The organism is Corynebacterium sp. MSK008 (genome assembly GCF_030232585.1).
GTDB lineage: Bacteria > Actinomycetota > Actinomycetes > Mycobacteriales > Mycobacteriaceae > Corynebacterium.
Genome location: NZ_JASPJX010000003.1, coordinates 1 through 56,467, shown reverse-complemented (window position 1 = coordinate 56,467; position 56,467 = coordinate 1). Strand labels below are relative to the sequence as shown.

Below are 56,467 nucleotides of genomic sequence, written 5' to 3'. Positions count from 1 at the left end.
GACCCGCGCGAGCCCTGGGAGGGCAAGGGCGAGGCCCTGTGGCGCGGGGTGAAGGCGGCCACCGGCGACGTCGTGGTGTTCGTGGACGCGGACGTGACCTCGCTCGAGCCGTGGTGGGTCGACGCGCTCGCCGAACCCTTCAGCGACGACAGCGTCCACCTGGTCAAGGCCTCCTACGAGCGCGCCCGCGCCGGCGGCCGCGTCACCGAGCTGACCGCCAAGCCACTCCTGCGCGCGCTGTTCCCGCAGCTCGCCCACATCCGCCAACCGCTCGCAGGCGAGTACGCCATCCGCCGTGACACCGCGCTCCGTCTCCCGTCCGTCGCAGGTTACGGCGTCGAGGCCGGCTTGCTCATCGACGTCGCCTCCGCCCACACACCCACCTCCATCGGTGAAGTTGAGCTGAGCCCCCGCGAGCACCGCAACCGCCCGCTCACGCAACTGGGGCCCATGGCGGACGTGGTCTCCCGCACGATTCTGGCGCGCGCCGGGGTAGGCGAAATACAGGTCCGCGAGCGCCCCGCCTGGGTGGACGGTTAAACTAACCGTCATGCTTTCCTGGATCGTGCTAATCCTCATCCTCGCTCTGCTGAGCATCATCGGCGTGCGCGTGTTCGCTTCCGTCTTCGGCCGCGGCGAGGCGCTGCCTCCGATGCCACCGACCGCCGACGTCAAGGAGGCCAACCGCCGCGCCGTGGAGGAGGGCAACTTCGGCGACATTCAGCTCGAGGTGGTGCACCGCGGCTACCGCATGGATCAGGTGGATGCGCTGCTGGAGCAGTTGGCTGGTGGCAACCTTGGGCCCGTCGAGAGGCAGGAAGCTCGGGTAGAATCGTCAACGTCAACTATCGCGAAGTAAAAAGGAGCGTAGACGAATGGCAGCAATGAAGCCGCGTACCGGCAGTGGCCCGATGGAAGCGGTGGAGGAGTCCCGCAAGATCGTGATGCGTATCCCGTCCGACGGCGGTGGCCGCCTCGTGGTGGAGCTGTCCAAGGAGGAGGCCGGCGAGCTCGGCCGACTGCTCACGGAGGCCGCAGAAGCGTAACGCGCCGAACGCGGTAGTATCGCCACATGCTCAACGACATTGTGGACGTGCTCGCCGACCCGGCAGACCTGACCCCGCTTCGAGGCGAAGACGACTTTTCCCGTCTCGTCTCCGAATCGGGGCATTCTTATGACGTGGCCAAGCAGGGCTACGTCACCCTCGCCGCCGGCAAGGGCATCGGGCACGAGGGTGACTCGCTGGAGATGGTCAACTCCCGCGAGACGTTTCTGTCCAACGGTCACTTCGCGCCGTTCGTGGAAGCCGTCTCCGACGCGCTTGCCGACGTTGTGGAGCGCGCCGCCGGCGACGCCGATAACCCGGTGATCATGGAGGCCGGCGCCGGCACCGGCTACTACCTGGCCCACACCCTGGACCTAATCGCAGGTTCGCGCGGCGTCGGCCTGGACGTGTCCGTGCCGGCCGCGAAGCATCTTGCCAAGGCGCACCCGCGCGTGGGCGCTGTAGTGGCGGACGTGTGGGAGCAGCTGCCAATCCGTACCGGCTCCGTTCACGCTTTGTCGGTGGTGTTTGCGCCGCGTAACCCGGCGGAGTTCGCGCGTGTGCTCGTGGACGGCGGCGAGGCCGTCATGCTCGTCGCCGACCAGGGCCACCTGGATGAGTTGCGCGAGCCGCTGGGCATCCTCGGCGTTGAGGAGGGCAAGGTCGAGCGCCTCATCGCCCAGTCCGAGGGCCACCTGACCCCGGCGGCGGGGCCGCAGCTCATCGAGTTCCCGATGCTGCTCGAGCGCGACGCCATCGCCGCCCAGGTGGGTATGAGCCCGTCGGCGCGTCACCTGGACCGCGAGACGCTTCAGGCCCGCCTGGCGGAGCTGCCGGAGCAGATGCGGGTCACCGCGCGTGCGCAGCTGATCCGCATGCGCAAGGCCTAAAGCCTCCCTGCCTTAGCGCACGTAGCCGCGGCGCCACTCGGAGTGAATTTCCGCGCCGTCGTGGGCGCGGGTGCGGATGCCGGAGCAGCCGCCGTCGAGCCACACGCGCGAGGACATAACCACGCTGCCGCCACCGGCGTAGACCTCGATGGTGGAGCCGTCCACGATGACGGTGATGTTGTCCTCATCGTCGTCGTGGAGCGCGGCGCTGGCGGGGGAGCCGTCCATGCGGTCGAGGGTGATTGTGTCTCCGGAGTGGGTGATTACCACGCCCGGCTCGCCGTCGCTGTCGAGGACTTCCACGACGACGGAAGAGCCCGGCGCGACCTCGCACAGCCCGGCCCACATGCGGGCACGGTCGGTGCTGTCCACCGCGTCCGGCAAGCCCGGCGCGGGCACCTGGTAGAGGCGGCCGCCCTGAAGGGTGACGCGGCGCGGCAGGGTCAGGGCGTTGGCCCAGCCTTCGGCGTCCCAGTTGGGCTCGCGGGTGGGGTCGCCGGCGCGGTCGGTGTTGGTCATGAACCCGTAGAGGTAGGCGCGCTCGTAGAGCTTCGCCGTCTCGGCTAGGTTGTAGGTGGTGTTGCGGGGGCGGGTGAAGTCGTGGCCGTGGTCGACGATGGTGAAGGGGGTGTCCACGCGGAAGTTGTTGCCGCGAAGTTCGCCGACGGCGTAGACAGCGGTGTCTTTGCCGTCGCGCTCGAGAGTGACAAACAACACGTCGTGGATTTTCTCGTCGACCTCGTCGCGCAGGCGCACGATGCGCGGGGCGACCAGGGAGGCGTCGAGGTCGACGCCGGTGTCACCGTCGAATTCGAGGATGCCTTCGAGTTTCCAGTCGCGGCCGTCGTCGGAGGTGAGCACGACGGGCTTCGGGGCGGTTTCGGGCCCGGAGACGGCGAGCATGAGCCAGCCGTCGTGGGCGTCGTCTCGGTCGGCGTCGGCGTCCCAGTCGGGCACGACGCAGGGGGAGCGGAAGTTGCTCACGCCGGCGACGTCCTCGACGACGGCGCCGAGGCGGGCTGCGGCGCCGGAGACGTCGAGGTCAGCATCGTTGTCGAGGTCTGCGCACAGCTCGTCGACGTGCGGCACGTGCGCGACCTGGATGGTGTTGCCGGCGGCGGTGGCGGAGGTGAAGTACAGATCCACGCCGTCGCCCGCGGGGGAGACGCTGCCGGCGCGCACGGCGATTTCGCCGCCGACGGGCACGATGACGTCGTTGCAGTCCACCCAGCTAAACGCGTCCTCCTCGCTTTGCTGGTGCCCCCAGCGGCTGGGCGCTTCGGGGGTGGGGCGGTACTGGTAGAACATGTTCCACACCCGCTCGCTGGCTTTGCCGGTGCGGTAGATGCCGGCGGGGCCTTCGAGGATGCCGCGCTCGGCGGTGACGTGCAGTTCCGGACGGTAAACGGTCATCTCTTCAGCCCCTTGTAAATCTCTACGGTTTTTTGCGCAATGGTTGCCCAGGAAAAGTCGGTTTTTGCCCTCGTCAGCCCGGCGGCGCCCATGGCGGCGGCGCGCTGGGTATCGCCTGCGACGGCGTTGACGGCTTCGGCCAAGGCGGCCTCGAAGCCTGCGGTGTCGTTGGCGTCGTAGTCCACCAGCACGCCGGTCTCGCCGTCGATGACGACCTCTGGGATGCCGCCGACGCGCGAGGCTACCACGGCGGTCTCGCACGCCATCGCCTCGAGGTTCACAATGCCCAGCGGCTCGTAGATGGACGGGCACACGAACACGTCGGCCAGCGAGTACACCTCGCGCACCTTCTCCGCCGGCATCATTTCCTGGATCCAGAACACTCCGTCGCGCGAGGCTTTGAGCTTCTCGACGAGCCCTTCGGTCTCCGCCGCAATCTCCTCGGTGTCCGGGGCCCCAGCGCACAGGATGAGCTGGATGTCCTCGTCGAAGGCTTGGGCTGCCTTGAGCAGGTGGGCCACACCCTTTTGGCGGGTGATGCGCCCGACGAACGCCACGACGGGCTTGTCCGGGTTTACGCCCAGCTCTCCGGCGATGGTGCCGGAATCGGGGTACCACTTCTGCGGGTCGATGCCGTTTAAGACGGTGTGGACTTTAGCTTCGTCGATACGCGGGTACGCCCGCAGGACCGCTTCCTTCATGCCGGCGGACACCGCGATGACCGCATCGGCGTACTCGAAGGCGTTCTTCTCCGACCAGGAGGAGACGTTGTAGCCGCCGCCGAGTTGCTCGCGCTTCCAGGGGCGGTCCGGCTCCAACGAGTGGGCGGTGACCACGTGGGGGATTTCGTGCAGCTGGCCGGCCAGGTGCCCGCCAAGCCCCGCGTACCAGGTGTGCGAGTGCACCACGTCCAGCCCGGCGGCGGCGTCGGCCATGCGCAGGCCGGTGGACAGTGTCTTGATCGCCCCGTTGGCGTGTTCCAGCGCGGGGTCGACGCCGTGGACAAAGACGCCTTCCGCGTCGCGGGGTGCGCCCATGCAGTGCACGTCTACCTCGACGATGTCGCGCATGAAGCGCGTCAGCTCGGTGACGTGGACGCCGGCGCCGCCGTAGACCTCCGGTGGGTATTCGCGGGTGAACATTCCGACTTTCATGATCGCCGAGCCTACTTATGCGCGCGATTCCCTGCAGGGACCTCAAATTCTCATTAGCCTGGCTGGTATGAAAAGCCAGCCTCGAGTTCTCGCCATCGTTCTGGCCGGCGGTGAGGGCAAGCGCCTGTTTCCGTTGACCGCTGACCGTGCCAAGCCCGCCGTGCCGTTCGGCGGCAACTACCGCCTCATCGATTTTGTCCTGTCCAACCTGGTCAACGCGGGCTATATGCGCATCGCGGTGCTGACCCAGTACAAGTCCCACTCGCTGGACCGCCACGTGGCCACCGCGTGGAACGTCTCGGGGCCGACGCAGCAGTACATCGCCTCGGTGCCTGCGCAGCAGCGCCGCGGCAAGCGCTGGTACTCGGGTTCTGCGGACGCGATCGTGCAGTCGTTGAACCTGATCTACGACGACGCGCCGGATTACGTGCTGGTGTTCGGCGCGGACCACGTCTACCGCATGGATCCCTCGCAGATGGTGGAAGATCACATTGCTTCGGGCAAGGCGGCCACGGTGGCTGGCATCCGTGTGCCGCGCTCAGAGGCGCACGCGTTCGGCTGCATCCAGGCGGACGACGACGGTACGATCACCGAGTTCCTGGAGAAACCGTCGGACCCGCCGGGGACCCCGGACGACCCGGAGACCACGTTCGCGTCGATGGGTAACTACTGCTTCTCCACCGAGGCGCTGATTCAGGCGCTGCTCGAGGACGAGCAGAACGAGGAGTCCGCCCACGACATGGGCGGCGACATCATCCCGTACTTCGTGGCCCAGGGCGAAGCGAACGTCTACGACTTCTCCCGCAACGAGGTCCCGGGCGCCACCGAGCGTGACCGCGGCTACTGGCGCGACGTGGGCACGGTGGACTCGTTCTACGAAGCCCACATGGACCTCATTTCCTCGCACCCGGTGTTCAACCTCTACAACAAGGCGTGGCCCATCCACGCAACGGACGAGGACAACCTGCCGCCGGCGAAGTTTGTCATGGGCGGCATTGCACAGGAGTCCATTGTGGCTTCCGGCTCCATCATTTCGGGTGCGACGGTGCGTAACTCGGTGCTGTCTACCGACGTCCGCGTGGAAGAAGGTGCCACCGTTGAGGGGTCAGTGCTCATGCCTGGCGTGCGCGTGGGCAAGGGCGCGGTGGTGCGCCACTGCATCCTGGACAAAAACGTCTACGTCTCCGACGGGGAGATCATCGGCGTGGACCCGGAGCGCGACCGGGAGCGCTTCAAAGTCTCCGACAACGGCGTGGTGTGCGTGGGTAAGAGCGAGGTGATTTAGCGGCGCTTGGTCACAAGCGTCAGCCCACCGTCGAGAGGCAGGCGCGCAAGGGCGGCCTCTTCGAGCGCCAGCGTATCGACGAAAGCGTCCGCCTCCCGCGCCGCCTCAGTGTCGCGATCGCGGCGGGTGGGGTCGGCCACGGTGCCGTCGAGAAGCGAGCCTGCGATGACGAGTGTGCCGCCGGGGGCGAGTAGCGGCCACGCGGCGTCGATGAGCGGGCGCAGCTCCACGGCCGAGACATCGGCGTAGATCAGCTGGTACGCGCCCGTGGCGAGCCGGCCCATCACATCCAGCGGGCGGGAGGTGAGGAAGCGCACCCGAGACGGCGCAAAGCCTGCGGCGCGGAACGCATCTTTCGCGCCCGCCTGGAGCGCCGCCTCCGGCTCAATGCAGGTCAGGGTGGCTTTCTCGCGCAGGCCGGCGAGGATGTGCAGGCCCGCGACCCCCGCGGCCGGGGTCACCGCGACCGCACCCTGGGAGGCCTCGTTGCCCGCTGCCAGCACAGAAAGCAGATCGCCCACGATCTGGCTGGGAACCGGCACGCCGTTTTCCTCGGCGTCCTCGCGGGCGCGGGCAAGCGCTTCGCCCACCGCCTCCGGCAGGTGGTCCCGGCGGGAGTCGATGTAGGTGCTCAGTTGGGTAAACGCAGTCTCACTCACACCGGCAATCATAGCGGGGCGCATGTACTCAGCGAGCTCACAGGAGACGCGCTGGTGTCTGGGAGGTGAGTCTGCAAGAATATCCGCTATGACCTCTGAGGAAAACCAGCTGTCCGGCACCGCCGCGTTCGACGCAGGCGAGGGGGCCATGCCCACCTGGTCGGAGCTGGTGCAGGAACACGCCGACAGCGTGTACCGCCTTGCCTACCGCCTCTCCGGCAACCAGCACGACGCGGAGGACCTGACGCAGGAAACATTCATGCGCGTGTTCCGCAGCTTGAAGAACTACCAGCCGGGCACCTTCGAGGGCTGGCTGCACCGCATCACCACCAACCTGTTCCTGGACATGGTGCGCCGCCGCGCAAAGATCCGCATGGAAGCGCTGCCGGAGGACTACGAGCGGGTGCCGGGCACCGACATGACGCCGGAGGAGGCCTACAACGTGGCCAACCTGGATCCGGCGCTGCAGCGCGCGCTGGATGATTTGGCGCCGGATTTCCGCGTTGCCGTCGTGCTTTGCGACGTCATGGGCATGACCTACGAGGAAATCGGCGACACCCTCGGCGTGAAGATGGGCACGGTGCGCTCCCGCATCCACCGCGGGCGCGCACAGCTGCGCGAGTCTCTGGAGGCGCAGGCGCTTGAGGACGCACACGCGAAGGAACTCATCCGCACCCGCTAACACGCGACGTGATGTCAATGGCCAAACGCGAATTCAACTCCACCGACCACCTGAACCCGGAGGCGGTCGCCGCCTTCGTGGACGGCGAGCTGTCTGATCCCGCGTTCCGCCGCGCCGCGCGCCACCTGGAAGACTGCGACGAATGCGGTGCCGAGGTCGACGCCCAGCGCGGCGCCGCGAACCGGTTGCGCGTGGTGGATAACTCGGACGTGCACGCCCCGGCATCGCTGGTGGAGCGCCTGGCAGGCATGTGCGCCGACGACCTCGACGAGGTGGGCGAGACGACGGGGCCGAGCAGTAAGGGCAGGAAGCTGGGCGCCAACCTCAGCGCCAACCTCAGCGCCAATCTCAGCTCAGCGTTGCACTCGGCCCTGGGCGCGCTGAAGCGCCGCGGGGAGTAGGGTGTTATAGGTGTTTTCCAACATCGGCTGGGGCGAGATTTTCTTCATCCTGATCATCGGGCTCATCGTGATCGGGCCCGAGCGCCTGCCTGCCGTCGTCGAGGATGTGCGCGCGGCGATCTACGCCGCGAAGAAGGCCATCAACAACGCAAAAGCCGAGATGAACGGGGAGCTGGAAGGATTCGATGAGTTTAAAAAGCCCATCGATACCGTGTCTCAGTACGCGGCGATGGGGCCACGTCGCGCCATGGCGAAAGTGCTGTTCGAAGACGAGGCCGTAGATCCGCGCCAGGCCGGAACAGAGCCCACCCGCTCCGGCCCGCGACCCGCGCAGCCACAGCCGAATAAACCTGCGCCGCAGGAGCGGACGAGGCCGGATCAGGCGGAGCGGCCGTCGAAAGGCAGGAGCTTTTCCTGGGAGGACATTACTTAACCTGCGGGTTGAGGCTCTTGCCGGCGAGCGACTCGCGGCGCACCTTCAGCTGATCCGCCACGGCCTGGATGGCCTTGGCGGCAGGGGAGTCGGGCTCGGAGATGGTGACGGGGGTGCCGGTGTCGCCGTGCTCGCGGAGCTTCGGGTCTAAGGGGATGGAGCCGAGCAGCTTCACGTCGGAGTCCGTCAGCTGCGTCAGGCGCTCGGCCACCTGCTCGCCGCCGCCCTCGCCGAAGATGTCCATGACGGTGCCGTCGGGCATGGTCATGCCGGCCATGTTCTCGATCACGCCGGCGATCTTCTGATCGGTTTGCTGCGCGATCGTGCCGGCGCGCTCCGCCACCTCGGCCGCGGCGGCCTGCGGGGTGGTCACGATGAGCAGCTCGGCATTGGGCACGAGCTGCGCCACGGTGATGGCCACGTCGCCGGTGCCGGGCGGCAGGTCCATGAACAACACGTCCAGGTCGCCCCAGTACACGTCTGCGAGGAACTGCTGGATCGCGCGGGTGAGCATGGGCCCGCGCCACACGATCGGCGCGTTGCCTTCGACGAACTGGCCCACGGAGATGTGGCGCACGCCGTGGGCGATCGGCGGCATGATCATCTCGTCGACAACCGTTGGGCCCTTGTCGTTCGAGCCCATCAGGCCGGGCACGGAGTGGCCGTAGATGTCCGCGTCCACCACGCCGACGCTCAAGCCCTGCGCGGCAAGGGCGGTGGCCAGGTTCACGGTCATGGACGACTTGCCCACGCCGCCCTTGCCGGAGGCCACGGCGAAGATGCGGGTGCGCGTGTCCGGGTCCGCGAACGGGATCGCAGGCCCGGTCTGCTCGCCGCGCAGCTTCAGCGCCAGCGCCCGGCGCTGCTCATCGCTCATGGTGTGCAGGGTGACGGAGACGTCGCCGACACCGTCGAGCTCTTCGAGCACTGCGCGCGTGTTGCCCTCAATGGTGTCGCGCATCGGGCAGCCGGCGATGGTGAGGTAGATGCCCACGGCCACGTCCGCGCCGGTAATGCGCACGGATTCCACCATGTCCAGTTCGGTGATGGGCTTGCCAATTTCGGGGTCTTCCACGCGCGCGAGTGCGGCGAGGACGTCCTGCTCTGTGATTTTTTGTTCTGTTGCCATGTTGCTCAGCAGTATAACGGGGTCGCTGGTGCGAGCGGATACACTGGGGCACATGACTAATCCCATGAATAATTCTTCCCGTCTACCTGCGCGCGAGGTCCCTACGGGCTGGCCCGTCGGCAGCTTCAAAACGTACGCGGAAGCGCAGGAGGCGGTGGATTCGCTTTCCGACAAGGAATTCCCGGTGGAGAAACTCTCCATTGTGGGCGTGGATTTGATGCAGGTGGAGAAGATCACCGGCCGCCTGACGTGGGGCAAGGTACTGGGCACCGGCGCGTTGTCAGGCCTGTGGATGGGTCTGTTCATCGGCCTGATCCTGTCCGTGTTTACCGAACCTGGTTCGGGCTGGGTGACGTTTACCACCACGCTGATCGTCGGCGCGATTTTCGGTGTGATTTTCGCGGCGGTGGCGTACGCGTTCACGGGCGGCAAGCGCGATTTCTCGTCGGCGACGACGATTGTGGCGGGCCGTTACGACGTGCTGTGCGAGCCGGATGCCGCCCCGCATGCGCGCGATCTCATCGCGGGCCAGCTGCCTATCGACGACTCCGCGCACCCCAACCCCAATGCGTAAGCCGTACCGCGCACTGGCTGCCCTTTCCTTAAGCGCGGTCACGCTGTCCGGCTGTGTGCCCAACGGGCTGCAAGGCACCACGAAGGACCCCATCGCGATCGGCGTCGACGCCGACGACCCGGAGCAGCGCGTCCTGGGCGAGATCTACAGCCGCGTGCTGCAGCAGCTGGGCCGGCCCACTAGCGTGACCGCCGCCGACTTCTCCGCCGGCGACACGCTGCGGGTACTGAAGGAAACGCCGGTGGATTTCGTGGTGACCTGCACCGGCCGCCTGGTGGAGGAGACCGACGCCGCGGCCGCGGAACGCCTGAAACAGGAGGCGAAGGATGAGCCGGCTGGCTTTTCGGACGTGGTCTACGACCAGGCCATCGCTGGCCTGCCCAGCACCCTTCGCACCGTGGACCCCTCGCCGGCGCAAAGCTGCGGGCGCTCCGGTGAGCTGCCGCAGAACATCATCCCGCTGTTCGACAAGTCTGGCTTCGACCGCGGCGAGATCAACCGCCTGAACTTCATCACCCGCGTCATCTCCACCAAGTCGCTGGAGGAGATGGTCGAGGACATCGAGGGCGGCGCCGACGTCCAGGACACGCTGGCGGCGTGGATGATGGAAAACGCCCACATCAACATCTACGACGACGAGTTGCCGGAAGCGGACGAGGACGGGGCAGCGGCGGGCGACTCCGCCGACAGTGCTGGCGCGCGTTAACAAGCTCCTCAACACGAGGAAGGGCCCCGGGTGAACCCCGGGGCCCTAGCGCTTGAGGGGGAGCGCGGTGACGTGCTCCGTCGTCAAGCTACTTTGCAAATGCCTCCTCGAGCAGCTGCTTCTCCTCCTGCTGGTGCACCTTGGCCACACCGGTTGCGGTGGTGGACTGGGCGCGGCGGGACACGCGGACCATCTCCGGCATGTCCGGGATCAGGGTGCGCAGGTGCTCGTTGTAGAACGGCCATGCGCCCTGGTTTGCCGGCTCGTCCTGGACCCAGCGGATCTCCTTGGCATTCGGGTAGTTCTTGAACGCGTCCGAAAGGCGGTTGAAGGGGATCGGGTGGAGCATCTCCACGCGGATGATGGCGACGTCGTCGCGGCCGTCGGCCTCTTTCTTCTTCGCCAGCTCCCAGTAGATCTTGCCGGAGCAGAGCATGATGGTCTCCACCTTGTCGGTGTCGCCGATGACCTTGTTGCCGCGCTCGACGAAGTTCGGGTCGTCGATGACGGACTGGAAGCGGTTGACCTCGATGAAGTCAGCCGGCTGGGACACAGCGGCCTTGTTGCGCAGCATGGACTTCGGCGTGAAGACGACCAGCGGGCGCTTCATCTCGCCGAGCGCCTGGCGGCGCAGCAGGTGGAAGTGGTTTGCCGGGGTGGTCGGCTGGGCGATGGTCATGGAGCCCTCCGCCACGAGCTGCAGGTAGCGCTCGATGCGTGCGGAGGAGTGGTCCGGGCCCTGGCCCTCGTAGCCGTGCGGCAGCAGCGAGATCAGCGAGGACAGCTCGCCCCACTTGGTCTCGGAGGAGGAGACGTACTCGTCGATGATGGTCTGCGCGCCGTTGGCGAAGTCGCCGAACTGCGCTTCCCAGGCCACCACGGCGTCCTTGTTGCCCAGGGTGTAGCCGTACTCGAAGCCCATGCCCGCGAACTCGGTCAGGGCGGAGTTGAACACCTGGAAGTGGCCGCCGTTGTCTGCTTCCTGCGCGTTGTGGTCCAGCGGGTTGTACGCCTCGGCGTTGTCCGGGTTGTACAGCACCGCGTGGCGCTGGGTGAAGGTGCCGCGCTGGGAGTCCTCGCCGGCGAGGCGGACAAACTTGCCCTGCTCCGCCAGGGAGCCGAAGGCGAGCAGCTCGCCCCAGCCCCAGTCGATGTCGCCGTCGGTGAACGAGCCGCCGCGCTTCTTCAGCACGGACTTCAGGCGCTTGTTCGGCGTGAAGTCCTCCGGCAGGTTCGCGTACGCGTCGGCGAGGCGCTTGAACTGCTCCTCGGAGATGTTCGTGTCCAGGCCGCGGGTGAGCTCCTGGGACTCGGTGATGCCGGTCTGCTCGCTCGGCTGGCCCTTCTCCGCCTTGACGTCGGAGAAGACGGAATCCAGCTGGTCGTGGAAGTCCTGTGCTGCCTTCTCTGCGTCTTCCTCGGTGATGTCGCCGCGGCCGATGAGGTCTTGGGTGTAGCGGGTACGCACCGACGGGTGGGACTGGATGCGGTCGTACATGACCGGCTGGGTCACCGTCGGGTCGTCGGCCTCGTTGTGGCCGCGCAGGCGGTAGCAGATCAGGTCGATGAAGACGTCCTTGCCAAACTCGCGGCGGTACTCGGTGGCCAGCTGGGCCACCCAGGCTGCGGCCTCCGGGTCGTCGCCGTTGACGTGGAACACCGGGCAGTCGAAGCCCTTGGCCAGGTCGGTGGCGTAGTAGGAGGAACGGCCGGAGTCCGGGGTGGTGGTGAAGCCGATCTGGTTGTTCACCACGATGTGGATGGTGCCGCCGACGGTGTAGCCCGGCAGGCGGGACAGGTTCAGCGTCTCCTGGACCACGCCTAGGCCGGTGAACGACGCGTCGCCGTGCAGCATCAGTGGCACGACCGGGTGGTCCTCGCGGCCCTTTGCAAACTTGATCTGGTCGGCCTTGGCGCGCGCCATGCCCACCAGGACCGGGTCCACGGCCTCGAGGTGGGATGGGTTGGCGGCCAGGGAGACCTTGATTTCGCCGTCGCCGAACATCTGGATGTGCTCGCCCTCGAAGCCGAGGTGGTACTTCACGTCGCCGGAGCCGCCCTGCTGGGCTGCGCGCATGTTGCCCTCAAACTCGTTGAAGATGGTGGCAACCGGCTTGCCCACGATGTTGAACAGCACGTTCAGGCGGCCGCGGTGCGGCATGCCGATGACAACCTCTTCCAGGCCCTGGCCTGCCGCGGTGTCGATGATGGCGTCCATCAGCGGGATCAGGGTCTCGGCGCCCTCGAGCGAGAAGCGCTTCTGGCCGAGGTACTTGGTCTGCAGGAAGTTCTCGAAGGCCTCGGCGGCGTTGAGCTTCTGCAGGATGTACTTCTGCTCCGGTCCGGTCGGCTTGGGCATGCCGGCCTCGACGCGGTCGCGCAGCCACTCGCGCTCGTCGCGGTCCATGATGTGGGAGTACTCAGTGCCCACCTTCAGGGTGTAGGCCGCGCGCAGGCGGGACATGACCTCGCGCAGGGTCATCTGTTCCTTGCCGCCGAAGCCGCCGACGTGGAAGACGCGGTCCAGGTCCCACAGGGTCAGGCCGTGGGTCTCCATGAGCAGGTCGCGCGAGTCCGGCTTGGGCAGGCCCGGCTGGTGCCAGTGCAGCGGGTTGGTGTCGGCGATGAGGTGGCCGCGGGAGCGGTACGCCTCGATCAGCTGCATGACGCGGGTGTCCTTGTTGACGCCGGTGTTCGGCTCGTCCTGAGCCCAGCGCAGCGGCGAGAACGGGATCTGCAGGGAGCGGAAGATTTCGTCCCAGAACTTGTCGTCGATGAGCAGCGCGGAGATGTCGCGCAGGAACTCGCCGGACTCCGCACCCTGGATGACGCGGTGGTCGTAGGTGGAGGTCAGGGTGACCAGCTTGCCCACGCCGAGCTCGGCGAGGCGGTCCTCGGAGGCGCCGGCGAACTCTGCCGGGTAGTCCATTGCGCCGACGCCGACGATGGTGCCTTGGCCCTTGGTCAGGCGCGGGATGGAGTGGCGGGTGCCGATGCCGCCCGGGTTGGTCAGCTGGATGGTCACGCCGGAGAAGTCGTCCATGGTGAGCTTGCCGTCGCGGGCGCGGGCGACGATGTCCTCGTATGCCTCGACGAACTCGTCGAAGGACTTGTTCTCGCACTCCTTGATGGCGGCGACGACGAGGGAGCGGGAGCCGTTCTTGCCCGGCAGGTCGATGGCCAGGCCGAGGTTGATGTGCTCCGGCTGCACGGCGAAGGACTTGTTGCCGTCCTCCTTGTAGTTCTTGTTCATGTCCGGGTGCAGCTTGGTGGCCAGGACGATGGCGTAGCCCAGGATGTGGGTGAAGGAGACCTTGCCGCCGCGGGTGCGCTTGAGGTGGTCGTTGATCAGCGCGCGGTTTTCAAACATGAGCTTGACCGGCATGTCGCGCACGGTGGTCGCGGTCGGTACCTCGAGCGACTCGTTCATGTTCTTGGCAATAGCCTTAAAAGCGCCCTTGAGCTGGAATTCGCCGGGCTCAACCTCGACCTGGTTGACCTTGTCCAGCGGGGAAGCCTTGGCCGGCTTCACGGCGCGCTTGGGCTTTTCGGCCACCTTGGCCGCTGCCTCGTCCACCTTGGTCTCGCGGCCGTCCTGGCTCGGGGCGCCGGTGGTGCGGGAGACCTTCGGGTCAGTCTTCGGAGTGCTTGCGCTCTCGTCGGAAGGGGTGACGTTGGGGGTGCCCTTCGCGGTCTTCGGAGCGCCCTTGTTCTCGAAAAGTTCACGCCATTCGGCGTCCACCGAGTTGGGGTCGTCCTTGTACTGCTGGAACATCTCGTCAACCAGCCAGCTGTTCTGGCCGAACGTGTTTTCGCTGCTCACGGCAGGTTCTCGCCTTCCTTCTGGGTTGTGTTCGCGGAACGTTTCTTTGACTGTAATCGTCGGCGCTGGTAACGCGCTAACTTGGGTTGTTCCTCTCCACGGGGGACCTACGTTTCACCCCCGTTATCGGTTAACAGCCCACATATGGGCATATCTTCCGCCTGCGGAGATGAGGTCCTCGTGGCAGCCGTCTTCAATGATACGTCCTTCATCCACAACGAGTATGCGGTCGGCCCGCGCGGCTGTGGCGAGGCGGTGCGCGACGACGACGGAGGTGCGCCCCGCCATCGCCTTGTCGGAGGCGTCGAGCACGGCGCGTTCGGTGGCGGGGTCGAGGGTGGCCGTGGCTTCGTCGAGAAGCAGCACCGCGGGTGTGAGCATCTCCGCGCGGGCGAGCGCGATGATTTGGCGCTGACCGGAACTTAGGCCCCGGCCACGTTCGCCGACGCGCGCGTTGAAGCCGCCGGGAATGGTGCCGATGACGCCGAGGGCGCCGATGCGCTCCACCGCGGCCTGCACCTCGTCGTCGGTGGCGCCGGCGGCGCCGTAGGCGATGTTGTCCGCGACGGTGCCGGGGAAGAGGTAGGACTCCTGCGGCACCTGCGCGAGCGCGCGCCGCCAATCCGCCAGCGGGAACTCGGCGACGTTCGTCCCCGACGCGCGCACGACACCTTCCACTGGGTCGTAGAAGCGGGCCAGCAGCTTGACGACGGTCGACTTGCCCGCCCCCGTCGGACCAACGAGTGCCACGGTGGAGCCGGGCGAGAGGGCAAGATCCATCCCGTCGATGACGGGCTCTGAGTCCGGCGAGTAGCCGAAGGTGACGTCGTTAAGCGAAAGCTCCCCGGACGCTGCGGTGTGCGCACCGGGGCGGGTGCCGGTGTCGGGGACGGTGGTGCGCTCGGCGAGCAGTTCGCGGATGCGGTCGAAGCTGACGGTGGCTTGCTGCCAGGAGTCGAAGATTTGGCCGAGCTGCTGGATGGGGCCGTAGAGCTGGCTTAGGTACATGGTGAACGCGACGAGCACGCCGACCGACAGCGTGCCGTCCGCGATACGGGTGGCGCCGACGCCGATGATCACCGCGGTCATGACCTGGGAGACGAACTGCATGCCGGGGAAGTACAGGCCCACCAGGCGCACCGAGCGCATGCGGGTGCGTCGGTACGTATCGCTCATCTGCGCAAAACGTGATTCGAAGTGGTCTTCGGCGAGGTGGGTCTGGGTGACTCGGATGCCGCCGATGAGCTCGGCGAACTCGCCGTTGACCGCGGAGATCTGCGCTCGCGCGGCGGCGTAGAAGCGCTTGGAGAAATGCCGGAAACCCCAGGTGGCCAGCGCGATCACTGGGACCGCGGCGAAGGCGACCAGGGCGAGCTGGCCGTCGGTGGCCACCAACATCACGGTCACCCCGGCAAGCGAGCCGACCGCGACGATGGCCTGGGCCAGCCCGGTTTGCAGGAAGCTGGACAGGGTGTCGATGTCCGTGGTCATGCGCGTCATGATCTTGCCGGACAGGCGCGACTCGAAAAAGCTCAAGCCCAGCTGCTGCAGGTGGGCGTACGAGCGCAGGCGCAGGCCGTAGAGGAGGCGCTCGCCGGAGCGCGACGACAGCACCGTCATCACGGTCATGGACGCCCACGCCACCACCACCACACCCAGCGCGATAAGCCCAGTGCGGATCAGGCTGGCCTGGTCCGAGTTGGCGATACCGCGGTCAACGGCGGCGCGTACGAGGGTGGGGAACGCCAGGTCCGCCAGCACGCCGACCACCAGCAGCGCCACGGTGCCGACGATGAGCCAGCGCACCGCGCGGAACAGGTCGCGCACTTGGAAGTCGCTCGACGGGGTGCGCAGCTGCTCCAGTCGTTCCTCGCTGAGGTTCGGCTGCTCGGTGGCCTCGGGGAGAGTGTCCACCCGCGCGAGTAGCTCCGGGGTGGCGTTGACCGTGGACGCGCGTCCGGTGGTGGGCACGATCACGCGCTCGCGTTCCGGCTCGGTGACCTCGGGCCACAGCTCGGCGTGCGTGGGGGCCACGGGCAGCTCCGTAGGCGTGTCCGCAGACATGGTGGCCAGGTACTCCGGGCTCTGCACGACCTCGTCGCGGGGGCCACACTTGACGACGGCTCCGCCTCGCACCACCGCAACTTGATCCGCGTGGTCCACGGTGGACTGACGGTGCGCGACGGTGAGCACCGCGACATCCATAAGCTCCTCGCGCAGGTTGGCCAGGATGCGGGATTCGGTGACGGCGTCGATGGCGCTGGTGGCGTCGTCGAGCACGAGCACCTCGGGGGTGGCCATGAGCGCACGCGCCAGGGCGATGCGTTGGCGCTGCCCGCCGGATAAGGTCAGGCCGCGCTCGCCGACTTCGGTGTCGTAGCCGTCGGGTAGACGCTCGATGAACTCGTCGGCGCAGGCCAGCCGCGCCGCTTCGCGCACAGCGGCGTCGAGCTCATCGGGTGGAAGGGTGGAGCCCATGGCGATGTTCTCGCGCACGGAGGAAGAGAACAAGAACGCCTCGTCGAACACGCACAGGACCTTGTGGCGCAGGGCGGCGGGGTCAGCGGAGCCGTCGAGAAGCTCGATGCTTCCGGAATCCGGCTGGTAGAAGCCGCCGGCGAGCTGGACGGCCATGGTTTTGCCTGCGCCGGGCGGGCCGATGAGCGCGACTGTCTCGCCCGGGCGCACGGTGAGCGAAAAGCCGTTGAGGACGGGGTTGCCGCCGGTGGCAAAGTGCACGTTGTCAAAGCGCAGGCCCGTGCCGGTCGCGGGGCCGCCGGTGGCCTCGTCGACGGGGGCGAGCCCCAGCACGTCGTCGAGGCGGTCGAAGGAGCTCATGCCCATCTGCAGGCGCACGTATTGGTTGGTCAGCATGGACATCATCGACGTCATGGAGGTCAAGTACGCCGTGAATGCCACGAACTGGCCGATGGTGATCTGCCCGCGGATGGCCAGCATGCCGCCGGCGATGATGGTGACCACCAGCGCGACCTTGGGCAGCTGGGAGAGGATGGGCTGGAAGCGCGCCGTGAGCTTCGCTGCGCGCATCTTCACCGCGTAGAGGTGGCGACCAAGCGTGTCCAGCTGGTCGATCTCGCGCTGCTCCTGGCCGAACGCCTTGACCACGCGCACGCCCGAGACGGTCTGCTCGACGTGCTCCGCCAGTTCCGCGGTGGCGTGCTGGTTGACCCACGTGGCGGCGTAGAGCGTCTTGCGCGAGCGGTTGGCCTCCTACAGGATCAGCGGCAGCAGCGCGAGCGACATCAGGGTTAGCGGGATGTCCATCCACAGCATCACCGTCAGGGTGAGCGCGAGCTGCACAACGCGCGTGAGCATCATGGCCAGGGTGTCTAACACCATCTGGTACTGGTTCAGATCCGAGATGGAGCGCGAGACAATCTGGCCGGTGACGATCGTGTCCTGGCCTGGCCCGTCCAGGCGGTGCAGCGTGCGCAGGATCTCGGTGCGCAGCCAGTGCTGGGAGATGGACGCCAGCCGGCCCGCCGTGACGCGGCGGATGAAGCTCAACGCGTAGGTGGCCGCCGCCACGGCGACCATCCACCACGCCGTGCGCGTCACCGATCCCTCCGCATTGCCGGTGGCGATGTCCACCGCGCGGCCGGTCAGCGCCGGCACCGCCGTTTGGAACACCGCGGCGAGCGTGGCGGCGGCAAAGGCGGCGACGGCCGCGGGGCGGTTGGCGCGGAGGGATCTGGTGAGCAGGGGATTAATTGTTGTCGCCGTCCTTTTTATCTTCGTCCTTGAACTGGCGCAGGATCCAGGCCGCGAACTCCTTGGGGTTCAGGCTCAGGCCCTGGTCGTCGTCTTCGCCGCCGTCCTTCACCGGCAGTGGTGCCGCAAACTCCGCGGGCACCGCGCCGAGGCCGGACTGGACGTTGCCGATCACGCCGTCGGCGAGCTTGCGGTTGGCGGTGGTGCCGGCGACCGCGCCGATGCCCAGCGGCATGAGCTTGCCGAGCCACGCCCGCCGGAGGGACTTGCGCATGGAGCGCATGGCGATGCGCTCTAGCACGTTGTTGGTGTTGGACAGGGTGGGGCCGGAGAACTTGGCCAGGGTGGACTTGCCGGGGATTTTGCCGGCGTCGTCGCCAAGCATGGCGTCCACAATCGCCAATCCCTTGGCACCCATCAGCAGCGAGAGCACGAGCGCGCGGCGGCGCTCCGGGTCCTCGATGTCCTCGCCGCGTAGGTAGGCGGATGCCACGGCGTAGAACGCGGCGAGGTCCAAAAACAGCACAGATTCGCCCGCCACTGCGGCCGCGCCGGTAAACAGGCCGATGCCGGGCACGGCGGCTGCGGCACCCACGCCCGCGCCGGTGCCGGTGACGGTGTTTTTCAGGTGCTCGTCCATAAGATTCTGAATCTCCGCAGGCGTGGCCTCCGGGTTCTGGCGGCGCAGCCAGTTCACGTAGGTGCGGATGGTGGAGGTCTGCATCTGAACAGCCTTATCCACCGCGCCGATAAACGCGCGCCCCAGCGGGCCGGCGTCCTTTTCTAACTGCGTCGGGTCTTCGCGCAGCGCCTCTTCAATTTCCTGGCGGACGGCGAGGTCCTGGTTCTTTTTCTTGTTGCCGAACATCGTGTGCTCTTTCGTTAATCGGTTTTTTACGTCGGTCCAGCTTAGTTGGATGTTGTGCGCTTGCGTCTACGCTGGATGCCATGACTGCCGCCGAGCACCCTGTCGCAGACACCACCGCGGGCAAGGTCCGCGGCGTGGTGGATGCGCGCTCCGGCATGCGCACCTGGCGCGGCGTGCCGTTCGGCGCCTCCACCGCACACACTGGCCGTTTCCGCGCCCCACAGCCGGCGCAGAGGTGGCAGGGGCTTTACGACGCCTCACGGTTCGCCCCGCCCGCCATGCAGGGCACATTCGGCTGGCGCGACGCCGTCATCGGCACCGAGGACTGCCTGACGCTAGACATCGTGCGCCCCGACACCGAGGAGGAGCTGCCGGTGGTGGTCTACTTCCACGGCGGCACCTTTGTCACCGGCGCGAGCAACGAGAAGGTGCTGCAGGGGCATTTGCTTGCCGACGCCACGCAGGTCGTCTACGTCTCCGTGAACTTCCGCCTGGGCGTGCTGGGGTATTTGGACTTCCGCTCGCTGGGCCACGACTGCGTGGCCACGCCTGCGCTTTTGGATCAGATCCTGGCGCTGGAGTGGGTGCGCGCGAACATCGCCAACTTCGGCGGGGATCCGGACCGGGTGACCATCATGGGCGAATCCGCCGGCGGGGCGGCCGTGGTGCACCTGATGTGCTCGCCCGCGGCGCGCGGGCTGTTCCACGGCGCGGTGGCCCAGTCGCCGCCGCCGGCGAGCGTGCACTCGCGCCTGCAGGCGGCGATGTGGGTTCGCGAACTGGTCAACCGGATGGGTCTGCCGCGCACGACCACGCTCGCGGACCTGCGCGAGACCAGCGCCGAAGAACTCGTGCGCGCCGGCCAATCCATGCTGTTAAACACCAAGGAACTGGTGCAGCTGAACACCAGCTTCATGCCCACCGTGGACGGGGAGACGCTCACCGCGCACCCCATCGACACGTTCGAGGCGGGCGAGCAGGCGGCCGTGCCGCTGATTGTGGGCACCAACTCGGACGAGGCGAGCTTTGCCAAGGCGATCTACCAAACCACCAAGTCCCGCCAGCGGGCGGCGCGCCGGGCGCTGGAGGCCTTCGACCCCGAAAACGCCCAGTCGGTGCTTCGCGCCTACGGCTACGCCGGGGAGCGCGGCGACTACGCCGACCTCATTGCCGACGCGGTGTTCTGGGCGCCGACAGTTATTCTCGCCACCGCGCACCGCAGGAAGGCGAGCACCTGGATGTACCGCTTCGCCCACGCGTCTGCTGCGATGCGCATGCTGGGCTTGGGCGCGATGCACACGGCCGATCTGGGCGCGGTGTTCGGCGAACCGAACGCCACGAAGGCCTCCCGCTGGGACGTCTTCGGCGGCACCGAGGCGTTCGCTGAGGTCAGCCGCGTGATGCAGTACCACTGGGGGCGGTTCTTCCACACCGGTGCGCCGGGGGAGGAGTGGCCGGTCTATGGCTTCCGCTCCGACGACAGGCCGGGCCGCGCGACGGCCGTGTTCGACGCGGGCATGCGGGTGGAGTGGGACCCGAAGGCGTCGCAGCGCAGGGCGTGGGAGGGCTTCGACATGCGCGAGTGGGGCACCCACCGTCAGGACCTGATGGATTCGGCTGCCTCGCTGCTCGGTGCCGCCCATCCGTCCTGGGGCGACAGCTAACCCCGCGGTGAGAGGGAAATGCCACGCATGCGTAAGCATTCGTGGCTAGGCTTGTGCCCGTTGTGGCCGAGCTTGGGAAGGAACCACCGACATGAGCTTTTTCGAGGACATCGCAGCGGCGCTCGACCGCGAAGGCATCGAGTCCCGCGTGGGGGGCGACACCATGTTCGTGCCCATGACGGCGGCGCTGGAGATCCAGTTCGTGGAGATTGATCCGCACTTGCCGGCCGCCAACGTCTACATCGCGGCCGCGGACGTGGACGAGGACGACGAGGATTTCGAAGCCGTATTGGTCGCAGTAGTGTTCTCCGTGGAGGACGCCGTGGCCGCGGTTGCGGAGCACATGGCCACCGACCAGGTGATCACCGTGCTGCGCGACCTGTTGGAAGGCACCGACGAGCGCATCGGGGACCTGGAGTTCTTCCAGGACCACCTGAATCCGCAGCAGGTGCGTGCCGAGGTGGGCGAGAACGCAGAGCTTTTGGTCACCATCGACACCGTCGAGGGCGTCCCGCACGCCAAGGTCACCTTTATTGCCCTGCCGGATGATTACGACGATGTGCTCGACGACGCCGAGGGCGAGCTCTGGGAGTCCGACGGCGACGCGGAGCTGACCGAGGAGGACCGCGCCCGCCTCTTCGACGCCATCCACGACGAGGCACTCATCGACGCCGAGCGGCTCGAGCTGGGCAGCTTCACGGACTTTGACAGGCTTTTCGACGTGCTCTCGCTCGCCGCCGACCAAGCCGAGGATTGGGAGTCGCAGCTGTTGCCCGTCGACGACGAGTTTGACGAGCCGGAGGTCTACGACCTGTTCGGCCAGGACGACGATGACGCCGATGAAGACGACATCGACTACGACGATGACGACGACGAGGAAGATGACGAGGACGGCAACGTCGGCGTGCCCGGCATCGACGAGGACGACAGCAGCGATGCCGCCCGCGGCTAAGCGGCGTTGAGCCCTTCGAACATCGAGGACGGCGAGGCGATCGGCGTGAACGTGCCGTCGACGAGCCACACGTAATTCGCCGTGCGCGTGCCGGCCAGCTCGTGCACTGCGTGCGCGCAGTCGTCCGGGATCAGCGCGCGCACCCACGCTTCCGTGAGGACGGTGTCCACCACACTGCCGGCTGTGTCGGCGATGCGGACCTCAAGCAGATACGCCGGCACCTGGTCGCCTCCGTAGCCCTGTATCCGGGCCCGCGCCCGTGGGCCGACCCTGCGCCGTGTCACGGCCAGAGTCAGCTGCGGCCCGTTGGCCACCCGTGGCAGGGTGAGCACCGGCGGACGCCACGTGGCGGTGGGCCGCGACAGGGACCGTGGGTGGTGCATGACGGCCTGGGCGGATTCAATGATTGCGGGGTGGCGCTCGCGGATCTCCTCGGCAAGCGCCTCCGGGGTGTAGGCGGGGGAGTGGGGCATATCGTTTCGGCTGACGCTGCGCAGCGGATTCTTCGTGTTGAACTTCATGGCGCACACACTACGAAGCGCCGCCGACATCACCGTCCGCCCGTTCGAACAAATGGGCGAAAGGTGTCGCGTTAGCTGGGATGATTTGGCTTTGCGGAAAATATTTGCCACATTAGCCAATCAGGACACCCCACCCAGCGAGGTACTCTAACCAGCAATGAACGCCGACAACTCAACACAACACACAACCCAGCAAGCACACCGCACCCAACCGAAGATCCCGCGCACGATCTGGGTCCTTGTCGGCGCCGCGTTCATCATCGCCCTCGGCTACGGGCTCATCGCCCCGGTGCTCCCGCAGTTCGCCGGCAGCTTCGGCGTGTCCATGGCCGCCGCCGGTGCGGTGATTTCCATCTTCGCGTTCGCGCGGCTGTTGGGGGCGCCGGGGGCGGGCAGGCTCGTCGATAAGCTTGGCTCCCGCCCGATCTACCTCACGGGTCTGCTTATCGTCGCGGGTGCCACCTTCTTCATCGCGTTCGTGAACGCGTACTGGCAGATACTCGCCCTGCGGTTTATCGCGGGCTTCGGCTCGACCATGTTCACCCTGTCGGCCCAGGCACTGATCGTGCGGGTGACGCACCCGAGCATCCGTGGGCGCGCCAACGCACTGTACGCCTCGGCGTTTCTGGTCGGCAACGTTGTCGGCCCGATCATCGGCGCTGCGCTGTCCTTCCTGGGCTTCCGCGCACCGTTTGTCATTTACGGCCTTGCGGTAGCGGGTGCGGCTATTGCGGTCGGCGTACTGACCCAGCCGAAGCCGGGCTCCGAGCCGCTGCCTGCGGCGAAGCCAAAGATGCGCGTGCGCCAGGCGTGGCAAAACTCCACATACAAGGCGCTGTTGGCTGCCGGGTTTACCAACGGCTTTGTCAACATGGGCTCGCGCGTGGCCATCCTGCCGCTGTTCGCTGCCGCCGTGTTTGAGCGCGGGGGCGCAGCCGCCGGTTTGGCGCTGACCGGCTTCGCGTTCGGCATGGCTGTGACGCTGCAGTTCTCCGGCAGGCTCGCTGATCAACTCGGCCGCCGCCCAATGGTCGCCGCGGGCCTGGCTACCTCCGGCGTGTTCACGGCGCTGCTCGGCGGCGCCACCAGTTTCTGGCCATTAGTGCTGCTTTCCGCCGCAGCCGGTATCGGCGCTGGCCTGATGAGCCCCGCCACCCAGGCCACGCTCGCGGACATCATCGGCAACGAGCGCTCCGGCGGTACAGTGCTGTCCACGTATCAAATGACGCAGGACGCGGGCTCCATTCTCGCGCCGGTACTGCTCGGCGCTGTCGCGGAGGCCGCGGGCTTCCAGGCGGCGTTCGGTGTCTGCGGGGCAGTGTGCGCCACCACGCTTGTGATCTGGCTTGTTGCCGGGAAGGAAACAAAACCGTGAGAGTCATCCTAGATTGCGACCCTGGCATCGACGACACCTACGCCATCATCTTCCTCACCGCCGCCGCACACGCGGGTCTCATCGAGCTCGACTGCTTAACGACGACCTCCGGCAATGTCGACGCCAACCAGTGCGCCCAAAACGGCGCCTGGATCCTGGGGCAGTGCGGCCTGCCCATCATCTCATTGGCCGCCGGCCTGCCCGAACCGCTCGAGGTGGAGCTGACCACCACGCCCGAAACCCACGGGAATACCGGCCTCGGCTACGCCCAAGCGCCGGAGCGCCACGTGGAGCACGACTGGGACGCGCTGTGGATCGACTCCATCGAGCGCGGCACCGACGATTTACACCTCATCGTCACCGGACCTTTGACCAACCTGGCCGCGTTTGCGCACACGCACCCGGAGCACTTTGCCAAGCTCAAGCACATCACCGTGATGGGCGGGGCGGTGAACTACCCGGGTAACACCACCCCGAGCGCGGAGTGGAACTTCTGGGTGGACCCGCACGCCGCCGCCGACGTCTTTGCCATGACGCCGACCCCGATCACTCTGTGCTCGCTCGGCGTGACGGAACGGATGGTGCTCAGCCCCGAGGCGTTGGCGGAGTTCGTCGATAAGCTTGGCGGCTCCCCCGTGGCGCAGCACCTGGAGGCGATCACGCGGTTTTACTTCGAGTTCCACGAGGATGTGGGCGAGGGGTATCAGGCGCAGATCCACGACCTGCTCACCGTGCTGATTGCGCTGGGGCTTGTGGAATACACATGGAAGGACGCAGCCGTCGATGTGGAGGCGGACTCGCAGCTCATGCGCGGCACCTCCGTGGCGGACCTGCGCGGGATCTGGGAGCGCGAACCCAACGCGCGCCTGGTCACCGGGGCTGATATCGAGATGGCCTGGGGCTGGTTCACGTGGGCCTGCGAGGTGCACGCGAAGGTCGCCGCAGGCGACGCCGAGATTGTGGAGCTGCGCCACCTGCGTGCCGACGACTAGGCCGGCAAAACCACCCCTGCTACACTCCCGAACCGATAGCCCCGCCGAGGTGACATAGGCGATCAGGGCTCGCTTTTTTCGTTCCCCGCACACCCGGAGTTTTCCATGTCACACACTGTTTCCACGCAGGCCGCGCAGAAGGCCGAATGGACCCCTGCTCGCCGCGCCCTCGCCATCGCAGGCGCCCTGTTTATCGCCGCCACCTGGCTGTACTTCGTCCTGGTCCACCCGGCTGACTGGGACCAGGTCACCGGCTCCGGCCCAGGCATCGCGCTGCTTGCCGGCTACGGCATCGGCACCATCCTGCTCCTCGCCGCCGTGATCCCCGTACTGCCTGCGCGCACGCTGGGCCTGATCCCGATCGCGATCATCATCAACTCCGTCGTCGGCGAGATCGTCGGCTCCATCGGCCTGCCGTTGTACCTGGATTCCGTGGGCACGGTGCTCGTCGCGGCCCTGGCCGGCCCGGTCGCGGGTATGGCCACCGGCGCGCTGAACAACGTCGTGTGGGGCCTGCTCAACCCGGCAGCGCTGCCGTTCGCCGCGGGTGCGGCGCTCGTCGGTTGGCTGGCCGGCGTGTTCATCCACCGCTTCAACGCGCTGCGCAACATTGCCACCGTGATCGGTTTCGGCCTGGTGCTCGGCATCGTCGGCGGCATGGTCGCAGCCCCTGTTGCCGCCTACGTTTACGGCGGCACCGCCGGTGTGGGCACCGGCGCGCTGGTCAGCCTGTTCCGCGAGATGGGCGGCTCGCTCATCGCGTCCGTGACCACCCAGGCGTTCATCTCCGACCCGGTGGACAAGGTCATTGTCATGCTGGTGGCGTACTTCACGGTCAAGGCGCTGCCGAAGCGTACCGTCGCCGCCTTCGCCCCGCAGAGCAAGTAGCCCCGAGCAACCCCAGTGTCCCAGCCACACACCCGCCTGAACCCGCTGACCGCTTTGGCCGTCGGCGCGTCCGGCTGGATTCTGGCGCTGGGGATCAACACCCCGTCAGCCTCGCTCGCCATCATCGCCGCAGCCCTAACGACCGGCACATGGCGCACCCGCAACCCGTCCGTCGTGGCGTCCACCGCAATCCTCGCCGTGCCCGTCGCCGCGTCGATGGTGCTCATCCACGCGCCCTACGGTGAGCACCGCATCGCCCCACTGCTCACCTCCGACGGGCTCGCCGACGCCGCCCACCTCACCGCCCGCTTCACCGCGCTGGTCGCGTGCCTGCTCGCCGCCGTGGCCTGGACGCGCACGCCGGATCTGGCCAAGGCGCTGCAGAGCACAAAGGGCGGCAACCGTATCGGCTACATCGCCGGCACCACTCTGCAGCTCGGCCCCCAGGGCGCCAACCGGGCACGCATCACCCGCGACGCCAACCGACTTAAGCAGCGCCCGATCACAACCAAAACGGTCGTCCCGCATCTGATCATGCCCGTGCTCACGGAGCTACTCACCCAGGCCGGCGCCCGCGGCCAGGCGTTGGAAACCGCAGGCTACGACCTCACCGGCCCCCGCACCGTCCTGCGCCCCGTGCACGACAGCACCCTCCAGCGCACCGCCCGTGTCCTCATCCCGTTGACCTGCGTGGCGGTGGTCCTATGGATCTAACCCCGCTCACCCAAGCGCTCGACCAGCACCGCACCGTCGAGGTCATCGGCAATTCCGGCGCGGGTCTGACCACCCTCGCCGCCCAGGCCCACAACGAGTGGGCGGGCGCCGCCGTGGTCCAGCAGGACGCCACCGCGCACGTGTCCTACCTGCGCGACACGGTCATCGAAGAGGTTGCGCTAGGCCTCGAGCAGCGCGGCACACCCATCCCGGAGATGCAACGCCGCTGCGAGCGCGTCCTTAGCGCCGCGGGCCTGACCGAGCTCGCCGAGCGCCACCCCGCACAACTCTCCGGCGGCCAAACACGCCGCCTGGCCATCGCGGCGGTCGCGGTCCTCGAGCCAGACATCCTGCTTCTCGACGACCCCTTCGCCGGCCTCGACCCCACCTCCGCCACCCACATCATCCGCCTGCTCGAAGCCCTGCCGTCGCGCATCGTGGTCCTCGGCAACCGCCCCCGCCTTGATGCAGCAAAGCTTTCGCTTATCGATGGCATCCTGTCTCCCTCACCCCCTCCCACCCACGGCACCAGCCTGCCCCCACGCGTGACGACCACCGGTGAGCCGATCGACCTCGGCGAGATCACCGCCACCCGCGGCGGAAAACCCCGCAAGTGGTGGCAGTTCCGCGCAAACGAGGACCCGGAGTTCACCGCCGGCCCGATCCACCTGACCGTGCGCCCCGGCCAGGCCGTGTGGCTGCGCGGCGACAACGGTGCCGGCAAGACCACACTGCTGCGCGCGATGGCCGGCCTCGACGGCAACCCGGGTCTCGAGCAGACCCACGGCCTTGGCGTCTCACTCGCCCTGCAGCGCGCTGCCGACCAACTCGCCGAATCCACGGTGGGGGAGTTCGTCGGCGACCCGGACGCCGTCGCCGAACTCGGCCTCGACCCGGAAACCCACCCTCTCGACCTGCCAGCCGCGCACTTACGCCTGGCTCAGCTCGCCCAGGTCTTCGCCCAGAATTGCCCGCTTGTGCTTCTCGACGAACCCGACGTCGGCCTCGACGCCTCCTCCCGCGACCGCGCCCACGCCCTCATTGCCTGCGGCCTCCGCTCCGGCCAGGCCGTGATCTTCACCTGCCACGACACCGTCTTCGCCATGGAACTCAATTGTTATGGGTAGTAAAGAATAAATAGGGTGTCAAAGGTTAGTCCAGGCCGCCATGCGCTGAGTGACCGTCAAACTAGGTGGGCAAAATAGGTGGATTTACCAAAGTAACCTTGGCAAGATGTTTAGCGTGAATGATTCTCGACAGGATAAACCCAGTATTGATGCAGTCGAGCGGGCGGAAGCTCAAATTATCGAGCAGTCAAAGCGGATCGAATTCTATCTGACAGAGTATTCCGTCGAGATGCTTGCGCAAAAGGTCCATGTCGGCGATTTTGTAGTTCCAGAGTATCAACGAAATTTCACCTGGGAGGAGAGACGTAAGTCCCGCTTCATCGAATCGTTGATAATGGGTTTGCCCATTCCATTCATATTTTTCTGGGAGATGTCAGATGGTCGGCTTGAGATCGTAGATGGATCGCAGAGATTGCGTACCATTGAGGAATTTATCTACCAGGACTTCACGTTGGGAGAGTTGGACCCACTGACCGAGCTTTCAGGATTTCGATTTTCCGACCTGCCTACTTCACGACAGCGCAAGATCAAAAATCGTTCCGTTCGGGGAATCGTACTGAATGAGCATGCAGATCAAGCAGCGCGCCTTGACATGTTCGAGCGGATTAATACAGGCAGCAAGATTGCCAACCAAGCTGAAATTCGGCGCGGGGCCTTGGCCGGTCCGTTTATGTCGTTAGTTATCGATATGGCAGAACATACTCTGCTACATGACCTCGCACCCGTATCAGAGAAGCGTAAGGATGAACGTGAGTATGAAGAACTGATCACTCGGTTGCTGGCGTATGGGGATGGTCTTGATAAGTATGACGATAGGCCAGCATCCTTTCTCTACAATTATGTAAAAGATATGAACCACGAGTTTGAGGAAAACCCGCTCCTCAAGGAGCAATACAAGCAACGGGTTGACCGAATTCTCGATTTTGTGAATCGGAATTTCCCATACGGATTTAAGAAATCTGAAACCGGCAAATCGACTCCACGGTCTAGGTTCGAGGCGATTGCCGTTGGGGTGGACACCGCTCTTCAGAAGTATCCCAAATTAGCTAACTGCACTGCGGCGCAGCTGAATGTCCGTGATTGGCTTGAATCTGACGAGTTTTATCGAATAACCAGTTCTGATGGGGCTAATGCAATTGCGCGCTTAAACGGGAGAATCGAATTTGTGAGCCAGAAGCTGGTGAGTTGTGTCAGCGATTGATTTGCGGTCGTTCTATTTTGAGCGGTACAGCGAAGTGGAAACCTACCTAGATTTGCTGAAAGGTCTTGAAGACGAGACGCGGCACGGTGTACCAAGGTTAGCCAAGACAGGCGTAACAATTTCGCCCCAGCAAACTAAAATCTTAACCTCGAACCTATATCTACAGCTTTACAATTTAGTAGAAGCTACGGTCACAAGATGTCTGCAGGCAATTACGGCTGAAATCCAGGTGCAATGTATTGCTCCGATCGAGTTGTCGCTGGAGCTAAGACGTGAATGGACCAGAGCAGTTGCTCGTACGCACGAGGAGCTGGGACCGGAAAAGAGGCTTAAGGCGGCTCTGAAACTTAGCGATCAACTCGTAGATCGACTCTCGGTTGCCAAATTTGAGATAGATCCAGGAGGCGGCGGTAATTGGGATGACAAAGCGATAGAGGAGCTGTTCAGTCGCTTAGGCGCAGAGCCAATATTCTCGGCGGATACAAGAACAGGTGCGAAGCGTCATGTTAGAGACGATCTGGGTCCGTTAGCCCTAGTGAAAAATCGTAGGAACGGTCTAGCACACGGTTCTCTGTCGTTCGTTGAATGTGGGGGAGAAATGCAATATGACGACATGGAGAGGCTAACCCTGGCGATCGGAAACTACCTCGATGAGGTAGTCGAATCTTTTGTCGATTTTATAGAGGGTGACCTTACAGCTAAGGTTTGCTGATTAGCGCACATCCGCAGTTCTTATCCGCTACCCGGGAAAGAACGGCAGTTTAACGGTAGTTGTGGGGAAAGATGCAACAAGGTATTTCAACTATAAAGGCTGTTGACCTCTTCTGCGGAGTTGGTGGACTGACTCACGGACTATTGAAAAGCGGGATTGATGTTGAAGCTGGCTTTGATCTTGATGAAAACTGTCGATATCCGTATGAATTCAATAACCGAGCTCAGTTTCGAGAGCGCAATGTTGCGGAGGTGGATCTTGACGAAATTACGAGGTTTCTCGTTGGGGGGCAGCACACCCTAATTGCAGGTTGCCCCCCGTGTCAACCGTTCTCCACGTACAGCCAATCCCATCGGAAGAAAGGCGAGGGGGAGGGATGGAGGCTTGTAAGAGAGTTTGGCCGCATCGTCGAAACCGTGCAGCCGGATCTGGTCGTTATGGAGAATGTACCCCAGTTATGTCGCCATCCTGTTTTCGCCGAACTACTCGGTTACCTAAGCAAGTACTATGTTGAATGGTCGGTGGTCGAGGCGGTCCGCTGGGGAGTTCCCCAGACTCGTAAGCGGCTTGTACTAATCGCATCGAAATTAGGGCCGGAAGGCTTAAGCCTGGTGTCAGACTACCATCTAAGGCGTACAGTGAGAGATGCAATCTATGACTTGCCTGCTCTGAAGGCTGGTGAGGTGGACTCAAATGATCCGCTGCACACAGCCTCAAGATTGAGTGCCAAAAATCTCGAACGGATTCGGCACTCCAAGCCTGGAGGTACCTGGCGTGATTGGCCGATATCGCTTCAGTCTTCCTGTCATCAAAGGGATTCAGGGGCTACCTACTCAAGCGTGTATGGACGAATGACCTGGGATGAGCCTAGCCCCACAATAACCACCCAATGCTTCGGTTACGGTAACGGCCGCTTCGGACACCCGTCTCAGGACAGAGCAATTTCGCTGCGAGAAGCGGCTATTCTTCAAACGTTTCCCGAAGGATACGAATTTGTTGCGCCAGGAGAAAAGGTGAGGTTCGGAGTTTTGGGTCGTTTGATCGGAAACGCGGTGCCTGTTCGGCTTGGGGAGGTTATCGGAGGCACTTTAATGAAACATATAGAGGGATATAAATGAGGTGATTGGTCGGTGAGAACGAGATACGTCACTGATAGTTTCAGTGGGCTCGGGTTTGGCACCAAATTTTCAGCTGCAAACTCAACGTGATTCTTTACGCGATCAAGTCGAGGGGTAGGTCCGTAATGTCCCTCAATCGGTTTCCGTCGGTGAGCATCTCAAGCAGCTCGTTGGCCTCCTCGGAGCCAACATTCTGTACTGCGTCAGTCAACTCGGGTAGCGCTGCGTGATAGACCATATCAATGTCTCCCGTGCCCAGAGCAAGTGATGCGATGCGGGGCAAAAGTGGTTCTGCGGTCACCGCAACGATATGCGGAGCTCGGCCTTTTCTGTTTCTAATGAGATTTAGAGCCTCAGCCCGAGTGTTTTGGGCCCTATCGCTGCGCATCGTGAACTTACAGCTAATGACTGCGTGTAAGAGTTCGGCGGGAGGATTACAGTTTCTGGCCCGGATCGGGCTTGACATTGCGGTACTCGAATCGACCAGCGGGCCATCCGCGTTTAGCTCATCGTCGGATAATGCGGCCCGAGAAACTAAGATATCCGGGCTAATGGTGTAGGAATTCCCTAACGCCGCTGCGAGTTGAGGGGTCTCATTAACTGCGTCGGCTAGGTCTGCGAGGTGCCGGTAAGGTTCGAATTGGTCGACGTGGCTTCCTCGTCTGGAACCGCCAACCGTGTGTACACGCCAGTTACCCGGGCGGGTGGATCGCATTCTCGGAAAGGATTCACGGATAAAACCTGCAACAGCATTTTCGAAGATTGCGCCCGCAGATTGACCGGGGATTTTGTTTCCAACGCGGGCGTTGAGCGCGCGTGCCATGTGGAGCGCGATATCACGGCTCGCCTTGCTGCTGCTATCAGCGTTGGATGCAACCCCGGTCGTTGAAATGGATAACGTACCGGTTTCTACTAATTCTTCGAGTAGCGAGGCGCGGGCTGTTGCAAGTATCGACCGGTTTTGTTGAGAATCTGGATTCATCATCAAGCCTTCAGTAATGCCTGGTCCGGATGAGCCGGCGTAGCAGGAACCGACTCGTTGGGAATTTCTTCCATGTGTAACGCCGCCGCGATAGATTGACCGACGGCTTCTGCCACCGGAGGTGGGAAAGCATTGCCAACCTGCTTCCAGGCAGCGGTTTTGCCGCCCTGCCAATCCCAGTCGGCAGGGAAACCCTGAAGAACACCACCCATCCTTACCGTCAGTCGTGGCATCTCAATGGCTGGATCAACCGGGAAGTCTGGTCCAGGCGCTTCTTCTGCAATGGAGGAGCCTTTAACTCCGAGACGTGCCCATGCTTCGCGGGCTCGCGTTGGACCTAGGTCTGGACCGCCATGTTTCTTGCTACCGCCAACCAAAGTCGGGCCAATTCCGCGGGCTCTCTCGGCCCACTTCGCGGCCCCGGGCCACCCACCTTCAGCCATCAGATCGCGGAGGGCTTCGCCAACAGTGAGGCTATGTTCCACCGGAGCAGGCCAAGCAAAAAAGTCGCGGAATCTTTCTTTAAGGGCTACGAGGATGAACCGGGGCCTTAGCTGGGCTAATCCGTAGTCTGCTGCGGTGATGAGCTCCCAAAAAACGACATATCCCATGTCCTCGAGTTCGGCAATGAGTTCGCTCCGGTATGCGGCAAATCTTGGTTGGGAAAGTCCACGGACGTTTTCCAACATGACTGCTTTTGGGTTAGCAGTACGGACTAACTGGAGCGCCCGGGGGAAGAGATCTCGCTCATCTTCAGGGCCAAGTTGCTTACCCGCAACTGAAAACGGGGGACATGGAACGCCGCCGGCGAGAAGGTCGAGATCATCTGAGTACGGGCTGATGTCGAAGTCAAGAACATCACCTTCGATGACATTCCATTCGGGGCGATTGGCTCGAAGGGTTGCCGCGGCATGGTGGTCTAGTTCCACGGCCGCTCGCATTGCGAAACCAGCTCGTTCAAGCCCGAGCGCTTGTCCGCCAGCGCCAGCGCAAATCTCTACGGAGGAAAGAGGAGTCTTCATTGCAGCTCAGTCTATGGGTCGAAATATCGGTAGAGAAAACCCAATCCGGATTTTCTCGTGTTGTGAACACGATAAACACGGTTTAGATATTGAACCGTACACTAACGAACAGATGTTCGCTCCCGGGCGGAGCTGCCGTCGATAAGCAAAGGCTCCTAGAACTCGGCGCGGTCGATGACGTCGCGAAGTGTGGTGGCGGAGTGGCGGAACTTCTCCAGCTCGTCGGAGTCCAGGCGCAGTTCCACGACGTTGCGCACGCCGCTGCGATTGAGGACGGTGGGGGTGCCGATGTAGAGGTCGTCGAGCCCGTACTCGCCCTGCAGGAGGGCGGAGACGGGCAGGACCACGTCCTCGTTGCGCAGGATCGCACGCGTGATGCGGGCGAGTGCATTGCCGATGCCGAAGGCGGTGTTGCCCTTGCGCTTGATGATGTCGTAGGCGGCGTCGCGGGTGCGGATAAACATCTTGTCGATCTGGGTGTAAATGTCCGGGTTTGTCTCCGCCTCGGTCTCCAGCATCGCGCTCAGCGGCACACCGCCGACGGAGCCGGAGGAGAACACAGGCAGCTCGGTGTCGCCGTGCTCGCCGATGATGTGGGTGTGCACCGCGGACGGAGCGATGTCGAAGTGCACGCCCAGGTTGTGGCGCCAACGCGCGGTGTCCAGAACGGTGCCGGAGCCGATGACCTGGTTCGACGGCAGGCCGGTCTGCTTCCAGGTGATGTAGGTGAGAACGTCCACAGGGTTGGTGGCCACGACGTAGATGCCGTTGAAGCCGTTGGCCATGACTTCCTTGTTGATGGACTCGAAGATGGCGGCGTTGCGGGCGATCAGGTCGATGCGCGTTTCGCCGTCGCGCTGCGCCACGCCGGCGCAGTTGACCACGAGTGCGGCGTCGCGGCAGTCCTCGTAGGTGCCCACCGTGACGTCCATGTGGTGGCCGGAGAACGGGATGGCGTGGTTCAAGTCCTCCACTTGGGCCCAGACGAGGTTCTCGTTGAGGTCGATGATGGCCAGGTGGTCCGCCAGGCCCTGGTTGACAATTGCGTACGCGTAGGCGGTGCCGACAGCACCGGCGCCGATAAGGACGATCTTGTTGCCATGAGTCACGGTCATGCGACCAAGTGTGTCAGAAGGCGGGCGGTCGCGTGCGGTGGGGTTGGGCGCAAAACGGCCTCGGAGGCGTCACCATGGTTCATAATTCGGGTCCCGGCCGGGGAGATATCCGTTGTGCGTCCGTGAACCCCGGCGAGCTTTGTTGATGACGAGAAAGAAGATCTGCGAGCCGTCCAGGCTGGGAAGTTCGTGGATGACCGTGTTCATAAGTTCGGCCACATGGCCCCAGGGGTCCCGCTCGATTTCCGCAGCAAAGACTCGCCAGTCGGGATAGTCGCCGTATTGCAGTGCCGCCGCATAAACTTCATATGGCCACGTTTCGATAGGGTCTTCCGGCGCGGCTTTGACGTTCCTGAACAAAGATCCGCTGATCATATGTTCCTCCGGTCAGACGTAGCCGCCGCAGCGAAAAAGGCTGCGGCGGCTAGGAAAATTGGGGAAGAGTTCACACCTGGCAGTTTATGCCTTTGCGTACTCCTCCTGCGTCTGCTCAATCACCTGCGGGCGGCCAGTGGCGAAGTACAGCACGGTCATAATCACCGTGAAGGCCACGCCGATACCCAGTGCCAGGCGGAAGTCCGGCAACCAGGCCATGATTCCGAAGGTGCAGAGGATGAACGCGATGGCGAAGTACTGCCCGTACGGCCAGAAGGGCACGGCGAACTTCAGGGCGCGCTGCTCTTCTACGGTCATTTGCTTGCGCATGGCTACCTGCGCCAAGAGGATCATCAGCCACACAAACACGGTGGCGAAGGTGGCCAGAGCTGCGATGGTTTCAAAGACGTCGGGGTAACGGGCGTTGAGGAACACGCCGACGACCAGGACGGCCAGCAGGCTCGCGATGGTCATGACGGGCACGTCGCGGTAGGTCTTTGCCATGCGGCGCGGCGCCAGGTTCTCCTTGGCCAGGCCGGTGAGCACGCGGCCGGTGCCGAACAGGTCGGCGTTGATGGCGGACAGCGCCGCGGTGATGACCACGAAGTTCAGCAGGCCGGCAGCCCAGTTCACACCGAGCGTGTTGAAGATCTGCACGAACGGCGACTCCTCGCCGGTGATCGTGCGCCACGGGTTGAGCACCAGAATGATCGAGATCGCCAGCACGTAGAAGATCAGGATGCGCGCCGGGACGGTGTTCACGGCCTTCGGGATAGAGCGCTCCGGGTCATCGGCCTCCGCACCTGCCACACCGATGATCTCGGTGCCGCCGAACGCGAACAGCACCAGGATGAAGGAGGCGACCATGCCGGAGACACCGTTGGGGAAGAAGCCGCCGTCGTTCCACAGATTGCTTATCGACGACACCTCCGGATCCTGCCCGAGATTGAACACAAGAATCGCCGCACCGCCGACAATCATGGCCACCACGGCCGTGACCTTGACGATGGTGAATGCGAACTCCAACTCACCAAACCAACGCACGGTGGCCAGGTTGGCCGCGCCGATAATCAATAGCGTGACGGCAATCCACACCCACGCGGCTGTGTCTGGGAACCACAACTTCATGTAAATGCCGATGGCCGTCAGGTCCGCCAGACACACGATCATCATCTCGAAGGCGAACATCCAGCCGGTGATGTAGCCGCCCCAGCCGCCGAGGTACTTGCGGCAGTACACGGCGAACGAACCGCGGACCGGGTTGCGCACGCTCATCTCGCCGAGCGCGCGGAGCATGAAGTACACCACCGCGCCGCCGAGCAGGTACACCAGCAGCACGGACGGGCCGGCGGCCTGGATCGCACCGGCGGAGCCGTAGAACAGGCCGGTACCGATGGCGGAACCGAGCGCGATGAAGTGGATGTGGCGGGCGGAAAGGCCCTTGCGCTTCGGTTTGGGCGTGGTGGCGGATTCAGATGGGGCAGTCATAACAGACATAACTGTGCTCTTTCGGGAAGCAATGCGCGAATCGGAGGCGCGGGGAATGGGGTTGTGGTGTGCCCGAAGTTGGGCGGCGGCGTCCCGGTTTGGCCGTCGATAGGCGAGTGCAACCGTAAGCCTCGCGGACGGATCCGGGGGCGCGGCGCGAACGACATAAGCCTTGAAGTGTTGCCCTTGCCAACAAGAAACCCCTGCGCTTTGAGCAGCAGAGGCTGTTAGCGCAGGGGGCTGGAGTCGGCCGACACCGCGCTACAGATGATGATGCAGGCGGGCCGGCTGGGTATTCAGCATCGCAGAACGCGTGGCCGACGCGGCCACGGTTTCAAATGCGGTGCTGTTGATCATGCGGACGAATGTAGCACGGCGGGTGGTGCTTCCGCAGCGGATTGTGGAAAATATTTGCCGCAATGCGTGAAGCAGGGGGTCAGAGGTTGCGAAAGAGCCTTTAGAACTTAAACGGGACAACGTCTTTCAGGCCGATCATCGCGGCGATGGCGACAACGGCTCCGATGAAACCGCCGAGCACCCCCGCCAGTGCCGCTGAGGTAGAAGATCCATCCTCATTCTGAACGGGCTTCGAAGCAGGAACCTTCGCGCACTTGTCGTAGATTTCGAGTTGTCGCTTTTCGTTGGCGATTTCCTCATTCTCAAAATCGGCGTAGCCCTGCTCGCTTTCTTCGGTTGCTTTCAATTGTTTCAGTGCAGCCTCGTATTCCGCGATAGTGTCGAGGCTTTCTTTCCTAAACTTCTTAATCTCTTCCTGCGTGTAATAAACGGGGAAGTACATGCGGTTGTTCTGCATCTCGGTGATCGAGTAGTTCACGCGGCAATCGGTGCCGATGTGCTCGATGGTGTAGGCCTGGGCGGGGGCAATTGATCCGGCCAGGGTGCTAGCTGCAACTGCAACAACGATGAGCTTGGTGCGCATGGATGCTCCTTGAAAGCTGAAGGGGTGAGAGACGGGGCGCGGGGTGCGTCGATAAGCAAAATGCTCGAAAGAAAAGATTACTGCACGGGGCTACGCGAACACGCCGAACGTCCAGGACCCGAGCACCAATAGCACGGAGAACGCCCAGCACACCGGGAAGGCGAGGCGGATGTACTTGCCCATCTCGCCGCGGGCAAGGCCGAGCGCCAACCAGAGGGCGGGGGAGAATGGGCTGACAAACGTGCCGATGACATTGCCCACGATCATGGCGGACGCGGCGCCCATGGCGGAAACTCCGAACGCCTCGGCGGTCTGCTGCACGATTGGCAGGACGGAGAAGTAGTAGGCGTCGGTGGAGGTCGCCAGGTCCAGCGGCACGCCCAAAAGGCCGATGATGATGTGGATGTACGGGCCGACAGCCTCCGGCAGGATGGCAATGAGCGACAGAGCGATCTGCTCCAGCATGCCCGTGCCGTCGAGGATGCCCAGGAACATCGCCGCGGCGAGGATGACGCCTGCCATGGACAACGCGGTCGGCGCGTGGCGGCGCAGCGCGTCGCTTTGGTCCTCGAGCTTGGCAAAGTTGATGGCCAGCAGCAGCGCAGTGCCGACCAGAAACGCCGGCGCCGGGGACGCCAGGCCGGACACGAGAACACCGATGAGTGCGAGGGTGATCAGCGCATTTACCCATGTCACCCATGAGCCGCCGCGCTGAGTGAACTCCAACTTGGCGCGTTCCTCCTGCTGCCTGCGGGAGAAGTCCTCCGCGACCGCGTTGACATCCACGGTGCGATCGTCGGAGCCCGCGGCGGATGCGCGGCGGCCTTCCACAACGCCGAAAATGGCGGCGACGACGAACACGAGCACGATAGCCACACCCTGGACTGGCAGCAGGTGGGCCCAGATCTCGTTCGGCGAGGGGCCGATGACAGAGCTGGCGCGGCCGACAGGACCGCCCCAAGGCAGCATGTTCATCACGGACGCGGACAGCGCCACGATGGTCAGCAGCACGTAGCGAGACATGCGCATCGCCTCGTACAGCGGGAGCAATGCCGGGATGGTGAGCAGAAACGTCGTGGAGCCGGAGCCGTCCAGGTGGGCGACGATGGCGATGGCGGCCGTGCCCAGGGTCACCAGCAGCGGTGTGCCGCGCGTGGCCTTAATCAGTGCCTTGATCACGGGTTCAAACAGCCCGACGTCGGAGAGAATGCCGAAGTAGATGATGGCAAAGATGAACATCACCACCACGTTCATCACTCGGTCTAACCCATCCATGTAGAAATCCGAGATCTCGGCAACGCCAGCGCCAGTGAGTACGGCACCGACGATTGGGATGAGTGTCATCGCGACGATCGGGTGGGTCTTGCCTTTCAGCAACAGCCCGACGGTGACCGCGATGATGGCCAGGCCGAGCAACGTCAGCGCGAGGGGAGAAGTCATGGGGGAATCCTAAATCACAGACGTTTCTGCACTGTGTTTCAGGTCATGTCGTGGAGCTTCTTGGTGTGGGAGGCACGGGTTACTGAGACGCGCCGGCCTCGGGGCTCCTTCGAGGTGTGGGGCAGGGGTGGCGTCGATAGGCAATGTAATCTGCGCCACGAACTTTTCGGGAGGGTGTGTGGCTTCGCCCGCAGGGAAACCGCAGGAATACTTACCGGGGCGCACAATGGCGTACGCTGGGCCAGCGATGAGCATTTCCGAAAACGCCACCGGCGGCGAGAATGAGCCGGATATGAATGTGTCGGAAAACCAGAAAGACCCGCAGGATGTCGCGGCCGAAATCGTTGAGGCCGTAGTAGAGGACACCAGGGATGCGGGGGTTTCTGAGGAGACCGGCGTCACGGACACCGTGGCCATTGAAAACGACAATGATGTGCTGAAGCTTAACGACGAGCCTTCGGCCGAACCCGCCGCCGAGCCCGAGAAGCCCGAGAACGGCTTCGAAGCCCTGGGGCTTCCGAACCAGGTCATCGAGGCGGTCAAGCGCGTCGGCTTCGAACAGCCGTCGCCGATTCAGGCGCAGACCATCCCGCTTTTGATGCAGGGCCGCGACGTGGTCGGTCTCGCGCAGACGGGCACCGGCAAGACCGCCGCGTTCGCGCTGCCGGTGCTGTCCCAGATCGACCCGGAGAAGCGCTACCCGCAGGCGCTCGTGCTCGCGCCGACGCGTGAGCTGGCGCTGCAGGTGTCCGACTCCTTCCAGAGCTTCGCCGACCACATCGGTGGTGTGAACATCCTGCCGATCTACGGCGGCCAGGCCTACGGCATCCAGCTGTCCGGGCTGCGCCGCGGCGCCCAGGTCATCGTGGGCACCCCGGGCCGTGTGATCGACCACCTGGAGAAGGGTTCGCTGGACATCTCCAACCTGAGCTTCTTGGTGCTGGACGAGGCCGACGAGATGCTCAACATGGGCTTCCAGGAAGACGTCGAGCGCATCCTTGAAGACACCCCGGACACCAAGCAGGTTGCGCTGTTCTCGGCGACGATGCCGAACGCGATCCGCCGCATCTCCCGCGACTACCTGAACGATCCGGAAGAGGTCACCGTCAAGTCGGAGACGCGCACCAACACCAACATCACCCAGCGCTACTTGTTCACCGCGCACCGCAACAAGCTCGACGCGATCACCCGCATCCTCGAGGTGACCGAGTTCGAGGCGATGATCGTGTTCGTGCGCACCAAGAATGAGACCGAGGAGCTGGCCGAGAAGCTGCGCGCCCGCGGGTTCTCCGCCGCCGCCATCAACGGCGACATCGCCCAGCAGCAGCGCGAGCGCACCGTGGACCAGCTTCGCGACGGCCGCCTGGACATCCTCGTGGCCACCGACGTCGCCGCCCGCGGCCTGGACGTTGAGCGCATCTCGCACGTGCTCAACTACGACATTCCGAACGACACGGAGTCCTACGTCCACCGCATCGGCCGCACCGGGCGTGCGGGCCGTTCCGGCGAGGCGATCCTGTTTGTCACCCCGCGCGAGCGCCGCATGCTGCGCTCCATCGAGCGCGTGACCAACGCGACCATCGAGGAGATGGACCTGCCCACCGTGGACGAGGTCAACGAGTCGCGCAAGGCCAAGTTCATGGACTCCATCACCGAGTCGCTCGAGGCCACCGACCTGCAGATCTTTAAAACCATGGTGCGCGAGTACTCCGCGGCGAACAACGTGCCTATGGACGACATCGCCGCCGCCCTGGCAACCCAGGCCCTGGCCGGCGACGAGTTCCTGATGAAGGAACCGCCACGCGACAAGCGCGACCGCCGCGACCGTGACCGCTTCGACCGCGACGACCGCCGCGGGCGCGGACGCGACCGCTTTGACCGCGATGATCGCGGGGATCGGGGCCGCGGCCGCCGCTTCGACGACAGCGGCAACTTCGACACCTACCGCCTGGACGTGGGCAAGCGCCAGCACGTCCGCCCGGGTGCGATCGTCGGTGCCCTGGCCAACGAGGGCGGCCTGAACTCCAAGGACTTCGGCCGCATCACCATCGGCGGCGACTTCACCCTGGTGGAGCTGCCGAAGAACCTGGACCAAGCCGTGCTGGACCGCCTGGTGGACACCCGCATCTCCGGCCAGCTGATCAATATCCAGCGCGACCACGGCGCACCCCCGCGCGACCGTGACGGCAGGGGCGGCCGTGGACGCGGAGGCCGCGGGGGCTACCGCGGCGGGCGTGGACGCGACGACCGCGGGGATCGCGGCGGTTACCGCGGCGGACGAGGCCGTGGCCGCGATGACAGGCGCGACCGCTGGGATTAACCCCCGATATTGAAGCAGCCGGCACAGCGAACAAGCAGCGTGCCGGCTGCTTTGGGTTTTGGGTGGGGGACCGGAGGGCGTCGATAGGCAAGGGTGCTAGGTTAATGCGCATGTCTTCCCAGCGCACGCACCGAATTCCCCGAGCACTTATCGCAGCGGCCGTCGCGCTGGGGATGCAGGTCGCACCCGCCGACGCGCAAGTGCGTGTGGAGCAAGGCGCGCCCGTGCGTATCGACGGCACCGGCACCTGCACCATCGGCTTCAACGATCCCGCCCGCCACCGCAGCCTCGTCGCCGCGCACTGCGGGGCCGAAGGCGCGCGAGTCAACGCCGGCGGCGCCTCCGGGACGCTGTATCGCTCCAAGGCCTACGACGGCCACCTGAGCAACGACTGGGCCGCCATCCAGTGGGACCCGGGTGTGGCCGTCGGCGGCAACCGGTTCTCCGGCGACCGGTGGGTTCACCCCGGTGATGTGCGCCTCGGCGAGACCGTGTGCTACTTCTCCCGCACCCGCGGCGCGCAAACCTGCGGGCGCTTCTCCGGCTCTGCGGACGGCACCTTCTTCGTCGCCGCGCCACTGAGCCACCCCGGCGACTCCGGCGGGCCGATTTGGGTGCCCGGCCGCGGCTTCATCGGCGTGGTCTCCAGCATGTGGACGTCCAACCCGCTGCCGTTTTTGCGCGGCGGCGACTACGTCATCGGCATCGTGCCCCACGACGGCCCCGCCGTCCCCGAAGCCCGTCTCGTCGGCGTGTGGGGGCAAAACGCGCTGTTCCCCGGGCTGACCGGGCCGGTGGCGGAGGTGCTGCGCAAGGCCGTGGACGGGATCTTCCGCGTCTTCGCCGGCCTGCGCCTCGGCGGCGCCTCCGCGCTGCGGTACACGTAGGGGGCCGTCCCTGCCACCCCCAAAGAAAACCAGATCCAGCTAGTAAGGCCCAGCTATCCGCCGAAAAATCGGGAATAGCTGGGCCTTAGTAGCTGGATCCAGCCGAAAAGCGAAGGCGTTCCTTACGCCGGGGTGGGCAGGAACATCAGGATCAGGGTGAGCATCCACAGCAGGTTGAAGATGCCGGCGCCGGCGGTTGCCTTCGCCTTGGACTTCTCAAAGTTGTTGGTCTGGTCGGCCGGGTCTGCGTCGGCGGCCGGCAGCGCGCCGAGGGTACCCATCATCTTGCGCTGCTGCGGGATGACCATGGCCAGCAGGATGGCCCAGGCGATCACGGAGAGCACGATGGCGGTGTGGAACCAGTAGTTGGACTTGTAGGTCTCCCAGTCGAAGGCGAGCACGGCGCCGCCGAGCAGCGGGACGAGCAGGGAGAGCATGCCGTAGGTCTTGGTGATGTTGTAGAGCACCGACGCGCGGCCGGTGGACTCCTCGCCGCCGACGCGGGATTCCGCGGCCTGGCGCGGGAACATGGAGGTCGACACGACGACCGGGCCGAGCAGCAGGATAGCTGCGGCTACGTGCAGGAAGATGAGGAATGTAGTCATGGGCCAACACCTTACGGCATGGTGGGAAAATCCTCACAGCTCGCCGCGCGACAACAGCCCGGCGACCCCGGAGCACGCGCGCCGCGCCGCCCGCAGGTCTGCCCGCGGCAAAGGCAAAGCATAGTGCTTTGCGACGCCCACGAGCCTGTGCCCGTATGCACACCGCGCGCGCCTGTCCGTGGGCAGCCATTCGGACGGGAGTTTGTCACCTTTGGCCTGGTTGGCGGCGGAAGACACGGCGACGAGGTTTCGCGGGTCGTTGTAGAAGCGGGCCCGGGTAGCGTCGTCCCAGCGGTGGGCGCCTAAGTCCCAGGCTGCGGAGACGGGCAGGATGTGGTCGATTTCCACGTCATGGGGCAGAAGAAAATCCCCGGTGTAGGGGTCTACAACTCGGGGATTGCCCCACTGCGGCCAGGGCTGGGCGCAGTCGGCGTCAAAGGCGGCGGCCATCACCGCGGCGCGGGTGTCGCAGCCGCGGGTGCCGGTAGCCCAGCCGGGGCCGAACTCGGCTCTGTCGTAGCCGAGGGTGGTGGTGCGGTGGGGCACCGTTGGGACGTCGATAGGCATTCGCCCCGTTGGGAACGGCACCACCAGAACAGTAAGGGCGGACAGAATAAGAAGGTATAGACGCATACCTTCTTAGACTGCGGTGGAGCCTCCGCGGTTCCCAAGAGCTGCGGCGAAGTCCTCGTCCGGATGCGCCAGGGCGTAGTCGGTGGCGTCCGCGGCGGTCTCGAACTCCTCTTCCACACCTTCCTTCGGGCGGGTGGCCAGGGAGACGATGACCATGGCCAGGGTGGCCAGGATGACACCCGGGACGATCTCGTAGATGATGCCGTTGAGCGCGTCCACGGAACCCCAGACAAAGGAGGTCACGGCGCCGACGATCATGCCAGCGATCGCGCCCTGGGAGGTGAGGCGCTTCCAGTACAGCGACGCCACAACCACCGGGCCGAACGCGGAGCCGAAGCCGGCCCACGCGAAGCCGACCAGGCCCAGGATGGTGTCGGACGGGTTCAGGGCCAGCAGCATGCCGACCAGGGCAACGCCGATGACCATGGCGCGGGAGAGCACGAGCAGGGTGGTGTTGTTCGGGTTCTTCTTGAAGATGCGGTAGACGTCCTCGATCAGCGCGGACGAGGTGACCAGCAGCTGCGAGGACATGGTGGACATGATCGCGGCGAGCACGGCGGTGAGCACGATGCCAGCGATCAGCGGGTGGAACATCAGTCGCGCCAGGTCCAGGAACACGGTCTCGTAGCCGGACTGATCGGTCACGGACGCGGACTTCTGGGAGAAGTAGACGGTTGCCACCAGTGCGGTGAAGATGCCGCCGATGTAGCAGATGGCCACCCAGATGGTGCCGGTGCGGCGTGCAGCCTTCGCCTCAGACGGGGAGCGCAGCGCCATGAAGCGGGTGATGATGTGCGGCTGGCCGAAGTAGCCCAGGCCCCAGGCGAGGTTGCCGATGATGGTGCCGGCGGATACGCCTGCGACGATGTTGAAGTAGTTCGGGTTGCCGTCCTCCCACGGGCCGTACGGGTTGGAGGTGGCCCAGCTGAAGATGTCGGACGGGTTGTCCAGGGACATCAGCGCCAGGATCGGCACGGTGATCAGGGCGAGGAACATGAGGCCGCCCTGCACGACGTCGGTGTAGCTCACGGCGAGGAAGCCGCCGATGAAGGTGTAGAGCACCGTGATCGAGCCGACGATGAGCACGCCGTGGATGTATTCGCCGCCGAAGGTGGACTCGTAGTAGCGGCCGCCGGAGACCATGCCGGAGGAGACGTAGAACGTGAAGAAGAAAATGATGATCACGGCGGCGGTGAAGCGCAGCACGCGCGAGGTGTCGTGCGTGCGGTTTTCGAAGAAGCTGGGCAGCGTGATCGAGTTCTTGGCCACCTCGGTGTAGGCGCGCAGCCTTGGTGCGATCCACTTCCAGTTGGCCCAGGTGCCGATGAACAGGCCGATGACAATCCACAGCTCACTCATGCCGGCGACGAACAGTGCGCCGGGCAGGCCCATGAGCAGCCAGCCGGACATGTCTGATGCACCTGCGGAGATGCCGGCGACCAGTGGGCCGAGGCCGCGGTCACCGAGGACGTAATCGTCGTATTTAGTTGTCTTGCGCCACGAGTAGAACCCGATGGCGACCATCACCCCGAAATACAGGACGATGGCAAGCACGAGCCAGAAACTATCGGACATGTGCACTCCCTTGCGTCTATGTAGATGTCGGTCAGAGTCCGCCACACTGTAACGCATCCTTTCGCGGCGCTGTTGTAATCTGCAAAATTGTCTGAGCGGGCGCTGAAACGTTTTTGTTCGAACGCTTGGCGGGGGCAGGTGTCGGTGTCGGTGGTATAAGGGTGGGTATGCCTGAATACCTTCTCCATGGCCTGTGGCTCCCCGAGTCCGGGCTTTCGGTGTGGGTTGAGCGCGTACAGGGCCACCGGATTGTGACCATGGATGACGTGCCGCCCGGCACGTTTCCGCCGATTGTGCATTCGCTTTTGGACGGCCAAAGGTTCCACCACGTCCATACCCTGATCCTGCAAACCCCGAAGGGGCGCCACGTCACCTTGAGGGCGCCACTGGCGCAGTTCGCGCCCGAGGACGCGGTGCGTTTTTTGGACAACCTGGCGCACCTGGACGGGGATTCGCCGGCGGCAACACCTGCCCAGCGCGAGGCGGTCGCGCCGGACATGTACTGGATCCTGCGCATGTACAGGGGTCTGACCCAGTTTGTGCGCGCGGGCCGTGTGAGCATCAACGTGCCGTACCACGACGGACTGTGGTACGCGCAGTGGCAGCTGGGTACCGGGCTGGAGGAGCGCAGCTGGCTGGCGGAGATGATCGCCGCCTCGCCAGGCGTGCTCACGGTGAACAATCCGAACTTGAGCGAGGACTGCGCCCAGACGTTCACGCACTGGATTGCCACGGAACGCCTGCAGGGCGCGGCGGAGAAGGCGGCGACCCGGCCGTATCCCTGGCACGATTTTGTGAAGTCGCTGCTCTACAGCATCCCGCTGCGCCGCGGCGGGGCGGTGCTGGCCCGCCAGATGGGAGATTGGAACGGCACGATCACGGCGGTGAACATGCAGTTGGTGTTCATCGTGGAGTCGCCCGATGAGGCGGAGGAGTCGGGCCCGGAGACGCTGTGGCCGGTGCGGGTGCAGGTGCGCTCCAGCTCGGATTCGCCGCGGCCGGTGCGGCTGGGGGATTACGACTCGAAGACGGCGGACGTCCTGAGAGGTCATCTCGACATGGCGATTGAAGCGACATCGCTTGTGGACCCGGCGAAGCACGGCCGGTTCCGCTCCACCGCGGACCATGGCTTCGACCCGAACGCGGGCGACTGGGACCTGTATTTAAACGGCGACGAGATTGTGAAGTTCGTCCGGGAGAGTGCTGCCTACTTGCGGGCCCGCAACTTTGTGGTGCTGCTGCCGCGCGCGTGGGCGACGGCGGAGACGGCGTCCAAGCTCAAGGTCAGCGAGCACCAGGACCCGCACGACTCCTCCACCGTGACCATGATGGGCTTTGACACCCTGGTCAAGTACGACTGGCGGCTGTCCGTCGGCGGCGTGGAGCTTTCGGACGAAGAGATGGAAAAGCTGGTCAAGTCCAAGTCCGGCCTGATCAAGCTGCGCGGCGAGTGGGTGCTGGCGGATAGCCGCGAAGTGGCCAAGACGGCGAAGTACCTGGAGAAGTTGCACGAAACTTCCCTGGAAAACGCCATGCTCGAGGCGGAGAGTGCCATTAAACGCGCCCGCATCGCCCAGGCCGCCGGCTCCGAGGATGCCGAGGAGCTGCAGCGCCTCGCCGAGGAAGCGCAGGCGGAGTACGAGCGGCTCAAGGCAGCCGAGGGCGAGGGGGTGGTCTCCGCCGCGGAGCTGCGCCAGCTCGCGTTGGAGGCGGGGGCGGACAGCCCGATCGAGTTCACCGGTTCTCCCTGGTTTACCTCCCTGGTCGGCGGCACGGACCGCCCGGCGCCGGAGCGTGTGGACATCCCGGACACCGTCACCGCGGAGTTGCGCGAGTACCAGCGCCGCGGCGTGGACTGGCTGTACTTCATGTCCCGCAACAACTTGGGTGCGGTGCTTGCAGACGACATGGGGCTGGGCAAGACGCTGCAGCTGCTCACCCTGCTCGCGGTGGAACAGGCGCAGGGGACAAGGCGTGGCCCGTCGCTGATCGTCGCGCCGACGTCGGTGGTGAACAACTGGGCGCGCGAGGCCGCCCGCTTCGTGCCGGATATGCGCGTGCGCGTCCACCATGGCGCAGGCAGACTCAAGGGAGACGACCTGTTTGCGGCCGCCGACAACTCCGACATCGTCATCACCTCCTACGGCACCGCCGCTCGCGACGCCAAGGACCTGGCGGCGGTGCAGTGGGATCACGTGGTGTTGGATGAGGCGCAGGCGATCAAGAACGCGGGCACGCAGTCGTCGAAAAGCGTTCGCGCAATTCCCGCGCGACACCGCATCGCACTGACCGGCACCCCGATTGAAAATAAGCTTTCTGAGCTGCGCAGCATCCTCGATTTTGTCAACCCCGGCATGTTGGGTTCGCAGAGTTTCTTCCGCAACCACTTCGCCAAAGCCATCGAGTCGCGCAGGGATCCGGAGCTTGCGGACGAGATGGGCGAGCGGCTGCAGCGCCTCACCGCGCCGTTTATCCTGCGCCGCCTGAAAACGGACACGGCGATCATCTCGGACCTGCCGGACAAGGCCGAGCACGTCATCGCCGTGGACATGACGCCGGAGCAGGCCGCGCTGTACAAGGCGCTCGTGGACAGCACGCAGGCGGAGCTGGAGGAGCGTAAGGGCATCGCGCGCAAGGGCTTGGTGCTGGCCACGATTACCCGCATCAAGCAGGTGTGCAACCACCCGGCGCACTTTCTTGGCGACGGCTCCGCGGTCACCGACAAAGGCCGCCACCGCTCCGGCAAGGTGGAAAAACTCATGGAGCTTCTGGAGGAAGCCGCGGCCTCCGACCAGCGCGTGCTGATCTTCACCCAGTACAAGGCGTTCGGCGACATTTTGAAGCCCTACCTGTCCGAGCGGCTCGGCGAGGACGTGCCGTTCCTCCACGGCGGCGTGGGCAAATCCGCGCGCGACGCGATGGTGGAGCGCTTCCAGCAGCCGGACGGGCCGCGCGCGATGATCCTCAGTCTGAAAGCCGGCGGCACCGGTTTGAACCTGACGGCGGCGTCCATGGTCATCCACCTGGACCGCTGGTGGAACCCGGCGGTGGAGAACCAGGCCACGGACCGCGCGTTCCGTATTGGGCAGGAAAAGAACGTCACGGTGTACAAAATCATCACCCGCGGCACGATGGAGGAGTCCATCCAGGACATCCTGGACGGCAAGACCCAGCTCGCTGGTGCCGTTGTGGGCCAGGGTGAGGGCTGGATTACCGAGCTGGGCACTGAAGAGCTTGCCCAATTGATCAGTTACAGGGGGCAAAATGACTGAGAAGAAGCGCCCGCAAGAGGACAACGTCATCTATGCCAACTTCGGTGCGCGAAAACGGGTGTCCAGCGCGGCCGAAACCGGTGGCGCGGAGATCACCGCGTTCCGTCCGCGGTCGCTGTCGCCCGCGGCGATGATGATCTACAACGCCGCGGTGCGCCAGACCGACGTGGGCAGGGCGAAGCGTGGCGCGGAGTACGCCGCCCGCGGGCACGTGGTGGAGCTGCAGGCGGTGTCCCACGGGGTGCGCGCGGAGGTTGTGGGTAGCCAGAACGACCCGTTCCGCGTGGCCATGTACTTGCCGCAGCGCCAGACGGACGACATCCGCCTCGCCACCAGCGCGATCGTGCGCGCGCCGGGCTCCATCGCCGCGGCGAAAGCCGGCACGTTGGACGAGGACGTCCTGGAGATCCTGCTGTGCAAAGCGCCGCAGGAGGTCACTTTCTACTGCGATTGCCCGGATAGCGCGGTCGTGTGCAAACACGCCGTCGCCGTGGCGCAGCGCACCGCGGAGCTCATTGATAAGGACCCGAGCGTTATCTTCACCATGCGCGGGCTGCGCTTGGACGAGCTGGAAAACCGCAAGCGCAACCAGGCGGACGACTTAGCCAGGGAGAATGCCGAGCCAGGCTCGGAGTACTTCTGGCCCGGCCGCGAGCTTCCAGAGCTGCCGCGTCCGAAGGTGGCGCCGATGATCGAGGATTCGGACATCGACCTGCTCCACCGCGCGATGCAAACTGTGTCGTTTACCAACATCGACCAGTTGCGCGCCGTGGCGGACATTGAAGATCTCTACGACGAACTCACCCGTTAGCTCATGTGTTCGAATGTTTGTGTTGGCGTGTCGGGCGCGGTGGTAGGTGTATAGGGCATGACGCACACCACCTTCATCCACACCTCCGACCTGCAGTTAGGCATGCGCCGAAAATTTTTGTCGCCCGAGGCGCAGTCGCGTTTCGATGACGCACGGCTCCGCGCCGTCACCCGCTTGGGGGAGATCGCCCAGGACCGCGGCGCCGAATTCATCGTCGTGGCAGGCGATGTGTTCGAGCACAACTCGCTCGAGCCGACCACCCTCGGCCGCGCGCTTGAGGCGCTGCGCAAACTGCCCGTGCCGGTCTACCTTTTGCCCGGCAACCACGACCCGCTTGTGGCGGACAGTATTTTCCAGCGCACCGAGGGGATCGAAGGTGTCACGGTGCTCGCGGACTCTAATCCTGTGGTTGTGCGCGAGGGCGTCGAGGTGGTGGGCGCCCCGCTTCTCACCAAGCATGCCTCGGAGGACCTGTGCGCAAAGGCTGTCCGCGGCTTGGAGCCGACGGAGGCGGTTCGCATCCTCGTCGGCCACGGCGCCGTGGAGGGCTTCGGGGAAGAGGAGGCGCATTCGCTTATCGACGTTGCTTCGCTCGACACCGCCATCGGCCAGGGCACGATCGACTACGTGGCCCTGGGGGACACCCACTCCACGGTGGCGCTTACTGCCTCGGAGCGGATCTGGTACTCGGGCGCACCGGAAACCACGGACTACTTCGACCGCACCCCAGGCGTGGCCGGCGGCGAGGTGGATTCCGGCAACGCGCTGGTGGTCTCCGTGGATAAGACCGGCGGGCGCGCCGACGTCTCGGTGGAAAAGGTCCCGGTCAGCACCTGGACGTTCGAGGCCCGCTTCTGGGAGGTGGCTGGCGTCGAGGATGTGGCCGAGGTGATCGAGGAGCTCAAGGCTTACCCGGAGAAGGACCGCACCGTGATCAAGTACGCGCTTTCCGGCACCCTCGGCCTGGAGGACACGCGCACCCTCGAGCGCGAACTCGCCGCGCTCGAACCGGTCTTCGCGGCGCTTTACCCGCGCGAGCGGTTGATGAGCCTGCACCTCGAGCCCGGCGACGAAGAGCTAGAAAACCTGCCATTGACCGGCTTCGCCCAAGATGCGATGCGGGAGTTGATCGGCCAGGCGGCCGAGGACAACGCCACCGCCCGCGACGCCGTGAATCTGTTGTTTCGTCTGTCCAAGGAGGTGGGCTAGACCATGCGCATCCACGACCTAGTCATCGATAACTTCCGCGCCATCGAGCACCTAGAGCTGCGGGACCTGCCGGATACCGGCGTGATTGTCATCCACGGCCAAAACGAGGCTGGCAAGTCCACCATCCTGGACGCCATCGGCACCGTGCTGCAGGAGCGCCACTCCGCCGGCGGCAAGAAAATAAAGGTGTTCGCCCCGGTCGGCCGCGATGCCTCGCCCGAGGTCACCATGACCGCGACGGTGGGGGAGACCACCTTCAGAATCCACAAGCGCTGGCTCAAGGGCAAGCTCTCGGAGCTGGAGATTCTCTCGCCGGTGCACAAGAACTTCACCGGCCGCCAGGCGGACGACGAGCTCGCCCGCATCATCGCCGAGCAGATGGACACCAGCCTGGCCAACACCCTGTTCCTGCGCCAGGGCGAGCTGGACCCGGGCATCGCCGCCGCCGGCATCCCGTCGATTTCCCAGGCGCTCGACGCCGAGAACGGCACCGAGAGCTCCGGCGAGGAAGACACCGAGCTCATGGCTGCCATCGAAGCGGAGTACGCCCGCTACTGGACGGCTGCGACCCCGCCCAAGCCCAAAGCCTCCTTCACCGCCAAGTCCGACGCCGTGGACACCGCCCGCGACACCCTGCGCGCCGCGGAGGCCGAGGTGCAGCAGCTCGCCACCTTTGTCGACGAGGTCGCCCGCCGCGAAGAGGAGATCCGCGCGGTGGACACGGAGCTGCCGCAGGCCCACGAGGAACTCGTCGAGCGCGAGGCCGAGTACGCCAAGGCCAGCCAGCTCGCCGACAAGGCTAAGGCCGCAACCGAGCAGCTGGAGCGCGCCACCGTGGCCAGGAAGCGCGCCGAGCAGGACCTCGCCGAGCGCACCGCCCTTTCCGAGCGTGTGTCCAAGCTGCGCGAGGAGGAAAAGGACCTGCAGGCCGCGCTCGCGCCGGCGCAGGAGGCGCGCGACGCCGAACGCGAGAAGGTCGCGGAGCTGACTGCGCAGGTGGACAAGGCCAAGTCCAGCCTCACCGCCGCCCGCACCACCCTGCGCGGCGCAGAAAACGTCCGCGATCACGTGCGTGCTTCTCGACGCCTCACGGTCGTCACCGACCAGCTCACCCTCATCGGCAAAGCAGAGGAGGCCTACGCAACCCTGCTCAAAAACGCCCCCGCCCTGCAGGTCACGGACGCGGACGTGCGCAAACTGGAGAAGGCCGAAAGCGAGCTGATCCTGCAGCGCCGTCTGCGCGAGGCTGCCTCCGCCAAACTGGAGATCACCGCCGAGGGCAAAACCATCCAGGTCGACGGCGAAAGCGTGGGCATCGACGGCACCGAGTCCGTCGCCGTTTACGAGGGCACGCGCCTCACTCTCGACGACTTCGACGTCGTCTTCCGCGCCGCGCAGGGTGCGGAGGATCCCCGCCGCGCTGTGGAGAAGGCCGAGGACGCCCTTGCCAGCTTGCTGTCCAAGCTGGGCTGCACGGACGTCGACGAAGCCCGCGCCGCCCGGGACGCCTGCAAGGCGCACGACGCGGAGGTGACATCCGCCCGCCAGCGCCGCGACGACGCACTTGCCGGCACCGACGCCGACGAACTTACAGCCGAGCGCGACCGCCTGGCCACCCAGATCGAGGAGCTCGCCGAGGCGATCGACACCGCCGAGCTTCCCGACACCGAGCAGGCCGCGGAGCTGGCAGTGAAAGATGCCCAAAAGGAGCTGGATAAGGCGGAAAAGGACGTCGATGCCGCCGACGCCGCGCTCAAGCCCTACGCCGACCGCACCGCCGCAAGCGAGCTGACCGTCGTGCAGACCAAGCTCGAGGCGAAGCAGGCCGAGGCCAGCCACGCCGCAGAGGAGCTGACACGCGCCGAAAACACCGCTACGAAGTCGACCCTCGAGGACACGCTCGAATCCGCCCGCGAGCGAGAGCGCGAGGCCAACGAGGCGCACGTGGCCCTGGCCGCAGAGCTCGCCGACGCCGACCCGGAGATCGCCCAGCAGATGCTCGACGGAGCGAAAGCTCGCCTGCAGAACCTGGAGAAGCGCCAGGCCGAGGCGAGAAACCGCATCACCGAGCTGACCGGCCGCATCGAGATCGCCGCCGGCGCCGCCGAGAAAGCAGACCGCGCGGCCGCGAAACTCGACGCCGCGGAGACGGAACTGGCCCGCACCACCCGTCGCGCCGACGCGGTGCGCCTGCTGCGCGAGACGATGCACACCCACCGGGATGCCGCACGCGCCCGCTACACCGCGCCATTCAACGACGCGATCCGCAACCGCGCCCGCGTGCTGTTCGGCCCGACCGTGGACTTCAATTTCGGCGACGACCTCACTGTCACCGAACGCACCGTCGACGGGGTGAGCGTGCCGCTGGACCAGCTCTCCGGCGGCACGAAGGAGCAGCTGGCCATCCTCACCCGCTTCGCCATCGCGGACCTGGTCACTGCCTCTGGCGAGACCACCCCGGTGCCCGTGGTGGTCGACGACGCACTCGGCGCCACCGACCCGGAGCGGCTCGCTCGCATGAACTCGCTGTTTTCCCAGGTGGGCAAGACCTCGCAGGTGCTGGTGCTGACCTGCTTCCCGCAGCGCTTCGACCGCGTCGCCGCTGCGCGCACGTACTCTATGGACGAGTTGAAAACCGCACCCATGGGCTAGGATCTGCCGATATGAATGCACAACCGCGGTGGCTTGAGGACGACGAGCAACAGCTATGGCGGTTGATGCTCGCCGGGTTCAACAAGATCTCTCGCACCATCGACGATCGCCTCCAGGAGGGTAGCGACATTTCATCGTCGGAGTTCTCCGTGCTCGTCACGTTGTCTGAGGCGGAGGACCGCACCCTGCGCCTGCGCGAGCTTTGCGACGAGCTCGGCTGGGACCGCTCACGAGCCTCCCACCAGGTCACCCGCATGAAAAAGCGTGGCCTGCTCACCAAGAGCAAGTGCCCCGGTGACGCCCGTGGCGTACTGGTCACTCTGACCGACCAGGGCATGGCTCACCTCGAAGAAGCAGTGCCGGACCACGTTGAAACGGTGCGCCGCCTCGTCTTCGACAATCTTGACCCAGATCGCGCTGACCGCATCCGCGAGTTCTTCACCGACGTCATCGCTTCGAAGCATCTGCCTGCCAACCAGCTCTAACCGCCTCGCCCCTTGCGGGCGCGCACCAGCGGGGGTTGGATGGGGCGCACCGAACCCAAGGATGAAAGGACCTCGAAATGTCCAGCCCCTACAACCCGCAGAACATCAACCCCGGCAACTCCCCGAAGCGTCTCGAGCGCTCCATGACCGACAAGTACATCGCCGGCGTCTGCGGCGGCATCGCACAGTACCTCGGCGTGGACCCGACCGTGGTGCGCGTCGTTTTTGTCTTGCTCGCACTTGCCGGCTTGTTCCCGGGCCTGCTGGCATACGGCGTGGCCTGGATGATCATGCCGGCCGAGTTTTAGGGCCTGCTGCCGTCCAGGAACGAAAAACGCACAGCGTCGCCGCGCAGCTGCTCCAGCGCGCGGCGCACACCCGGCCCGGTGCCGGAGTTGGGGTGGTTCATGTGCGCCAGCACGATCGCCCCGTCGGGGGCATGCATGATTGTCGACGCCACATGGTCCGCCGTGGCCGTCGCTCCAACGTCAGCGTTGACGCTGAAGCCCGCGATGTTCACACCGCGCCCGTGGGCGATGTCGACGGCGACGTCGTCGTAATGGGCCGTGCCTGAGCGAAACCACGTCGACTCCACCCCGTAGTCCGCCAGCAGCGCCCGGTTGCCGTCGATTTCCGCGATGGCCTCCGCTGGTGTCGCCGTGCCCGCAATGCCGTAGGCGGCCTGGCCGTTGACACTCAGCGGCAAGTGCCGAGTGCCGTGGTTTTCCAGGCGGAACAGGGGATCGCCCGCAAGCTTCCGCGTCGCCTCCGGGTTCGCTTCGATCCAGGAAGCGCTCAAAAACAGCGTCGCGGGCACGGCAAATTCGCGCAGCGCGTCTATCAGCCCCTGGTCCACCGCCGAACCGCTTGGCCCGCCGCAGGCGTCGAACGTCAGCGCAATCGTGCGCCTGCCCGGGGTGACCGGCACCGTCTCCACGATGCCGCGCATCGATGTCCCGAACGCCTGCGGCACCCGGCCCGCGTAGCGCTCTGGCCCGGGATACGCCGTCACCGTCTCACGGACGGTGGTGGTGGCCGTCTCCGACTCCGTGACTGTCGTGCCACGCGGGCCGGCGCACCCCACTAACGCAGAAAAGCCCGCCACTGCCGTGACGGACATGAACGTTTTCCTGCTCAGCACAGGCTGAGAGTGTAGTAGCTGGGGGAGCGGAGTGCTCGTCGAGAAGCTACTGCCGCGCAGGCATCGGCACCTACTATGTCGAACACATGTTCTTGACAATTCCTGCGAACCTGCTTACCGTACTGATCGGTCTACAAAAACGACGGATTCAAAGGAGAACCATTTGGGAGAAATACTTTCTGACGCAGTGATGCAGGTGATGACCCCATCACTGGAGTACCAAGACAAAACGGCCCTCGCACATGTGAGCAAATACGCCGATGATTACACCGGCGAGATCATTGATCGCCACGGGAACTTCCGCCGCGGGTGCATCGGGATGATCCACTACATCCCGGAGGAGGCCTACGAGCGTCCCTGGTGGCGCGAACCCAACTATCCGCTCAAGGGATGTATCGAGCGTTTGGTGCATGCCGGTTGGATCAAGCGCGTGGACGGCGAAGAGTTCGACGGAGCGCTGATGCTGAACACGTCGCGCCTGATCCGCCTGATGGACATTGCGGAGACGGAGATGGCGCAAAACCAGCACATCATCGACTACGTGTACCTCCCGGACGGGACTGTCATCGACCCGCCGTGCGAAGACTTCGCGGACCCGCTGTTCTTGCCGTTCATTCGCTGGGCTGACCAGCTTTTCGACGGCGACTTCGCCCACACCCTGGCCGACGACGTCACCGACGCGACCACCCGCCTCCTGGACGCGCACCTTTCCATCGAACGCGACCACGGCTGGAAAGAAACCGATCCGGGCCGCTGGACACGCGCAATTGCGAACTGGAAGGACCACCACCAAGGCGACGGCACCTTCCGCATTCCGCCGCAGTGGAAGGTGACCGCCGATGATCGCTAACTCGAACCCCAACATGACCGCCGGCATGCTTCGCGCCGAAGTCGACCATTGGCGCGGCAGCGACGCTCCGGCCGAATTCCTCGTGCTCATCGATCCACGCGACAACCCTCTGCTGTCACTGCTCCAGATAGCAAAACTGCACGCCGCCGACGCCCTCGAGCAGGGCTGCGACTACACCTTCGGCACCGTCGAGGACGCCTCCACCCGCTACATAGCGTTCACCTACAGCGGCAGCCGCGACGACTTCTGGCGCGGCCTCACCATCGTCACAGAGCAGGTGATTATGAAAGCGGAGGAGCTTATCGACGAGCGCAGCCCCAGCCACCGCTCCTTCGCCCGCATGCTCATGTCGTACGGCCTGCCGCCGGTGGAAGTGCTGCCGCCTGTCGCCATGGACAGCGGCGGCCACGTGCTCGTCGACGCCGAATGGGACGAGCTCGCTTAGGGGTGAAACCCCCTGGTCGGAGCTTTCAGTAAACTCCCCGACCAGTTGTAGCGGGTTCGTGACTACACCCCGGTTACACCGGGTTCCGACTCCGGTTACACAACAGAAGTCAATTATATGACGTGAGCAGGAGCGCTCCTTAGAGCGGGAAGTCAGGAAATTCCGCTTCTTCCTACCTCTCGGCAAGCTCCACGCTCCACCGTGAACGCTCGACAAGTTCGTCAACGGCGAGCACTTCCGGTGACTTACGGTTCGAGCGGAAACTTTCAAAGCTACGGAACTTCGAGCCAATTCGGTTGCCTTCGGCGCGGCACAAATCGCACATGGGCTGATCACCAGAAACGAGCGTGGTTCAACCAAGTAAGCACCGTCGCCAGTGTTGTCTCCTTCGTTGTCCCTCTCGGCAATCCATCCGGCAAGGCTCTCCTTGGCGGCGCGAACCGTCGTCGAACCCCGAGGTGACCCCGCTGCAAACGGGAATCGAGTCGAGGCTGCGGGTGAGGTCGATAAGTTTGTTTGAGCCTTCCCGGTTCAGGATGATGAGGCCATCGAGTTTTGTCCCGTTCGGATCATTGCTTGGGGCCTGAAAACCGATCTCCCGAACTATGCCAGGCTCGTGCGCAACTTGAATCTCGAGCTGGCGACGCTGTTTGCGCAACTTTGCCGGAATCTCTGCCATCTCTGCTCCTTCCACTGTCTCTTGAGCAGCACACACAGCTGCACCGCTACCCGGAACTTGACCAGTTCAGTGCTCGCTGTATAGTTCAGTGCATGCTGACTATTGCTTCGCGTCTCGACGTGATGAACCGCCTGGGTCGTGCACTGGCCGACCCCACTCGATCCCGGATCATCTTGACCCTGCTCGACCATCCCGCTTACCCGGCGGAACTGTCCCGAGATCTGGACCTGACACGCTCGAACGTGTCCAACCACCTGGCATGCTTGCGCGATTGCGGGATCGTCGTCTCCGAGCCCGAGGGTCGTCGGACACGATACGAGATCGCCGATCCGCACCTGGCGCAGGCACTGACGACACTGGTCGATGCCACCTTGGCAGTAGACGAAGACGCCCCGTGCATAGATCCCGCCTGCACGCTTCCCGGATGCGACGTAGCTGGGGAGGGCGCGTAATGCTCACCACGGTCTTGCAGGCGATAGGCCTGTTCGCAGCTACCAACATCGACGACATCATCGTGCTCTCCCTCTTCTTCGCGCGAGGGGCAGGCCAGAGCGGCACCACCGCCCGTATTCTGGCCGGCCAGTACCTCGGATTTGCCGGCATCCTCGTCGCCGCGATCCTTGTGACCGTCGGCGCCGGAGCATTTCTGCCCCCGGCAGCCATTCCATACTTTGGTCTCATCCCTCTAGGCCTCGGCCTCTGGGCCGCATGGGAGGCCTGGCGCGGAGACGATGACGACGATGACGACGAGGCCAAGGTTTCCGGCAAGAAGGTCGGCGTAGGGACAGTCGCAGGCGTCACTTTTGCCAATGGCGGCGACAACATCGGTGTCTACACCCCTGTCTTCCTTAGCGTGGAACCTCTCGCAGTAGTCGCCTACTGCGTTATCTTCCTCGCGCTCGTTGCGGTCCTGGTGGCCCTGGCCAAGTTCGTCGCCACCCGCCCCCCGATCGCGGAAGTGCTCGAACGCTGGGAGGACATCCTCTTTCCCATCGTTCTCATCGGCCTCGGCATCGTGATCCTCGTCAGCGGCGGAGCTTTCGGGCTCTGACGTAGCGGCAGTGTTCCAAACGGCCCCGACCGGGCGCACCCCTCTCGGTTCAGACCCCAACAACTACCCGCAGCCAGTTCTGCGTGATCACAGCAACAAGACCGCTATGAAGCGCTGCAAAAACCGCGCCACCAGATGAGTACGGAAACTCTTCCGCGGCTCGGTCCGCGCTCATAAACAATCCGCGCTATAACCCGAGCAGGAACGGCGTTCAGACAAAGAAAAATGACCCCTCCGAACGAACGGAGCGGGTCATTTTTTCGTTCGCGGCCGTTTTCCTTCGGCCGGCAGGAGGTTTCGTGAAAAGATTGGAACAGTTTCGTGAAACCCCCTGCTCAAATGGTGTCCCCGACAGTGTCTGAAGTCACGACATATTTGACGGGGTGTGCCTGCGGAAGGCGTCGTGATCCTTGACAGGTCAGTCGCGTCAT

The 56,467-nt window shown here is 64.8% G+C and carries 51 protein-coding genes and 1 pseudogene (1 of these 52 cut by a window edge); 32 read left to right on the top strand and 20 right to left on the bottom strand.

Going from position 1 to position 56,467, the window contains the following annotated elements; translation table 11 throughout:
• The 4 genes in view from QP996_RS03200 to QP996_RS03185 are tightly spaced (at most 26 nt apart) and all read left to right on the top strand, a layout consistent with a single transcriptional unit that may run on beyond the window.
• Positions 1 to 540: the 3' portion of a glucosyl-3-phosphoglycerate synthase gene (locus tag QP996_RS03200; protein WP_284871181.1), read on the top strand. The gene continues 177 nt to the left of window position 1, outside the view; 540 of the gene's 717 nt are visible here — the last part of the coding sequence; its start codon lies off the left edge, out of view; its stop codon occupies positions 538 to 540.
• 10 nt (positions 541 to 550) lie between these two features.
• Complete coding sequence (locus QP996_RS03195) at positions 551 to 859, top strand: cell division protein DivIVA (RefSeq protein WP_284871180.1); 309 nt, start codon at positions 551 to 553, stop codon at positions 857 to 859.
• Between the two features lie 16 nt (positions 860 to 875).
• A complete protein-coding gene (locus QP996_RS03190; RefSeq protein WP_070475087.1) occupies positions 876 to 1,046 on the top strand; it encodes a DUF3117 domain-containing protein in 171 nt (56 codons plus the stop codon).
• Positions 1,047 to 1,072: 26 nt separating this feature from the next.
• Entirely contained in the window at positions 1,073 to 1,936 is an 864-nt protein-coding gene (locus QP996_RS03185) for a class I SAM-dependent methyltransferase (protein WP_284871179.1), read from the top strand.
• Between the two features lie 12 nt (positions 1,937 to 1,948).
• On the opposite strand, the gene QP996_RS03180 is transcribed toward QP996_RS03185, so the two are convergent.
• The gene (locus QP996_RS03180; RefSeq protein ID WP_284871178.1) at positions 1,949 to 3,349 is read right to left on the bottom strand and encodes a GH32 C-terminal domain-containing protein; all 1,401 of its coding nucleotides are present in this window, start codon (positions 3,347 to 3,349) and stop codon (positions 1,949 to 1,951) included.
• Entirely contained in the window at positions 3,346 to 4,503 is a 1,158-nt protein-coding gene (gene glgA, locus QP996_RS03175; RefSeq protein ID WP_284871177.1) for a glycogen synthase, read from the bottom strand. The genes QP996_RS03180 and glgA overlap by 4 nt, the downstream gene beginning before the upstream one ends.
• 67 nt (positions 4,504 to 4,570) lie before the next feature.
• Here glgA and glgC point away from each other — a divergent pair, with 67 nt between their 5' ends.
• Positions 4,571 to 5,788, top strand: coding sequence for a glucose-1-phosphate adenylyltransferase (glgC, locus tag QP996_RS03170; protein ID WP_284871176.1), 1,218 nt, complete (start codon positions 4,571 to 4,573; stop codon positions 5,786 to 5,788).
• On the opposite strand, the gene QP996_RS03165 is transcribed toward glgC, so the two are convergent.
• A complete protein-coding gene (locus tag QP996_RS03165) occupies positions 5,785 to 6,459 on the bottom strand; it encodes an O-methyltransferase (RefSeq protein ID WP_502870110.1) in 675 nt (224 codons plus the stop codon). The two genes, glgC and QP996_RS03165, sit on opposite strands and share 4 nt — an antisense overlap.
• A 76-nt stretch (positions 6,460 to 6,535) precedes the next feature.
• On the opposite strand from QP996_RS03165, the gene sigE reads away from it, so the two are divergent.
• The 3 genes from sigE to tatB are packed head-to-tail and all read left to right on the top strand — an operon-like array spanning position 6,536 to position 7,963.
• Positions 6,536 to 7,129: an RNA polymerase sigma factor SigE gene (sigE, locus tag QP996_RS03160; RefSeq protein ID WP_284871174.1), complete on the top strand. Its 594-nt coding sequence runs from the start codon at positions 6,536 to 6,538 to the stop codon at positions 7,127 to 7,129.
• 11 nt (positions 7,130 to 7,140) lie between these two features.
• Entirely contained in the window at positions 7,141 to 7,530 is a 390-nt protein-coding gene (locus QP996_RS03155) for an anti-sigma factor family protein (protein ID WP_284871173.1), read from the top strand.
• Between the two features lie 10 nt (positions 7,531 to 7,540).
• Complete coding sequence (gene tatB / locus QP996_RS03150) at positions 7,541 to 7,963, top strand: Sec-independent protein translocase protein TatB (protein WP_284871172.1); 423 nt, start codon at positions 7,541 to 7,543, stop codon at positions 7,961 to 7,963.
• On the opposite strand, the gene QP996_RS03145 is transcribed toward tatB, so the two are convergent.
• Positions 7,956 to 9,092, bottom strand: coding sequence for an Mrp/NBP35 family ATP-binding protein (locus QP996_RS03145; RefSeq protein WP_284871171.1), 1,137 nt, complete (start codon positions 9,090 to 9,092; stop codon positions 7,956 to 7,958). The two genes, tatB and QP996_RS03145, sit on opposite strands and share 8 nt — an antisense overlap.
• Before the next feature lie 52 nt (positions 9,093 to 9,144).
• Between QP996_RS03145 and QP996_RS03140 the strand changes: the two genes are divergently transcribed.
• Complete coding sequence (locus QP996_RS03140) at positions 9,145 to 9,666, top strand: YflT domain-containing protein (protein ID WP_284871170.1); 522 nt, start codon at positions 9,145 to 9,147, stop codon at positions 9,664 to 9,666.
• Positions 9,659 to 10,372: a hypothetical protein gene (locus QP996_RS03135; RefSeq protein ID WP_284871169.1), complete on the top strand. Its 714-nt coding sequence runs from the start codon at positions 9,659 to 9,661 to the stop codon at positions 10,370 to 10,372. The genes QP996_RS03140 and QP996_RS03135 overlap by 8 nt, the downstream gene beginning before the upstream one ends.
• An 88-nt stretch (positions 10,373 to 10,460) precedes the next feature.
• Here QP996_RS03135 and QP996_RS03130 read toward each other — a convergent pair whose 3' ends face one another.
• From QP996_RS03130 to QP996_RS03115, 3 genes and pseudogenes are all read right to left on the bottom strand, one after another.
• A complete protein-coding gene (locus QP996_RS03130; RefSeq protein WP_284871168.1) occupies positions 10,461 to 14,195 on the bottom strand; it encodes a multifunctional oxoglutarate decarboxylase/oxoglutarate dehydrogenase thiamine pyrophosphate-binding subunit/dihydrolipoyllysine-residue succinyltransferase subunit in 3,735 nt (1,244 codons plus the stop codon).
• Between the two features lie 123 nt (positions 14,196 to 14,318).
• Positions 14,319 to 17,927, bottom strand: a pseudogene (locus tag QP996_RS03120) (ABC transporter ATP-binding protein).
• Positions 17,923 to 18,795 (bottom strand): hypothetical protein, encoded by an 873-nt coding sequence (locus QP996_RS03115; RefSeq protein WP_284871167.1) that lies wholly within the window; start codon positions 18,793 to 18,795, stop codon positions 17,923 to 17,925. The pseudogene QP996_RS03120 and the gene QP996_RS03115 overlap by 5 nt, the downstream one beginning before the upstream one ends.
• An 80-nt stretch (positions 18,796 to 18,875) precedes the next feature.
• Here QP996_RS03115 and QP996_RS03110 point away from each other — a divergent pair, with 80 nt between their 5' ends.
• Together QP996_RS03110 and QP996_RS03105 are read left to right on the top strand one after the other, a co-directional pair.
• Positions 18,876 to 20,459: a carboxylesterase/lipase family protein gene (locus QP996_RS03110; protein WP_284871166.1), complete on the top strand. Its 1,584-nt coding sequence runs from the start codon at positions 18,876 to 18,878 to the stop codon at positions 20,457 to 20,459.
• A 91-nt stretch (positions 20,460 to 20,550) separates the two neighbouring features.
• Positions 20,551 to 21,411, top strand: coding sequence for a hypothetical protein (locus QP996_RS03105; protein ID WP_284871165.1), 861 nt, complete (start codon positions 20,551 to 20,553; stop codon positions 21,409 to 21,411).
• Here the strand turns inward: QP996_RS03105 and QP996_RS03100 are convergent.
• On the bottom strand, positions 21,408 to 21,932 hold the full coding sequence (locus QP996_RS03100) for a hypothetical protein (RefSeq protein WP_284871164.1): 525 nt from the start codon (positions 21,930 to 21,932) through the stop codon (positions 21,408 to 21,410). The genes QP996_RS03105 and QP996_RS03100 overlap by 4 nt on opposite strands.
• 157 nt (positions 21,933 to 22,089) lie before the next feature.
• On the opposite strand from QP996_RS03100, the gene QP996_RS03095 reads away from it, so the two are divergent.
• The 8 genes from QP996_RS03095 to QP996_RS03060 all read left to right on the top strand — a co-directional run bounded on the left by QP996_RS03095 (position 22,090) and on the right by QP996_RS03060 (position 30,059).
• Complete coding sequence (locus QP996_RS03095) at positions 22,090 to 23,307, top strand: MFS transporter (protein WP_284871163.1); 1,218 nt, start codon at positions 22,090 to 22,092, stop codon at positions 23,305 to 23,307.
• Positions 23,304 to 24,299, top strand: coding sequence for a nucleoside hydrolase (locus QP996_RS03090; protein WP_284871162.1), 996 nt, complete (start codon positions 23,304 to 23,306; stop codon positions 24,297 to 24,299). Before QP996_RS03095 ends, QP996_RS03090 begins: the two co-directional genes overlap by 4 nt.
• A gap of 105 nt (positions 24,300 to 24,404) precedes the next feature.
• Positions 24,405 to 25,187, top strand: a complete 783-nt coding sequence (locus QP996_RS03085) for an ECF transporter S component (RefSeq protein WP_284871161.1) — start codon at positions 24,405 to 24,407, stop codon at positions 25,185 to 25,187.
• A gap of 15 nt (positions 25,188 to 25,202) precedes the next feature.
• Complete coding sequence (locus QP996_RS03080) at positions 25,203 to 25,901, top strand: energy-coupling factor transporter transmembrane component T family protein (RefSeq protein WP_284871160.1); 699 nt, start codon at positions 25,203 to 25,205, stop codon at positions 25,899 to 25,901.
• Positions 25,892 to 27,028: an ATP-binding cassette domain-containing protein gene (locus QP996_RS03075; protein WP_284871159.1), complete on the top strand. Its 1,137-nt coding sequence runs from the start codon at positions 25,892 to 25,894 to the stop codon at positions 27,026 to 27,028. Before QP996_RS03080 ends, QP996_RS03075 begins: the two co-directional genes overlap by 10 nt.
• 115 nt (positions 27,029 to 27,143) lie before the next feature.
• Positions 27,144 to 28,229, top strand: a complete 1,086-nt coding sequence (locus tag QP996_RS03070) for a DUF262 domain-containing protein (RefSeq protein WP_284871158.1) — start codon at positions 27,144 to 27,146, stop codon at positions 28,227 to 28,229.
• Complete coding sequence (locus QP996_RS03065; protein ID WP_284871157.1) at positions 28,216 to 28,941, top strand: MAE_28990/MAE_18760 family HEPN-like nuclease; 726 nt, start codon at positions 28,216 to 28,218, stop codon at positions 28,939 to 28,941. Before QP996_RS03070 ends, QP996_RS03065 begins: the two co-directional genes overlap by 14 nt.
• Before the next feature lie 71 nt (positions 28,942 to 29,012).
• The gene (locus tag QP996_RS03060; protein ID WP_284871156.1) at positions 29,013 to 30,059 is read left to right on the top strand and encodes a DNA cytosine methyltransferase; all 1,047 of its coding nucleotides are present in this window, start codon (positions 29,013 to 29,015) and stop codon (positions 30,057 to 30,059) included.
• Positions 30,060 to 30,153: 94 nt separating this feature from the next.
• Here the strand turns inward: QP996_RS03060 and QP996_RS03055 are convergent, their stop codons facing one another.
• From QP996_RS03055 to QP996_RS03025, 7 genes are all read right to left on the bottom strand, one after another.
• Complete coding sequence (locus tag QP996_RS03055; protein WP_284871155.1) at positions 30,154 to 31,044, bottom strand: NgoMIV family type II restriction endonuclease; 891 nt, start codon at positions 31,042 to 31,044, stop codon at positions 30,154 to 30,156.
• On the bottom strand, positions 31,044 to 32,063 hold the full coding sequence (locus tag QP996_RS03050; protein WP_284871154.1) for a DNA cytosine methyltransferase: 1,020 nt from the start codon (positions 32,061 to 32,063) through the stop codon (positions 31,044 to 31,046). Before QP996_RS03050 ends, QP996_RS03055 begins: the two co-directional genes overlap by 1 nt.
• A gap of 155 nt (positions 32,064 to 32,218) precedes the next feature.
• Positions 32,219 to 33,178, bottom strand: a complete 960-nt coding sequence (locus tag QP996_RS03045; protein ID WP_284871153.1) for an L-lactate dehydrogenase — start codon at positions 33,176 to 33,178, stop codon at positions 32,219 to 32,221.
• Positions 33,179 to 33,247: 69 nt separating this feature from the next.
• Positions 33,248 to 33,553: a hypothetical protein gene (locus tag QP996_RS03040; protein ID WP_284871152.1), complete on the bottom strand. Its 306-nt coding sequence runs from the start codon at positions 33,551 to 33,553 to the stop codon at positions 33,248 to 33,250.
• A gap of 84 nt (positions 33,554 to 33,637) precedes the next feature.
• Entirely contained in the window at positions 33,638 to 35,041 is a 1,404-nt protein-coding gene (locus QP996_RS03035) for an amino acid permease (RefSeq protein WP_284871151.1), read from the bottom strand.
• Between the two features lie 457 nt (positions 35,042 to 35,498).
• On the bottom strand, positions 35,499 to 35,981 hold the full coding sequence (locus QP996_RS03030; protein ID WP_284871150.1) for a hypothetical protein: 483 nt from the start codon (positions 35,979 to 35,981) through the stop codon (positions 35,499 to 35,501).
• Positions 35,982 to 36,071: 90 nt separating this feature from the next.
• A complete protein-coding gene (locus tag QP996_RS03025) occupies positions 36,072 to 37,421 on the bottom strand; it encodes a CitMHS family transporter (RefSeq protein ID WP_284871149.1) in 1,350 nt (449 codons plus the stop codon).
• Positions 37,422 to 37,668: 247 nt separating this feature from the next.
• Between QP996_RS03025 and QP996_RS03020 the strand changes: the two genes are divergently transcribed.
• Together QP996_RS03020 and QP996_RS03015 are read left to right on the top strand one after the other, a co-directional pair.
• Positions 37,669 to 39,741, top strand: coding sequence for a DEAD/DEAH box helicase (locus QP996_RS03020; protein ID WP_284871148.1), 2,073 nt, complete (start codon positions 37,669 to 37,671; stop codon positions 39,739 to 39,741).
• 110 nt (positions 39,742 to 39,851) lie between these two features.
• Positions 39,852 to 40,628: a chymotrypsin family serine protease gene (locus QP996_RS03015; RefSeq protein WP_284871147.1), complete on the top strand. Its 777-nt coding sequence runs from the start codon at positions 39,852 to 39,854 to the stop codon at positions 40,626 to 40,628.
• Between the two features lie 122 nt (positions 40,629 to 40,750).
• Here QP996_RS03015 and QP996_RS03010 read toward each other — a convergent pair whose 3' ends face one another.
• From QP996_RS03010 to putP, 3 genes are read right to left on the bottom strand one after another with little or no spacing between them, the layout of a single operon-like run.
• On the bottom strand, positions 40,751 to 41,233 hold the full coding sequence (locus tag QP996_RS03010; RefSeq protein WP_284871146.1) for a DUF2269 domain-containing protein: 483 nt from the start codon (positions 41,231 to 41,233) through the stop codon (positions 40,751 to 40,753).
• Positions 41,234 to 41,266: 33 nt separating this feature from the next.
• Positions 41,267 to 41,821 (bottom strand): GmrSD restriction endonuclease domain-containing protein, encoded by a 555-nt coding sequence (locus QP996_RS03005; RefSeq protein WP_350309501.1) that lies wholly within the window; start codon positions 41,819 to 41,821, stop codon positions 41,267 to 41,269.
• 51 nt (positions 41,822 to 41,872) lie between these two features.
• On the bottom strand, positions 41,873 to 43,441 hold the full coding sequence (gene putP, locus QP996_RS03000) for a sodium/proline symporter PutP (protein WP_284871144.1): 1,569 nt from the start codon (positions 43,439 to 43,441) through the stop codon (positions 41,873 to 41,875).
• A gap of 167 nt (positions 43,442 to 43,608) precedes the next feature.
• Here putP and QP996_RS02995 point away from each other — a divergent pair, with 167 nt between their 5' ends.
• From QP996_RS02995 to QP996_RS02970, 6 genes are all read left to right on the top strand, one after another.
• Complete coding sequence (locus QP996_RS02995; protein ID WP_284871143.1) at positions 43,609 to 46,713, top strand: DEAD/DEAH box helicase; 3,105 nt, start codon at positions 43,609 to 43,611, stop codon at positions 46,711 to 46,713.
• Positions 46,706 to 47,524: an SWIM zinc finger family protein gene (locus QP996_RS02990; RefSeq protein WP_284871142.1), complete on the top strand. Its 819-nt coding sequence runs from the start codon at positions 46,706 to 46,708 to the stop codon at positions 47,522 to 47,524. Before QP996_RS02995 ends, QP996_RS02990 begins: the two co-directional genes overlap by 8 nt.
• A 57-nt stretch (positions 47,525 to 47,581) precedes the next feature.
• Complete coding sequence (locus QP996_RS02985; RefSeq protein ID WP_284871141.1) at positions 47,582 to 48,733, top strand: metallophosphoesterase family protein; 1,152 nt, start codon at positions 47,582 to 47,584, stop codon at positions 48,731 to 48,733.
• Positions 48,734 to 48,736: 3 nt separating this feature from the next.
• The gene (locus QP996_RS02980) at positions 48,737 to 51,385 is read left to right on the top strand and encodes an AAA family ATPase (RefSeq protein WP_284871140.1); all 2,649 of its coding nucleotides are present in this window, start codon (positions 48,737 to 48,739) and stop codon (positions 51,383 to 51,385) included.
• Positions 51,386 to 51,396: 11 nt separating this feature from the next.
• Positions 51,397 to 51,870, top strand: coding sequence for a MarR family winged helix-turn-helix transcriptional regulator (locus QP996_RS02975; protein WP_284871139.1), 474 nt, complete (start codon positions 51,397 to 51,399; stop codon positions 51,868 to 51,870).
• 77 nt (positions 51,871 to 51,947) lie between these two features.
• Positions 51,948 to 52,178, top strand: a complete 231-nt coding sequence (locus QP996_RS02970) for a PspC domain-containing protein (protein WP_284871138.1) — start codon at positions 51,948 to 51,950, stop codon at positions 52,176 to 52,178.
• On the opposite strand, the gene QP996_RS02965 is transcribed toward QP996_RS02970, so the two are convergent.
• Positions 52,175 to 52,990, bottom strand: a complete 816-nt coding sequence (locus QP996_RS02965) for a polysaccharide deacetylase family protein (RefSeq protein WP_284871137.1) — start codon at positions 52,988 to 52,990, stop codon at positions 52,175 to 52,177. The genes QP996_RS02970 and QP996_RS02965 overlap by 4 nt on opposite strands.
• Positions 52,991 to 53,174: 184 nt before the next feature.
• On the opposite strand from QP996_RS02965, the gene QP996_RS02960 reads away from it, so the two are divergent.
• Entirely contained in the window at positions 53,175 to 53,861 is a 687-nt protein-coding gene (locus QP996_RS02960) for a hypothetical protein (protein ID WP_284871136.1), read from the top strand.
• Positions 53,851 to 54,306, top strand: coding sequence for a hypothetical protein (locus QP996_RS02955; RefSeq protein ID WP_284871135.1), 456 nt, complete (start codon positions 53,851 to 53,853; stop codon positions 54,304 to 54,306). Before QP996_RS02960 ends, QP996_RS02955 begins: the two co-directional genes overlap by 11 nt.
• 352 nt (positions 54,307 to 54,658) lie before the next feature.
• On the opposite strand, the gene QP996_RS02950 is transcribed toward QP996_RS02955, so the two are convergent.
• A complete protein-coding gene (locus QP996_RS02950; protein ID WP_284871134.1) occupies positions 54,659 to 54,985 on the bottom strand; it encodes a hypothetical protein in 327 nt (108 codons plus the stop codon).
• A 92-nt stretch (positions 54,986 to 55,077) separates the two neighbouring features.
• Here QP996_RS02950 and cmtR point away from each other — a divergent pair, with 92 nt between their 5' ends.
• Positions 55,078 to 55,437, top strand: coding sequence for a Cd(II)/Pb(II)-sensing metalloregulatory transcriptional regulator CmtR (cmtR, locus tag QP996_RS02945; protein ID WP_284871133.1), 360 nt, complete (start codon positions 55,078 to 55,080; stop codon positions 55,435 to 55,437).
• A complete protein-coding gene (locus QP996_RS02940; protein WP_284871132.1) occupies positions 55,437 to 56,036 on the top strand; it encodes a cadmium resistance transporter in 600 nt (199 codons plus the stop codon). Before cmtR ends, QP996_RS02940 begins: the two co-directional genes overlap by 1 nt.
• Positions 56,037 to 56,467: the final 431 nt, after the last annotated feature.

What these genes read in the sequence shown, in the direction of transcription:
- QP996_RS03195 (WP_284871180.1), top strand. Translation starts at nt 551, where the DNA reads ATGCTTTCCTGGATCGTGCTAATCCTCATCCTCGCTCTGCTGAGCATC.
- QP996_RS03190 (WP_070475087.1), top strand. Translation starts at nt 876, where the DNA reads ATGGCAGCAATGAAGCCGCGTACCGGCAGTGGCCCGATGGAAGCGGTG.
- QP996_RS03185 (WP_284871179.1), top strand. Translation starts at nt 1,073, where the DNA reads ATGCTCAACGACATTGTGGACGTGCTCGCCGACCCGGCAGACCTGACC.
- QP996_RS03180 (WP_284871178.1), bottom strand. Translation starts at nt 3,349, where the DNA reads ATGACCGTTTACCGTCCGGAACTGCACGTCACCGCCGAGCGCGGCATC.
- glgA (WP_284871177.1), bottom strand. Translation starts at nt 4,503, where the DNA reads ATGAAAGTCGGAATGTTCACCCGCGAATACCCACCGGAGGTCTACGGC.
- glgC (WP_284871176.1), top strand. Translation starts at nt 4,571, where the DNA reads ATGAAAAGCCAGCCTCGAGTTCTCGCCATCGTTCTGGCCGGCGGTGAG.
- QP996_RS03165 (WP_502870110.1), bottom strand. Translation starts at nt 6,459, where the DNA reads ATGATTGCCGGTGTGAGTGAGACTGCGTTTACCCAACTGAGCACCTAC.
- sigE (WP_284871174.1), top strand. Translation starts at nt 6,536, where the DNA reads ATGACCTCTGAGGAAAACCAGCTGTCCGGCACCGCCGCGTTCGACGCA.
- QP996_RS03155 (WP_284871173.1), top strand. Translation starts at nt 7,141, where the DNA reads ATGTCAATGGCCAAACGCGAATTCAACTCCACCGACCACCTGAACCCG.
- QP996_RS03145 (WP_284871171.1), bottom strand. Translation starts at nt 9,092, where the DNA reads ATGGCAACAGAACAAAAAATCACAGAGCAGGACGTCCTCGCCGCACTC.
- QP996_RS03140 (WP_284871170.1), top strand. Translation starts at nt 9,145, where the DNA reads ATGACTAATCCCATGAATAATTCTTCCCGTCTACCTGCGCGCGAGGTC.
- QP996_RS03135 (WP_284871169.1), top strand. Translation starts at nt 9,659, where the DNA reads ATGCGTAAGCCGTACCGCGCACTGGCTGCCCTTTCCTTAAGCGCGGTC.
- QP996_RS03115 (WP_284871167.1), bottom strand. Translation starts at nt 18,795, where the DNA reads ATGTTCGGCAACAAGAAAAAGAACCAGGACCTCGCCGTCCGCCAGGAA.
- QP996_RS03110 (WP_284871166.1), top strand. Translation starts at nt 18,876, where the DNA reads ATGACTGCCGCCGAGCACCCTGTCGCAGACACCACCGCGGGCAAGGTC.
- QP996_RS03105 (WP_284871165.1), top strand. Translation starts at nt 20,551, where the DNA reads ATGAGCTTTTTCGAGGACATCGCAGCGGCGCTCGACCGCGAAGGCATC.
- QP996_RS03100 (WP_284871164.1), bottom strand. Translation starts at nt 21,932, where the DNA reads ATGAAGTTCAACACGAAGAATCCGCTGCGCAGCGTCAGCCGAAACGAT.
- QP996_RS03095 (WP_284871163.1), top strand. Translation starts at nt 22,090, where the DNA reads ATGAACGCCGACAACTCAACACAACACACAACCCAGCAAGCACACCGC.
- QP996_RS03085 (WP_284871161.1), top strand. Translation starts at nt 24,405, where the DNA reads ATGTCACACACTGTTTCCACGCAGGCCGCGCAGAAGGCCGAATGGACC.
- QP996_RS03075 (WP_284871159.1), top strand. Translation starts at nt 25,892, where the DNA reads ATGGATCTAACCCCGCTCACCCAAGCGCTCGACCAGCACCGCACCGTC.
- QP996_RS03060 (WP_284871156.1), top strand. Translation starts at nt 29,013, where the DNA reads ATGCAACAAGGTATTTCAACTATAAAGGCTGTTGACCTCTTCTGCGGA.
- QP996_RS03055 (WP_284871155.1), bottom strand. Translation starts at nt 31,044, where the DNA reads ATGATGAATCCAGATTCTCAACAAAACCGGTCGATACTTGCAACAGCC.
- QP996_RS03050 (WP_284871154.1), bottom strand. Translation starts at nt 32,063, where the DNA reads ATGAAGACTCCTCTTTCCTCCGTAGAGATTTGCGCTGGCGCTGGCGGA.
- QP996_RS03045 (WP_284871153.1), bottom strand. Translation starts at nt 33,178, where the DNA reads ATGACCGTGACTCATGGCAACAAGATCGTCCTTATCGGCGCCGGTGCT.
- QP996_RS03040 (WP_284871152.1), bottom strand. Translation starts at nt 33,553, where the DNA reads ATGATCAGCGGATCTTTGTTCAGGAACGTCAAAGCCGCGCCGGAAGAC.
- QP996_RS03035 (WP_284871151.1), bottom strand. Translation starts at nt 35,041, where the DNA reads ATGACTGCCCCATCTGAATCCGCCACCACGCCCAAACCGAAGCGCAAG.
- QP996_RS03030 (WP_284871150.1), bottom strand. Translation starts at nt 35,981, where the DNA reads ATGCGCACCAAGCTCATCGTTGTTGCAGTTGCAGCTAGCACCCTGGCC.
- QP996_RS03025 (WP_284871149.1), bottom strand. Translation starts at nt 37,421, where the DNA reads ATGACTTCTCCCCTCGCGCTGACGTTGCTCGGCCTGGCCATCATCGCG.
- QP996_RS03020 (WP_284871148.1), top strand. Translation starts at nt 37,669, where the DNA reads ATGAGCATTTCCGAAAACGCCACCGGCGGCGAGAATGAGCCGGATATG.
- QP996_RS03015 (WP_284871147.1), top strand. Translation starts at nt 39,852, where the DNA reads ATGTCTTCCCAGCGCACGCACCGAATTCCCCGAGCACTTATCGCAGCG.
- QP996_RS03010 (WP_284871146.1), bottom strand. Translation starts at nt 41,233, where the DNA reads ATGACTACATTCCTCATCTTCCTGCACGTAGCCGCAGCTATCCTGCTG.
- putP (WP_284871144.1), bottom strand. Translation starts at nt 43,441, where the DNA reads ATGTCCGATAGTTTCTGGCTCGTGCTTGCCATCGTCCTGTATTTCGGG.
- QP996_RS02995 (WP_284871143.1), top strand. Translation starts at nt 43,609, where the DNA reads ATGCCTGAATACCTTCTCCATGGCCTGTGGCTCCCCGAGTCCGGGCTT.
- QP996_RS02990 (WP_284871142.1), top strand. Translation starts at nt 46,706, where the DNA reads ATGACTGAGAAGAAGCGCCCGCAAGAGGACAACGTCATCTATGCCAAC.
- QP996_RS02985 (WP_284871141.1), top strand. Translation starts at nt 47,582, where the DNA reads ATGACGCACACCACCTTCATCCACACCTCCGACCTGCAGTTAGGCATG.
- QP996_RS02980 (WP_284871140.1), top strand. Translation starts at nt 48,737, where the DNA reads ATGCGCATCCACGACCTAGTCATCGATAACTTCCGCGCCATCGAGCAC.
- QP996_RS02975 (WP_284871139.1), top strand. Translation starts at nt 51,397, where the DNA reads ATGAATGCACAACCGCGGTGGCTTGAGGACGACGAGCAACAGCTATGG.
- QP996_RS02970 (WP_284871138.1), top strand. Translation starts at nt 51,948, where the DNA reads ATGTCCAGCCCCTACAACCCGCAGAACATCAACCCCGGCAACTCCCCG.
- QP996_RS02965 (WP_284871137.1), bottom strand. Translation starts at nt 52,990, where the DNA reads ATGTCCGTCACGGCAGTGGCGGGCTTTTCTGCGTTAGTGGGGTGCGCC.
- QP996_RS02955 (WP_284871135.1), top strand. Translation starts at nt 53,851, where the DNA reads ATGATCGCTAACTCGAACCCCAACATGACCGCCGGCATGCTTCGCGCC.
- QP996_RS02950 (WP_284871134.1), bottom strand. Translation starts at nt 54,985, where the DNA reads ATGGCAGAGATTCCGGCAAAGTTGCGCAAACAGCGTCGCCAGCTCGAG.
- cmtR (WP_284871133.1), top strand. Translation starts at nt 55,078, where the DNA reads ATGCTGACTATTGCTTCGCGTCTCGACGTGATGAACCGCCTGGGTCGT.
- QP996_RS02940 (WP_284871132.1), top strand. Translation starts at nt 55,437, where the DNA reads ATGCTCACCACGGTCTTGCAGGCGATAGGCCTGTTCGCAGCTACCAAC.